The organism is Pseudomonadota bacterium (genome assembly GCA_039028155.1).
Classification (GTDB): domain Bacteria; phylum Pseudomonadota; class Alphaproteobacteria; order SP197; family SP197; genus JANQGO01.
This window is the reverse complement of record JBCCIS010000006.1, coordinates 55,742-113,412: the sequence shown is the minus strand read 5'-3', so window position 1 is coordinate 113,412 and position 57,671 is coordinate 55,742. Positions and strand designations below refer to the sequence as shown.

Below are 57,671 nucleotides of genomic sequence, written 5' to 3'. Positions count from 1 at the left end.
AGCGCCTGGACCAGTTCCTTGCGTTCAGCCGTTACCGCGTTAAGCCGTTCCATGGCGCTTTCTACGCCGCGTTTCAGCTTGTCTTCATCGATCGTCGTGAACTGGCGGTTCTGATAGACGAACTTGCCGCCGATCAAAACAGACTGCACGGCGGCGCCGTCATCGGCATAGACGATCTGATTGACCGGATCGTTCAGCGGCACGTAGGTGATGTCGGAGAGATCCAGGAACACGATGTCGGCGGCATAGCCCGTCTCCAGCCGTCCCGTATCGTCCTGCATGCCGATGGTCCGCGCGCTGCCGGCGGTCGCCATGGTCAGCGCCTCGGCCGACGACACCCACTGCCGGAGATCGTGGGTCATGGCGCGCGACACATAGGCTGCCAGACGCGTCGCCTCGAACATGTTCTGGTTATCCGACGAGTTCGACCCGTCGGTGCCGACGCCGACATTGACGCCGGCATCCAGCATCTCGCGTACCGCGGCAATGCCGGAACCCAAACGCAAATTGCTGCCGGGGTTGTGGGCGACCGACGCACCGCGATCGGCCATGCGTTTCATGTCATCGCCGTCAAGCCAGACACCGTGCCCGGCGGTGAAACGTTCGGTCACCAGGCCGAGGCCATCGAAGTGGGCGAGCAGCGTCTTGCCATAGTGTTCGCGCCCGGCAAGCGCCTGCAGTTTCGACTCGGCCATATGCGTGTGCACCGGACACGCGAACTCGTCGGACAGGTTCTTGCAGGCGACCAAGAACTCGTCCGTGCAGTGCATGGGAATGGTCGGCGCGATACCGAAGCGCAGGCGGTCGGTATCGAACGGCCAGGACTTCAGGAGATCACGGCAGGCATCAAGAGCGGCCTGGAACGGATCGAGCGCGAGTTTGTCGACCTCCTGGCGCAGGCCGTCCGGCAGGCTGTCGCGCAAACCGGGAACGATGTCGTAGAACGACAGGTCCGCCATCATCGGCGTGATCAAGGCGCGCATGCCAATGTCGTCATAGGCGCGCGCCACCGCATGCATGCCGTCGACCGTCGGCCGGGGCTGCTCCCAGGTGAGGTCATAGACCCCCGTCGCGCCGCGCCGGATCATATCTGCGGCGTTCAACAGCGTCGCCAGATAGCGGTCCTCATCGTTGCGCCCGCCACTGATCCACGGGCCCGCGTTCAACAACAGTTCCAGCGACCACTGATCACCCCGGCCTTTGCCAAAGCTGCCGTGGCCGTGGGTGTGGGCGTTTATCATGCCGGGCATCATCATCGTGCCGTCAGCGCGATGTTCTTCGGCATCCTCGGGCACGGCCATACCGGGGTCGCCGATCGCGGCAATACGGCCGTCCACGCCGATCAGCACATCGCGCAACGGCGCGTCATGGCCGTCGATATCCAGAAGCCGGCCGCCGCGCAGGACGAGAGGACGTTCGAGACTCATCCGCTCACCCCGCCTGGATGACCTGGGCGAGATAGTCTTCCCAGGTATCGTTGGGTTCCCATCCCAACGCCTCGCGCGTCGAGGCTATGTCATAGGCGCTGGCGCGCGGGTCGTTGGCGTAGGTCGCCGCATGTTTGAGGTCAGGCACGACACCGCAGCCGCGTTCAACCGCCTCGACCGTCGGCAGGCGCGTGCAGGTGTCGCTGGACGTAACGAAGTAGACGCCATAACGAAGTCCGGGCGCGGCGAGCGCGGCGCGGAAGGCGCGCGCGACATCGCTGGGCGAGACAAACGCGCGGGTCGGCGATACGCCTTCGCGCAACTCCCGCCAGGCTGCGCCCGTCGCCGGAGGCGGCGGTTCCAGACCATCGGTCTCGGCAACGATCCCGGCCATGCTGTAGACGATGTCGGCTTGAGCCACCAGACAGGGGCGCAGGCACACCACCTCCAACTTACCGCGCTTCACGATGCCCTGGGCCAGCAATTCGATCGTGCGTTTGCTCAGACCATAGGCCCCGGTCGGCACGGCGGGATGTGCGACATCGACGGGCAGGTAGGCCGGCGGGTTATCTGACGACAAGCCGACCGCGGCGGTGCTGGAACAAATCACCGCACGCTCCAGGCCCAATTCTTCGGCGGCCTGCAGCACGTTCCAGGTCCCCTGAATGTTGACCTTGATGTAGTCCTCTTCGTTATCGGCGACACCGTCGTCAAGCGCCGCCAAATGGACCACGGCCTGCTGGCCCTTGAGTGCGGCGGTGACCGCATCGATGTCGAGCACATCAACGTTCGCGAACGCGAACCCCTCGTCGACCGGCGGAGCGATATCCATGACCAGGACCTCGGCATCGCGCGCGAGTTCGCGCACGACGAAACGTCCCAGCAGGCCGCTTCCGCCGGTGACGCAAACACGGTCGAAGGGCAATGACGGGTCAGACAAGGTCAAGCTCCTCGGCAACGCGACGCCGGAACCGCGCCTGCGAAATCTCCCAGCCCGGTGCCGGCGGAGGCAAGCCGCGTGCCGCCGGCGAGTGCATCGTCGCCTGCAGATCGGCGAGCACGTCGAAGTCCTGACGATTGATTGTGTCCCATGCCTGATGGGTCATGCGGCGGCCTTCCTCGAGATCCGGATCATCGGCATCGTCGCCCAGATAGTAGAAACTCAAAAGCTCCCGCGTGCGCGTCGGCGAAACCGGTTCAACCCGGAAGAACATGATGTGTTCGGGCATGAACTCCAGCAGCGTGTTGGGGAACAGCATCGAGATATCCTGGTTCTTGAGCTGGTCACCTTCAAAACCGGGAAACGTATGGAACCCGGTATCGCCCTTGTTCTTATCGGCGGCGCCGGAGAGATAGTGAATGCCGAAGACGCGTCCGACCTCATCGAAATCGACGAAGTTCTGCGCCGCTTCAAGCGGGCCGAGCTGGGTATGAATGAACGGCAGGTGATAGGTGTCGAGATAATTCTCGATGATGAGTTTCCAGTTGACCTCGAGGTCATAAGACAGCGAGCCGCCAAACCGAAGCAGTGACAGATCCGCATGGGACCAGCGCCGCGCCAAGGGCGCGATGTGTTGCTCGAAGTTGGGGCCATCGTCATCGAGGCACACAAAGACCTGATCGCACCAGACCGCCGAGCGTACCGGATTGAGGCCAAAGGCGGCCTTCTCGAAGTCCTCAGGCCCCGTGCCGTCCTGGGGGTCCCAGTAAGGTGTCGAGCGCAACTCGCCATCCAGGCCATAGGCCCAGCCGTGATAGGGGCAGGTCATCACCGCCTTGGCGTTGCAGGCTTCGCGCACCAGGCGCGCGCCGCGATGACGGCAGACGTTGTGGAACGCCGCGATATCGCCTGAGCGCTGACGCACCAGAACCAGCGGCAGACCGGCCAGCGTGATCGGGTGGCAGTCGCCGGCCTCAGGCAATTCATGGCCGCTTGCCACGTGAATCCACGACTTCGAGAACAGCCTTTCGTTTTCCAGCGCAGCGAAGTCGTCGCTGCGATAGGCATCCAACGGCAGCTCGACTGGCCGAAAATTCAGTGTCGTCACCTCAATGTCCTCTGACGGGGCGCTTGTGGCGGCATAGGTTTCGTTAAGCCCAGCTTTTGTGACAGACTGTCGCATGCGACGAATTTCTCAGCATGTCGCCGGTTCGTGCGACCATCAACTCAGAACTTCCGTATGGACCATGCAGAAAATCTGAATAATCGCGACGACCGCCGTCTGCCGTCGTTGAACGCGTTGCGGGCGTTTGAGGCGGCGGCCCGGCATCTCAGCGTCGCCCGGGCGGCCGACGAGTTGCGCGTGACGCCGCCTGCCGTCAGCGGTCAGATCAAGAGCCTGGAAGCCTATTTGGGCCTTCCGCTCTTCGTGCGCGCCAACCGTCGCCTGGTGCTGACTGAGGCCGGACGCGCGGCGCTGCCGCGGCTGAGTGACGGATTCGAGGCCCTGGCTGAGGCAGTACGCTTGGCGCGCGCCCATGGGCGCGACCGGTCCGGCGAGCATCGCCAGCGCCTGACCGTCACCATTCCGCCGTCGCTGGCCACCCGCTGGCTTGTCCCGCGCCTGGAGTCGTTCGCCGGTGCGCACCCGGAGATCGATGTCCGGCTCGACGCCACCATGGCGTTGCTCGATCCCGACGATATCGAGGTCGATGTCGCGATCCGCTACGGACCGGGCGGTTATCGGGGTCTGTCGTGCGAGCGTCTACTCGCGGAGTCGACGGTCGCGGTGTGCAGTCCGGCCATCGCCGCGCGGCTGACGTCAGCCGATGACCTCAACGACGTCACGCTGCTGCATGTCCACGACACCGTCCACGGCCGGGACGGCGCGCCCGACTGGCGGCGCGGGTTGGAGGTTCTCGGTGTGAGAGACCGAGATCCCGAGCGTGGGCCGACGTTCAGCCTCCAAGGCCTCGCCGCCCAGGCCGCCATCGAAGGTCAGGGCATCGCGCTCCTCGGTCATGCGGTGGTTGATCTCGATTTGCGCGCGGGGCGTCTGGTGGAACCGTTCGCCACGCGATTTCCGGTCGACCACGCCATCTGGTTTCTATGCCGTCCGGAGCGGCGCGACCAAAGCCCTGTCGCCGAGTTTCGGCATTGGCTGTTCAACTCGGTCGCGCGCGAGAACCCGATCTAGTCTGACTTGCGCGGCACGACGACCGCGTCAACCGCCATGGTCTTTTCCGGACCGGCAATCAACGGGTTGACGTCAAGCTCCGCGATCAGGTCGCCGCAGGCCACGGCAATGCGCGACAGCGCCGTCAGGTTATGGCTCAACCAGTCAAGTTCAACCGGTTGCGCGCCGCGCACGCCAGCCAGCAAGCGGCTGACCTTAAGACGGCCAAGCGCCCGCTTGGCGTCCGCCATGTCGAAGGGCGGCAGCAGGAAGACGCGATCTTCCATCACCTCGATCAGCACGCCACCGGCCGCCACCATGACCAGCGGACCGAACTGCGGATCGTTGACGATGCCGGCGGCAAGCTCGACGCCTTTGGGCGCCATCTCAGCGATCAGCACACGCTCACCCAGCCGGCCTGCCAGATCGTCATAGGTCTGGCCGACCGTCTCGTCACCTTCGACGTTGAGGCGGATGCCGTCGACCTCGGTCTTGTGCAGGATCCCGGGCGCGGCCGTTTTCATCGCCAGCGCGCCGCCGATGTCTTCCGCGAACCGGACGGCTTCGTCGCGGTTGTAGGCGATCCGGCGTTGCGGCGCGCCCATGCCGAATGTCGCGACCAGCGCCAGCGCTTCGTCCTCGTCGAACGGCTCGCCGGTCTCCAGGCGCTTGCGCCAATGCTCGATCCGATCCCTGCCGACCGTGTAGTGATCGACCTGGGGTTCGGCCCGAAGCCGGTCGCGGTAGTCCATCGCGCGGCGCACGGCCTTCAAAAACGTGTGCGATCCGTCGAAGATCGGAACACCCGCCCGCTCCGCGGCGTCAAGAATGTCCTTGGGCGGCGTCCGGCTCCAATGCTGGCAGATGCCGACCGGTTTTTCCGTCTTGTCGTGCACGCTCTTGCACAGGTCGACCATCTCCGCGGTGATCGTGTCGGTCATGCCGAGGTCTGAGAACATCATGGCGACCGCCGTATCCGGATCGTCGATCAAGGCCTGTAGGCAGCCACCGAAGACCTTGTCCCAGTCCTTGCCGGTCCCCCAGCAATCGGTTGGGTTGACTGGCTCCAGACCGTACTCCAGCAGGCCGGCGAGTTTCTCGGTCGTCGTCTCGTTGATATCGGAGAACGGCACGTCTTCGCGGTCGGCAAGATCGATCAGCATGCCCCGCGCCCCGCCGGAGTCCATCGTGCCGGCCAGACCGCCCGATGCCAGCGGCCGGTCTAGCGCGAGTAGCTGCGCGGTCGCCGCCAGTTCGTCGAAACTCTCGACCCGCAAGACGCCGTAATGATCGAACACCGCCTCATAAGCGGCATCGTTGCCGGCCATGGCGCCCGAATGGCTCTGGGCTAGGATGGCGCTTTTCTCCGTACGGCCGACCTTGAGCGAGACGATGGGGATGCCGCGATCCCGCGCCTTGCCGAGCGCCGCGCAAAAGCCTTCGGGGTCCCTGACGGTCTCCAGGAACAACATGATGACGCGGGTCGAGTCGAGCTCCAGCGCGTAGTCGATGTAGTCGGCGGCCGTCACGGTCATCTCCTGGCCGGCCGAGACCACGAGGTTGTAGCGCTTGCGCGGGTCGACAAACTGCAGCGTCAGGAACGCGACACCGGAATGGGTGATGAATGTCGCCGCACCCGGCTCCGGCCACTCGTGCATCATCGTCCATGTCGCGCGCATGCCGGATGTCCGGTTCACCACGCCCATGCAGTTTGCGCCGCAGACCTTGAGATCCGCCTCGCGCGCCATATCGGTGACTCGCTGCTTCAGCTTCGGTTCGCTCGTGTCACCCTCCAGGTAACAGCTGGCGAAGATGGTGGCGGCGCCGACGCCCGCCTTGATTGCCTCGGCGACGCTCTCCTCCAGCCGGTCATTGGCGATCGAGATGACCGCGTGATCGACCGGCTCAGGTATCTCCGACAAGCGCGGGAAACAGGCATGGCCGTCGATCTCGTCATGGTTGGGGTTGACCGCGTAGACCGTGCCGGTGAACTCCGGATTGGCAGCGTTACGCAGGGTCCAGAGCCCAAACGAGTCCTCACGCGCCGAAGCACCGACAACGGCCATCGTCTTGGATTCAAGAAGGGGACGTAAGGGATGATTACTCATGACGGCGGCGAGACTAGCACCGGAAGCGCGCCCCGCCACCCCGATCTTCGGCGACCATGACGCCTGATCACGTCCCGATGATCATCGTCCACAGCCCTTTCGGGACGGTCACGCGCCGGCTAGACTGCCGCCAGCGACACCGTGTGTGGAGCGCGCTTTTGAGTTTCAAGTCTGCGATCCCCTCCGTCGACCGGCTGCTTGGTCTCCCCGACCTGCAAGCGCTGGTGGTGAGTCACGGCCGCACGCTGACCACCGATGCGGTGCGCCAGGTGCTCGCCGATCTGCGCGCTCAACCGGACGACGCGTCGCCCGATTTAAGCGAAGCGAAGCTGGTGCGCGATATCACTGAGCGCGTGAACTACCGCGTCGTGCTGTCGTTGCGTCCGGTTTTCAATCTGACCGGAACCGTGCTCCACACCAATCTCGGCCGCGCGCTCTTGCCCGAAAGCGCGATCGAGGCAATGACGGCGGTCGCGCGCGGCGCCAGCAACCTGGAGTTCGATGTCGCCGCCGGCAAGCGCGGCGATCGCGACAACCATATCGAGGAGCGCCTGTGCCGCCTGACCGGGGCCGAGGCGGCGACTGTCGTCAACAATAACGCCGCGGCCGTCCTGCTCGCGCTCAACGCGCTGGCCGCCCGCAAAGAGGTGCCGGTCTCGCGCGGTGAACTGATTGAGATCGGCGGCGCGTTCCGCCTGCCCGACATCATGCGCCGCGCCGGCACGCGCCTGGTCGAGGTCGGCACCACCAACCGGACCCACGCGCGCGACTATGAGGCAGCGATCGGCGACCGCACGGCATTGCTGATGAAGGTGCACACCAGCAACTATGCGGTCGAAGGTTTCACCGCCGCGGTCGCGGAGGCGGAACTCGCGGCGATCGCGCATGCCCACGGCCTGGCGATGATGACCGATCTGGGCAGCGGCACGCTCGTCGACCTCACCGCCTATGGCCTGCCCGCCGAACCGACGGTCAGCGGCATGATCGCGGCGGGCGCCGACGTCGTGACGTTCTCCGGCGACAAACTGCTCGGCGGCCCCCAGGCCGGCCTGATTGTCGGGCGGGCTGACCTGATCACGAAGCTCAAGAAGAACCCGATGAAACGCGCCTTGCGCTGCGACAAGGTGACGCTCGCCGCGCTGGAAGCCGTGCTGGTTCTTTACGAAGACCCGGACACCCTGCCCGACCGCTTGCCATCATTGCGATTGCTGACACGTGGCGAAGCGGCGATCCGGGCGGACGCCGACACACTACTGCCGGCGATGACAAGAGCTCTCGACGGTCATGCCGAGGTCGATGTCGTCGCGGTCAAGAGCCAGATCGGCAGCGGCGCCCTGCCGGTCGATCTCCTTCCCAGCGCCGCGTTGCGGCTGCGCAGCAGCGCGCCGAAGAAGCGCCAGGGCCGCGCGCTCAAGGAGCTCGCTGCGGCCTTCCGCAACCTGCCGTGCCCGGTGATCGGACGCGTCAGTGACAACGCGCTGATGTTCGATCTGCGCTGTCTTGACGACAAGTCAGCCTTCACCGCGCAACTCGACAAACTGGCCCTGCCGTGATCGTCGCGACCGCCGGCCATGTGGACCACGGCAAGACGGCGCTGATCCACGCATTGACGGGCGTCGAGACCGACCGGCTGCCGGAAGAAAAGAAACGCGGGCTGACCATCGATCTGGGCTTCGCCTATCTGCCGCTCGCCGACGGTACGGTCCTCGGTTTCATCGACGTGCCCGGCCACGAGAAGTTCCTGCGCAACATGGTGGCGGGCGTCGCCGGTATCGACATCGCGCTCCTGGTTGTCGCCGCTGACGACGGCATCATGCCGCAGACCATCGAACACCTCGCCGTGCTCGATCTGCTAGGCGTTAAGGACGGCCTGGTTGCCTTGACCAAGACCGACCTTGTCGAAAGCAACCGGGTTGCATCGGTCGAGAACGACATCCGCGCGTTGTTGGCCGACACGCATCTCGCTGGCAGTCCAGTGTTTCCGGCCGCGGCATTGGCCGGCACCGGTATCGACGACCTGCGCGCTCATTTAGAGACCCTCGCCGTCAATCTTTCCAGGCGCGCTAGCACCGGCACCTTCCGCCTGGCCGTCGATCGCAGCTTCACCATCCCCGGCGCCGGCACGGTCGTGACCGGTACGGTCTTCTCTGGCCACGCCGCGGCAGGCGACCGCCTCAATGTCGTGCCTGCCATGCGCGAAGTCAGGCTGCGCGGCATTCACGCACAGGATCGACCGTCGGACGAGGCGCGGGCGGGTTGGCGCTGCGCCCTCAATCTTGCCGGTGTCGAACGCGACGAGGTCGCGCGCGGCGATTGGATCGTCGCGTCGGGCGCACCACCGCCATCGCGCCGTCTCGACATCCGCCTTCGCGTGCTCGCGAGCGAAGGCAACCCGCTGAAGCATTGGACACCCGTTCATGTCCACCACGGCGCGGCCCATCTGCACGGCCATGTCGCGGTGATCGGCGCAGGGTCGATCGCGCCGGGTGAAATGGGCCTCGCGCAGCTCGTGCTCGACACGCCGGCGGTCGCGGCAAGTGGCGATGCGGTCGTACTGCGTGATCAGTCGGCGCAGCGAACCCTGGGCGGCGGCCGGGTCATCGATCCCGCCGGGCCGGCGCGTGGCCGCGCGCGCCCGGGGCGCATCGCCGTGCTCGAAGCCCTTGACCGCCGCGATGACGCAGCCGCGCTGGCCGCTCGGCTCGACCTGCCGGGATCGGGCGTCGCGCTGGAGGCGTTTCGGCGCAGTCGCAACCTGACGGAGGACGAAGCGGCTACACTCTTTGCCAAAGCCGATCTCACGATCACCGGACGCGGCGATGATGCAGTCGGCCTTTCCCCCGTGCGCTGGGCCGCCCTGCTCGAGACAGTCGAACATGCGGTCGGCCGATGGCACGGCGAGCATCTCGACCGACTCGGCCCGACACTGGAAGAATTGCGCCGCGCCGCCGCTTGGGGCCAGGACCGCAATCTGTTGCAGGAGGTCTTGGCCGCCCTGGTCGGCGAAGGACGCCTACAACGCCGTGGCATGGTCGTGCACAAACCCGGTCACGACGTCAGGCTCAATGCCAAGGACGAGGCGCTGTGGCAGCAGGTCCGCGCCCACCTCTCACCAGACCAGGGTAGTCCGCCGGCGTTGTGGCAGCTTGCGGAAACGATTGGCAGCGAACCGGAAACCCTCGACCGGTTTCTCGGCAGGCTTGCCGGCATGGGGCTTGTCATGCGTATCGCGCGCAACCGTTACCTGACGCCAGAAGACGCCGCCCGTTATGGCCGTGTCGCCGAACAACTCGCATCCAATGACGAGCCCGGCCTGACCGCCGCAAGCTTTCGCGACGCGGCGGGCGTCGGACGCAACTTCGCGATCGACCTCCTCGAGTTTCTTGACCGCGCCGGGCTAACCCTTAGACAGGGTGCGCGGCGCAGCCTGCGCCGCTCCGCCGCCGACGTCTTCGGTGCGGAATTATCACCAGACAAAGACCGTGCCCATGCTTAAGTCGTTTTCCATTCAGGCGCTCAGCGCCGGTCTGCTCGCCTCGTTTGTCGGCTTCGCCAGCTCGTTCGCCGTCGTGCTTCAGGGCCTGACGGCCGCCGGCGCCAGTCAGGCCGAGGCCGCATCCGGCCTGATCGCGCTCTCCATCTCCATGGGCCTGTGCGCCATCTGGTTGAGCCTCAAGTTAAAGCTGCCGATCTCGGTTGCCTGGTCGACGCCGGGCGCGGCGCTGCTGGCGACCTCCGGCGCCGTGGAGGGCGGTTTCGCCGCGGCGGTTGGCGCCTTCATCGTGACCGGCGTGCTGCTGGTGATCGCCGGACTGTGGAAGCCGCTTGGACGCTGGGTCGCCGCGATCCCCGCGCCGCTGGCCAACGCACTTCTGGCCGGCGTGCTGCTTGGTCTTTGCCTGGCACCGGTCAAGGCGGTCGCCGAACTGCCGCTGCTCGCGCTGCCCATCATCATCGTGTGGGCGGTTATGGCGCGCTTCACGCGGATCTATGCGGTGCCCGCCGCCGTCGTCATAACCGCCGTCATCATCGCCACGACCACCGACATGTCGGCGATGAAAATGAACGCGCTGTGGCCCGATCCGATCCTGGTCATGCCGGCCTTCTCGCCCGAGGCCATGATCGGCATCGCCCTGCCGCTCTTTATCGTGACCATGGCGTCGCAAAACATCCCGGGCATGGCGGTGTTGCACGCCAACAATTATCAGCCCAACCCCAGTCCGCTGTTCGCGACCACCGGCTTGTTCAGTTTGTTCTCCGCGCCATTCGGCGGCCATGCCGTCAATCTGGCGGCGATTACCGCGGCGCTCTGCGCCGGCGAGAACGCCCATAGCGATCCGGCGCGGCGATACTGGGCGGCGGTTGTCGCCGGTGTTGGCTATGTGTTCTTCGGGTTGATCGCGGGCGCCGCAACCGCGTTCATCGCCGTCGCGCCGCCGCTTCTGATCCAGGCGGTTGCCGGCCTTGCGCTTCTGGGCGCGCTCGGCATGTCCCTGGTCAACGCGTTCAGCGATGCCAAGGACCGGGAAGCCGCGATCGTAACCTTCCTGGTCACTGCCTCCGGCCTGACGTTCTTCGGGATCAGCGGTGCGTTCTGGGGCCTGCTCGCCGGAGGCGCGGTGATGGGTCTGGCGCGCTGGCGGCGCGGCAAGGCATGAGACGACATTATGGAAAGGGGTCGCATCCGGTGATGCGCCCGGTCTTCAAAACCGGTGAGACGCGTTCAACGGGTCTGGTGGGTTCGACTCCCACCCCTTTCCGCCATTGCCGCCGCGCGAGCTCATGACCCCTTCTGAGCCGGTCACCTGCGACATCGTTCTGATCGGCGGCGGTCACGCCCATGTCGAAGTGATCCGCCGTTTCGCCATGGAGCCGGAACCCGGCGTGCGGCTGACGATCATCGCGCGCGACACGTTCACGCCGTACTCCGGCATGCTGCCAGGCTACCTGGCCGGTCACTACGACCATGCCGCCTGCCACATTGATCTGCGCCCCCTGGCGCGAATGGCGCGCGCCCGGCTGATCCATGCCCCGGCGACGGGCCTTGATCCTGGCGCGCGCACGGTCGCCATCGAAGGGCGCCCGCCGATCCCCTATGATCTCGCCTCGATCGATGTCGGTTCCGTGCCCACCACGTTGGGTATCGCGGGTGCCGACGACCACGCAGTCCCGGTCAAGCCGGTCGACAAGTTCCTGACCCGTTGGCAAAGCGTCGAAGCGCGCGTGTCGGAGACCACCGGACCATTCCGCCTGACCGTGGTCGGCGGCGGTGCTGGCGGCGTCGAGGTGGCACTTTCCCTTCGTCATCGGCTGCGCCGCCACCTCACCGAACGAGGCGGCGACCCCGACCGCGTTGCCGTCACCGTCGTTACTGATCGCGATACCGTCCTGCATCAGCATGCCATACCGGTGCGCCGCGCGATGATTCGCGCGCTGGGTAAGCGCAACATCACCATCGTCACCGGACACAGGGTCGTCGCGTTTCACGATGACCGCGTCGTCTGCGATCCCCACGAGGAGATCGCCAGCGACGCCGCCGTCCTGGTGACCCATGCCGCCGCCCATCCGTGGTTGGCATCGACCGGACTCGACCTGGACGACAGCGGTTTCATCAAGGTAGGACCGACCCTGCAAACCGTCTCCCAACCCGCCGTCTTCGCAGCCGGCGATGTCGCCGCGTTCACCAGCCAGCCGCTCGCCAAGAGCGGCGTCTATGCCGTGCGCAAGGGGCCGGTGCTGGCCGAGAATCTGAGACTTATGGCGCGTGGCATGCGGCCCCGACCCTATCGCCCACAGGGCCGCACGCTGGCGCTGATCTCGACCGGCGATCAGAACGCCGTCGCGTCCTGGGGTCCGCTCGCGGTCGAAGGCGCCTGGGTGTGGCGCTGGAAAGACCACATCGACCGACGCTGGATGGCGGTCTACCAGGACATCGAGCCGATGCCCGAGGACCCAACCGATCCCATGCGTTGCGGCGGCTGCGGCGCCAAGGCTCCAGCACCTGTCCTGGACCGCGCGCTCCAGCGCCTGGATGTCAAAGCCGACTCGGCGCTGCTCGCTGGGCTCGACGCACCGGATGATGCCGCTGTCTTCACACCGCCCGATGGCCAGGTTGCGGTGCAGACCGTTGACCAGTTCCGTGCCCTGGTTGACGACCCCCACTTGTTCGGTCGGCTGATGGCGGTTCATAGCCTGGGCGACCTGCATGCCATGGGCGCGACACCCGCCGTCGCCTTAGCGCTTGTGGGCCTGCCGTTCGCCGACCCCGGGCGCATGGAATCGGATCTGGTCCAGGTGCTCTCCGGCGCGCTTGAGGTTTTGAACGCTGAAGGCTGCGCGCTTGCAGGCGGCCACACCAGCGAGGCTCAGGAGTTCACGTTTGGCCTGTCGCTGACTGGCTTTGCGCGGCCGGACGCTCTCTTGACGAAAGGCGGCTTGCGGCCCGGCGACGATCTGATCCTGACCAAACCATTGGGCACCGGCGTCTTGTTCGCCGCCGACATGCGCGGCGCGGCCCAGAGCGCCTGGATCGAGGCGGCGCTCGCTTCGATGTTGCAGTCGAGCGCGGCTGCGGCGACCTGTCTGAGGGCCCATGGCGCAAAGGCAGCTACAGATGTCACCGGCTTCGGCTTGGCCGGTCATCTCGGCGAAATGCTGCGGGCGTCGTCGGTCGACGCCGAGCTTGTGTTGGATGGGCTGCCGGTGCTGGCGGGCGCACGCGATCTGCTCGCGCGCGGTTTCGCGAGCACCTTGCAGCCTGCCAATCAAGAGGCCGCGGCATCAACCGTCAGCGACATGACCGACGCGATCCTGTTCGATCCGCAGACCGCCGGCGGCCTGCTGGCCGGCATTCCGAGTGACAGAAGCGCTGCGTGTTTGCAGGACCTCAACGACGCGGGCTATGTGTCAGCCCGCGTCGTGGGTCGTGTTGTTGGACGAGGTCAGGGCCGCATCACGATCAAGCGTGGTACGTCTCCGGCACCAACATGAACTCGCCGACGTCGAAGAGCTCGGGATCCTCTTCCTGCAACAAAGTCTTGCGCAGGGATTGCAGCATCTCGGCCAACGACGTCTCTTGCCACAGCCAATCGGAGAGTTCCTTCTGACCGACCACGCCCGGCCGCGCGGTCGCGGCCTCCATGTAAAATGCCTTCAGATCCTCCGCCGAAAGGCGCAAGGCATCGGCGCTCCCGACGGTCTTGATCGGGCTCTCGCGGGTTTCCCCTGCGAGCCAGCCGTCCAGGAACCGGGCGGCATCGTTCATGGCGAGACCGCTTAAGCCAACGGCCGTGCGGCCGCGCCGGTCGCGGCCAACCTCGTACCACGGCTGCAGTTGGCCGATTTCCGCCAGCACCGCTTCACGAAGGCCGGTCCGGTCCTCCGGCACCGGCGGCTTCGGGAAGCTCACCGGACAGACCCAGCTTTCCATCGCTTCGTCGGCAACTTCTTCCGGGGCTTCTTCGGGGAAGTCTGCCAGCACCGGTCCTTCCGGCACCTCGAACAGGTCGAGCGCGGCCTTCAGCACTTTGGTCTGGAACGCCGGGTTGTTCGGCACACCGAACGGCCGGCCCAGTGGGAACGGCACCCAGAGCGTGCGCGGCGGTCTGAGCGTTTCGGCATGCTCGCGCACCAGCGCGACAATCACCGTCGCCAGGCCCTCGTCTTCCAGATACTTCGCCAGTCCGCCAACGGCGCACGTGCAAAGGGGTCAAACGGGGGCCAGAACAACCGTGTTAACGCCGTCAGCTTTCAGGATGCCCGCGAGATCGCGGACCGCCGATTCCATCAGTTTCGGGTCGGTCGCGCCCATGAACGAATAATGGAAATCCGCCACCGAACCGATCGCGCCGTCATCCGCCAGCTCGTTCAGCCGGTGCAACGGGAACGCGATGTTCACGTCCTGATGAAAGCCCGTGCGGTCATGACTGGTCGAGACGTGGTCCATGACGACATCATCGACCTTGTCCGCCGGGATCACCCGATAGTCCGCCGCGTCGGCCGCGAACGGCTGATCGCTCTTCAGTTTCAAACCGGCCGAGGAAACCAGCGCAACGCGCCGATCGCCGGCAGGCGCCGGTTCTGTCCAGGGTTCCATCTCGATATCCGGCACCGGATGATCGATCAGAAAGTCTCTCATATCGGCGTGGAGATCCGCCAACCTCACCATATCGTCACTCCTTCCCCAATCCGGGCCGAAGCCTCGTGGAGAAGGCCCAGCCTGTCAACACACGGCTTCACGGGTGGGCAGCATCATCGGCGCCATCTCATCGGCCGTGCGGCCCGCCCAGTCGAGCTCCGACACCCGCTCCAGCATACGCGCCTGGGCGCGCTGCAGGCGTTCGGACTCCGCGGCCAGATCGATGGTTGTCAGCTTGCCGTCGCGCACCACCGCCTCGCCGTCGACATAGACATCGCGCACCGCGCGTTCGGCGGCGACGACCAGCAGGCTGCGAAGCGGCTCGCGCACCGGCATCATCGCCGGGTGTTCGAGGTCGACGACGACGAAGTCAGCGCGTGCGCCCGGCGCCAAACGGCCGATGTCGTCACGGCGTAGCGCCCTGGCGCCGCCGGAGGTCGCAGCATTGAAGACGTCGAGGTAGTCGAGGTCGGCGACGCTCTCGCCGATGACGCGCGCGGCGACCGCGGCCGTGCGCATTTCCTCCAACATGTTGTGCGGATAGGTGTCGGTGCCGATGCCCATGTTGACGCCGCGGCGGACGTATTCGCCGAAGGTCCGCAGCGTAATGCCGCGCCGCGAGAAGACGGTCGGGCAGTGGGCGACCGTCGCGCCGCGCTCGGCCATCAGGTCGAGATCGCGGTTGGACGACCAGTGCAGCCAGGGATGGTGATCCAGGAATATGCAATGGGCGATGATGCTGCGCTCGTCCAGGACGCCCATATCGGCCATCCACTGGATCGGCGTCTTGCCGTGGCGGCGCTGCATCTCCAGAAACTCGGTCACCGACTGCGCGGCATGAATGGTCCAGGGAAGATTGCGCTCGGTGGCATAGGCGTGGCTGTCGCGCAGCAGCGATTCGCCGCAGGTATCGACCTGGGAAGGCGACAGCATGCCGTCGAGCCGGCCCGAGGGATGCTGTCGCGCCAGCTCGATCACCCGGCAGGCGGCGTCGAACCGTTCGCGCCCGGCCTTCTCGTCCCAGTCATACTGCAGCTTATAGCCGTCGGACGTGTACCAGCGGGCGTCGCGGAAGAAAGGCGCGGCGACGGCGCGGATGCCGCTTTCGGCAAGCGCATCGAGCCAGCCGTCGAAGGCCGCCGACAGATCGACCACCGTGGTCACGCCCGACAACAGCAGCTCCGCCAGCGCGACCTTTAGACATGCCATGCGTCCTTCGTCATCGGCGGGATCGAACACCGGCAGGTGCTCATAGAGCGAGCTGTGCCAGAACCCCGGCGAATGGGTCTCGTCGGTCACGCCCTTGCGCATGGTCTCGCTGGTCGGGTGGCTGTGGACGTTGACCAGACCGGGCATCACCATGCGTCCGGCGCCATCAATCTCAATCTCGGCGGGACCGTCATATCCCTTACCGACGAAGGTGACGGCGCCGCCGGAGAAGGCGAGATCGGCGCTACGCAGATAGACATGGCGTGCATCGGTCTTATCCCACGCGACCAGCCAATCGATTCCACGGATAACAGTCGTCTCGCTCATGACATCTCTCCCCTGGTCGCACCTCGGCGCGATGAATTGTCTCTCTATGACAGCGGCGCGGCACATCATTATGCTGCACCGCGCCGCTGTTGCCAGGGAGGATAGACGTTGACCCAGAAAGATCTCTACCCCATGCACGAACCGTGGGACCGCTTCGCGCTTCCAGTCAGCAGTCTGCACACCCTGCATGTCGAGCAGGGCGGCAAGGCGGACGGCGTGCCGGTGGTCTTTCTACATGGCGGGCCGGGCGATATCTGGTCGCCGGCGATTTATCGCTTCTTCGACCCCGACCATTATCGCGTCATCGCGTTCGACCAACGCGGCGTCAACCGCTCGACGCCGGCGGGCGAACTCACCGACAACACGACGCCCCACCTGATCGCCGATATCGAAGCGATTCGGGAGCACCTGGACATCGAACGGTGGATCGTCTTCGGTGGAAGTTGGGGCAGCGCCCTGGCGCTCGCCTATGCCCTGGAACATCGCGACCGCGTCCTGGCGCTGGTCGTGCGCGGCATCTACATGGGCGATTCCGACGACGATATCTGGGGTTTCAGCCACTGCCGAAATCTTCTGCCGGAAGCCTGGGACGAATTGGCGAGCCACTTCAGCGACAGTGACCACGACAACCTGTTCGCCGCCTGCGCGCGTGATATCAATGATGACGACGAGGTGCGCGCCTTGGAAGTCGCCAAGGCATTCGACGATTTCTCTGGCCTGCTCTGTGGCAACACGACCAAGCGCGACGACATTCCCCTTCACAAATCGTCCGACGCCGAGACCCTGGTCACATCGCGCCTGTCTCTCGCCTATTTCGCGAATGACATTTTCCTGCCACCCATGCACCTGCCGAACAATGTACACAAGCTGGCGGGCCTTCCCGGCGCCATCGTGCAGGGACGCCGCGACCTCATATGCCCGGCGCGCAATGCCTGGATGCTGCACAAGGCCTGGCCCGATGCGTCCCTGACCATCAGCGACGATGCCGGCCACGCACCGTTCGAGGACGGTAACCGCGAGGCCCTGGTCGCGGCCATGGAAACCCTGAAGGACCTGAGGTCATGACGTCCTCGCGTTTAATCGAACCGGAAGAACTGGAACCGCTGGCGACAGGCGCTTGGATTCTGGGCGCGGGCGGCGGCGGCAGTCCTTATGACGGCTACCTCAATCTTCAGCGCCTCTATCGCGACGGCACGCGGGTCACGTTGCTGGATCCCATGGCGCTCGATGATGACGACCTGATCGCTGTCGTCTCGACCATGGGCGCACCGTTGGTCGGCCAGGAACGGCTGACCGACCCGACACTGTCGGTCAAACCTGTCATCGCCATGCAGGACTATCTGGGCCGCAGTTTTAACGCCGTGATGCCCGTCGAAATCGGTGGCGGCAACGGGCTTGAGCCGATGTTGGTCGCCTCCCAGCTCGACATCCCGGTTGTCGACGCCGATGCCATGGGCCGCGCCTTTCCCGAAGCCCAGATGACCAGCTTCGCCATCCATGGCCTCAAGATGTACCCGATGGCGCTGGGCGACATCCGCGGCAATGCGGTGATCGTGCAACAGGCTGAGAACCCCAAATGGGTCGAACGTACCAGTCGCGCCGTATGCACCGCGTTGGGCAGCACCGCGCCGACCGCCAAGGCGCCGCGCACCGGCCGCGAGGTGAAGGACTGTGGCATCCTCTATTCGGTCACGCGCGCCATCAATCTTGGACGAACGGTCCACGATGCCCGCGCGCGTCACGTCGACCCCGTCGCCGCCGTCCTCGAAGGCGAAGGCGGGCGGTTGATGTTCACCGGCAAAGTCCAGGACGTCGACCGCCGGACCACGGCTGGTTTTCTGCGCGGCTCGGCGCGCCTGGAAGGGCTGGATGGTGACCACGGCGCGACGTTCGAGGTCGACTTTCAGAACGAATACCTGATCGGCCGACGCGACGGCGAGGCGACGGTCATGGTACCCGACATCATCTGCCTGATGGACAGCGAAACCGGCGAAGCGGTGGGTACGGAAACACTGCGTTACGGCCAGCGCATCGCGGTGATTGCGCTGCCGGCACCGCCGGTCCTCTCGACACCGGAGGGCCTGGCGCTGGTCGGTCCTCGCGCCTTTAATTACGACGTCGATTACCGGCCAGCTTTCAATGCCTGATGGATTGTCGACCGCGTGCTGGAGGGGTTGCCCATGTCCAGTCCGGCGATGCAAGAGGTTCTATGGCGTCGACGTAACGCTTGAGATTGAGCAAGGCGCTTTCCACGCTGGCATCACACAGCGCCCGTGATGCCTGAAGCCCAGGCCGCGATCGCGCGCATCGGCGCGTTTGTATCGCAACACACAGGCTGATCGCGAAGCCTGAGAGACTTGGCGGGGAGAACGCGGTTGTTGCTGCGAACCATGGGGCAGCCACTTAACAGCAGCTCGTGGCTACAAGGGCCCTCCGCGTCAAGCCGGAAGGCTGCCCGCCTTCCACCCCAACGCTGACACAGTGGACCCGCTCTAGGATCACGATTGACCCTACGCTCAAGTGTGCTCGTCGAGTGCTTTCGTCATCAGGACGAAAGGGCCTTCAGGATACGATTGGAATTCGACAAACTCATATCCGAGAGCCTCGTAGAATGGCCGCGCAGTAACTGAGGAATGAACCATCATTTCTGAGATCGCATTTTGTCGTGCAACCTCTTCAATCTCGGCAACGAGTACCTTCCCCAACCCTTGTCTCTGATAGCTGGGCTCTATGAACATCGAACGAAGATAATCATGTCTTAGCCCCGCCGTACCAACAAGGTCGACACCTGCAAAGCCAAGAAGAATGTGTTCATTTACGATTCTCTTAGCGACCGGCTCCGGCTCAAAAATTGAGCACAACAAGTCAATTGACTGTTGATCGTAATCTTTGGAATTCGACACGCGAATAGTACGCCGGATCAGTCCACTAAGCGCAACTGCATCGGCATCCGTTGCTTTGCGAATTTCGATCGGTTTCATCACGGTAACTGTATCCGGTGAAATACGACGTCCGCAATCGACCAACCTCCGACAGGCGGAGCCACAATCGGGACGTCCGGGTTGATCCGACCAGCGGGGATCATGGTCCGTCAGGCCGCTCGCTCAGTTGATGAGTAAGCGCCTTAGAGTGTTGCAGAACCACGCACCTGCCAAGCGCTTTAGCCGAGGCGCTCGATACCGGCCTTGATCTCGTCGAGCGTGGGCTAACCGAAGGCCAGGCGAATGAAAGGGCCGGCATCGTTGCGGATATGGAAGTCGGAGCCGTAGGCGATACTGATCTCGTTCTCCGCCGCGATCTCCTGGACACGGGCCGGGACATCCTCATATGGCCGAACGCTGAGCCGTTGGTAACCTATGCAGCGGTGGGGCGGTTCGGGAAACAACGTTTCCTGACAGTCGCGACACCGATCAATTGAGAAAGACGAACCTGGATATCGCATTGCTACCTAGCCTGAGTTTGTCCCAGGGCTATGATCGATCGGATAGAAAGCGGTCAGACGCTTGGAGTTCGCACAATGAAGACTACGACGTTGCTCTACGGCGTTCTTGCGCTGAGCGTGTTGCACTGGTTGGTGATTGATGAATCGGCTGCTCAGGTAACTCAAGAACAGCTCGATGCGATCTCGACGCCGAACGAAGTTGAGACCTCGATCGGCGTGCTGAAGTTCATCGACGGCGCGCCACTGCCCGAGACCTCGACAATGGTCTACGACTACCTTGATCGAGCACGGGCTGTGGATGCGTTCCTAAAGGGGATTCCCGCAGCCTCGGTCTACATGCTCATCGAAGGGGTGAAGCCGGTGGGCGCTGTCGAAGCGCATCAGGTTGGCATCTTCGACACGCTGATGGATTCGAACTCCCTCTTCCTCACGGGGAACAGCTCGACCATGTACGTTTTCCCGAACCTTGAGCTGGATCGCGATGGCCCGACGGTCGTTGAAGTTCCTCCCGGAGCACTTGGGGCATTCAACGACGCATACTTCCGTTACATCGGCGATGTCGGCCCGGCAGGTCCGGATGCCGGTGAGGGCGGCAAGTACCTCATTCTTCCGCCGGGGTACGAAGGAGAGGTCCCCGAGGGCTATTTCGTCGTGCAATCCCCGAGCTATACGGTCTGGACATTCATGCGAATGTCGGTGGCCGACGGGTTGGAGGCCGCCTACAGCAACGTGGCAGAGAATCTTAGGGTTTACCCGCTGAGCCAAGCGGACAATCCACCGGAACTGGAGTTGATCAGCCTTTCAGGCAAGTCGTTCAACACCATTCATGCCAACAACTTCCAGTTCTTCGAAGAACTTAACGCGGTTGTACAGCGAGAGCCGATCGATCTCTTCCCGGCGGAGACCCGTGGCTTGTGGGCCTCGATCGGGATCGAGAAGGGCAAGCCATTCGAGCCGGACGACAGGATGCGTGCCATCCTCGAAGACGCCGTGGCGATTGGCAACGCGGCGGCGCGGTCGATTGTCTGGCATCCGCGGACCAACACGACCCTCGCTGGTTTGCAGACTTTTGAGGGCATGAACTGGAACGCCGCCTTTTTGAATCAGAACGTGTTCTTCAACGGGCCCGATGGGCAGACAATGAACACGGATGCGCGCGTCACGTTTCACTATCCGTACACCGCTGTCACGCCAGCCATGGCGAAGCCGCGGCCCGGTGTCGGGTCCGACTATCGGATCGCTTACCTTGATGCTGCTGGCGAGCCCTTCAACGGCTCCAACACCTACAAGGTAACCCTGCCGCCGAACCCTCCGGCCGACGACTTCTGGGCGTTTACGCTCTATGACGCGCAAACGCGATCAATGCTACAGACGGATCAACCTTTGCCGACCATCGATAGCATCCAGAGTGATCCCAAGCTCAACGAAAACGGATCGATCGATGTGTACTTCGCTCCAGAACCGCCAGAGGGATGGGAAGCAAACTGGGTCCAGACAATTCCAGGCAAGAGTTGGTTCACCATCTTGCGGATGTATGGGCCGAGACAGGATTGGCTTGACGGCAAGTACGTGCCAGGCGAGATCACGCTCGTCGAGTGATCCAGCATATGCTGGCACCGGGTTCAATGACCGGCGCCTTGCAAGCCACTCATCCGCCATGCGCCATGACAATTGCTGGCTACTGTCTGACATGGCATCGCGCGATGGTTGAGGCCCGCGACCTGCTTTGGGCGAACATTGGCCCGGATCGCTGAACAAGTCCGCTTTCGACCCAGAGCGGAATTGCCGGATGTCACCGTCCTGGGCAACAATAGCCACCTGGGTGATCCAAACCAGAGATTGGAGCATGGCGCGCCATGACGGAGAAGAATGATCCCGGTCTGAAGCTGGAAGACTGCGTCAATGACACCTGCCCATGGTCGGGTGATCCGGTGTCCGACGACTCGCTGACACGTTACAAAGGCATGGTCGTGGGTTTCTGTAACCCCGGCTGCCGTGACAAGTTTGAAGCCGCGATCAAGCATTTCGACGCGGCGGGATAGACGACCGCTCAACGCCGGTAAGCGTCAGGTGACTGATCCTTGCGCGCCGACGGCGTGAAGAATATGCCGACGTCCTGAACATTTCGATTGCGCCACGCGACCTCGTCGTTTCACAAGACGCTGGTGCGTGCGTTGCCGACGAAGAGGCGCAGCCAAGAGAGCGGAGTTCCGTGGCGTGGATACATTCGACGTTATCATCATCGGCGCCGGGTCCGCCGGATGCGTCTTGGCCAATCGCCTCAGCGAAGACGGCAGACTGTCCGTCCTGCTGCTCGAGGCCGGAGGGCGAGACCGGAGTCCCTTCATTCATATGCCGATCGGCTACGGCCATTCCTACTTCAATCCCCGGATCAACTGGAAGTATACAACCGAAGCCGATCCCGGCATTGCGGGGCGTCAGGCTTACTGGCCGCGGGGCAAGGTGCTCGGCGGCTCCAGTTCGATCAATGCGATGGTCTGGGTGCGCGGCCTGCCCAACGACTTCGACGATTGGGTCGCGTCCGGCGCGGACGGATGGGGCTGGGACACCGCCCAACGCTACTTCAAGAAGCTCGAAACCTGGTCGCGCGGCGGTGATGCGGTTCGCGGCGGCGACGGACCGCTGTGGGTTCAGGACGTCGCCGATCAGGTCCATCCGCTTTGCAGCACTTATCTGGAAGCCGCGCGCCAATTGGAGCTGCCGATTACCGATGATTACAACGGCGCTAAGAGCGAGGGCGCGGCAATCTATCAGTTGTCGACGCACAAGGGCGTGCGGGCATCGACCGCAAGATGTTACCTGCACCCGGCCCGAGGCCGAAAGAATCTGACGACCGTGACACGCGCCCATGTCACTGGCATCGACATCGAGGACGGCCGGGCGACGGGGGTCCGCTACATCGTCAACGGCCAGTCGCTGAGTGCCCGTGCACGGGCAACCGTCGTTCTGTCGGCCGGTGCGGTCAATTCACCACAACTGCTGCAGCTTTCCGGCATTGGTCCGGCGGCGGTGTTGCGCGACAAGGGTGTGAGGGTGAAGCACGACATGCCGGCTGTCGGCCGCCATCTTCAGGACCACCTGGGCCTCGACTTTTACTTTCGCTCCCGCGTACCGACGCTCAACGAGTTGCTCCGGCCCTGGCACATGCGGATCTGGCAAGGGCTTCGCTACGTCCTGACACGAAAAGGGCCTCTGTCGCTCAGTGTCAATCAAGCCGGAGGCTTCTTCAAAACCCGCGCCGATCTCGCGGCACCCAATGTGCAACTATACTTCAACCCGGTCAGCTACACTCGAGGGTCCAAGACCAAGCGGGCATTGATGAGCCCTGACCCCTTTCCCGGCCTGTTGATCGGCTACAACATGTGCCGTCCGACCAGCCGTGGAGAGATCGCGATCCGATCCGATGATCCCTTCGAGCAACCGGTGATCAGGCCGAACTACCTATCGACCAACGATGATATCGCTGACGTTCTTGAGGCCTCTCACTTTGTCCGCCGCCTCAGTGAGGCGCCGGCCCTTCGCGCCATCATAGAAAGCGAGATCGCGCCCGGCGCCGACGTCCGAACCGATGAGGGTTATCTGGAACACATCCGCGCCACGTCCTCGTCCGTGTTTCATCCATGTTCGACATGCCGGATCGGTCTGAGCGCACAGGACTCCGTTGTCGACGCCCGATTGCGCGTGCACGGCATCGACGGCCTGCGGGTGGTCGACGCATCGGTCTTTCCGAGTATCACATCGGGCAACATCAACGCGCCCGTCATCATGGTCGCGGAGCGCGCGTCAGATATCATTCGTGAGGATCTGAGGTGACCTGTTGTCGGGCGTGCCTCGACGTCGCGGTGTGAACTCGCCGACTGGGTTATTCGGATCCACCCAGTCCTTCACCGAAATGCGCGATGTGCACGGGGGCGAGGTTTGGACGAGCCATGATGGACTCTGCCATGCGGACCAGGTTCGGGATTTCGGCACGCATCCAAACCGGATCCTCGAACCAATTCATCAGCATCCAGACGTAAATGTCGACGATACCGAAGTCCGCACCGAACAGATAGGGGCCCTCGCCGATCTCCTCTTCTAGCATTCTATAGTGCCGGCGAGCGTACTCTGTTGCCGCGGCCTCAATGCCGCTTGCATGAGACGGATCGGTCGAATAGCGGTCTGCGTAGCCGCGCCGCAACTCGCCTTCGTATAGATTTGTCGCGGCGAACAGCAACCAGCGGTTCGTCTGCGCCCGTTCCGCCGTGCCCGGTTTCGGCGCCAGACCCGCTTCCGGATGCGCGTCGGCCAAATGCAGCAGGATCGCGGCGCTTTCGGTCATGATCGACCCGTCGCGCAGTTGCAGCGTGGGCAACTGTTGGCGCGGATTGATTTTGGTGAACCAGTCCGATTGCAGGTCACCGCCATCGTAGTCGACGGCAATCAACTCAAACGGCGCTCCGATCTCGGTCAGCGCGGCTTGGACGCAGGCGCTGCCCGTGCCCGGTGAGCTGTACAGTTTGTAGGTCATGCGTTTCCTCCGGTTTAACGTTGGCTTTCGACGGCTTAGCCTTGAGCGGCATTGTCATGGAATCTCGACTAGAGCAGATCCAGTTTTGATGGAGTTGCATCGCGATAACATCATGGCAGGTGAACCTGCCCCTCTCACAGACAGAGATCGGATTCACATGGTGGGGTGGAACCGTCGAACGGTTCCATCTAACCATGATCCGCTTTTGGCGCAACGGCAGCGCTGCCGTTGTCCCTTCTTAAGACCCAAGATCCCGCAGAGATGTCCGGCATTAATGGCTCGTTTTCAGTTACTGCGGAAATCAGAACAACCCGTCTCGATCCATGGAACCTAAGAGGCCACCCCCTTAAGACAGACGGACGGTCGCTTTGGGCCAGGGGTCGTCAAAGACATGTCCGGCTTTCCATTGGGCTACTTCCTGCGGCGAACAGAGGCAGTCTCGCAGCGCGCTGGCGAAGGTCTCCAGCCCGTCGCGATCGCCGATTACCGTCAGGTGGCAGTGGCGGTCGCCGAAATCGGGCGAGAACCCTTGCAGGCGGCGGCGCATCTCCTCGCGTTCTTCCGGCAAAAGGTTCAGGCTCTCATCCTCGAGCGTTGCCACTTTCCAGAAATTGAGGATTTGAAGCCCGACGCTACCAGCGGTCTGGTTCCACAACAGCTGCAAGCGGTCGCGCGTGGGCAACCAAAAGAAGCCTTTGCTGCGGTAAATGCCCACGCCCAGATAGTGGTTGTAGACATCCCACAGGCGCTGCGGATGGAAGGGGCGGGGATCGTGAATCACAATGCTGTCGATCTGGTAATCCGAAGCGCTGTCCATGGAGTTGGTGCCGTGTGTCTCGTCCCATTCCATCAGCTCCGCTCCGAGCGTGGCCACACGCTCATGATCATAGGGCGGCATGGCTAGCACATCGCTCAGTTTCACATTTCCCCATTGCATGCCCATGATATCTGCGCCCGGATTGATCGGGTGAATGGCTTCAGCGACCGTGCGCAGGCGCTCCATCGAAACTCGATCCATTTTGCTGAGCAGGATACGGTTGGCGAACATGATCTGCTCGGCCAGCAGGTTCTCGATGCCGCGCTGGTTGGCGGAGAGGTTGCGCGAGGCGGCAGGCAGAATGGCGCGGCCGAGATCGTGATCGTCTGCAAGGGTGACGGTATCCACAACAGACAGAAACCCATGAAGCCGCACCGCTTGATGGGTCCTGATTGCCTCCAAAAGAGGCCAGGGATGCGTGCTGCCCGATGTTTCGATGACAATATGGCTTGCGCCGCCAGAGCGGAACTTTTCAACCGCCTCGATAAAGCGCGTCAGCCCCTCTGGACCGCTGATGCTGCCAGCGGGAATGGAAGCAAAAAGCGCATCCCGGCGCGATAACACCTCACTCGTGTCGAGAATGCGGCCATCGACGTCGAGTTCGCTCATCTCATTGACGATCACGGCCAGGCGCACATCCTGAAACTCCCGCGCCTGTACCAGCAGGTTCTGCAGCAGTGTCGTTTTTCCGGCACCGAGGAAACCACTCAGAATGGTGATCGGAATTGGCGACGAAGCAATGTTCATGGAGTGAGCCGTTCTTCGGTTACACCAAAGCTCGCAACAGTCCGCGCGTGATGTGTCTTGCCGTGGCGATCAATTGGCGTTTGGGTGTGACGGTCGCCTCGCGTCATCGTCTTTGCACTCTCCAAACTGCGCCGAAAAATCAAATGGCTTATGTAGATGCAGCGACATGGATCTGATCGAGTGAACGTTGAGTGTTACAATGTAACAGTCCTAATAGCACTGGACGTTTCGAGCCTGCAAGGACATGCCAAACAACATCCACACGGCGTACAACGATCTTCCGGTCGACGTGTTGACGATGTGGCGAACCACCGACCAGCGCTACGGGTCACGGGGCCTTACATCAAAAAGAAGCCCGTGCGGCGCAGCCTTTGGATTCCTGGGCCCTCGATTGAGCGTGCACATTCGGTTGGCTCTGGCGGCTCCAATCCGTTCTCGTGCCGGCCAGGAACCAACATACGATGGACATCTAGACATTCGACTACATGATCGTCGGCGCCGGTCCGGTAGGCTGTGTGCTGGCTGTCGTCGACGAAGAAACGCGCGTTCGTGGTGTGGGCCGTCTACGTGTCGTGATGTCTTGACGTCGTGCCAGTAACTGGCGTTAGGCTGCGCAGCACCCGTCAAACACGCATCGGCATTCCGCGCATGCGTTCACGCTCGTGACGCCACAATGCTCGAGCAACTGTTTCTTCAAGGCCGCGCGCGCTCTGTGGAGGCGTACAGTCGCGTTGTTGACGGAGATGCCGAGTGCTTGGGCTGCCTCGGCTAACGACATGCCGCAGATGTCAACGAGTTCCAGGATTGATGCGTAGTTGGCGCTGAGCTGCCGGGTTTGCGCGACGCTGCACCCACACACCGGCTCCGCCGGTACTTCGATGGGATCGACTTCTCTTTCCACTGCCTCCAGTAGCCGGCGGTCCGCTGCCAACCGGCGTAGCGCATCATTCGCGGCATTGGCGTGAATGCGGTAGAGCCACGGCAAAACCCGCTCCGGATCTCGCAAAGTCGCAGCCTTCTCGACAGAGCGGAGCGCAGCGGCTTGGCATATGTCATCGACCACGTCCGATGGGACGCGCGACGCCACATAGCGCCGAAGCTTCGTGCTGTGGGCGCGCAATGCTGTAGCAATGCGCGCCCTTCGGTCCAACTCTGTCATTCCCAACGGGTACCTTAAGTCGACGCGTTTGAACACCCACAGGACGGCCCACAGGTACAGGCCTCACACGTGCAGGTATCGCCGCAACAGCAGCGATCGCCGCTAGGGGCGCTGTGTGCGCATTTGCATGCCGGCGGGCAGTTGTCGCAGGCGCAGACATCAGAAGTGGTCATAATCGTCTCCATGTTCAATCGTTACAGACATAGAGACGGTTTCGGATCGAGATTCTTACACCAATCGCAGACCTTTTCTGTGGCTGACGGTCTGTCCTGGAGTGAGGGCGTTGCTGTGTGCTGCTTCCGGCACTAGCACAATCTCAAAAGGACTACGTCCGGCCAACCGCCCCATTTATCCACTCAGCCGGGTTGAGGTGGCAAGCAGCACACGCCGCCCGCCACCTTCGCCCCCTTTGCATGACCCGATGCAACTCCGAGACCGGAACCGCCGCTGGTCGGGAATTCGCCTTGGGCCAGTGCGGCCTTACTCCGGTACCAAGGTTCCAGGCAGCGAGTTCACCGTCATGGTGTCGCCCGGCCGGAAATGGATCACGGATCGGATCGACTCGCCCGCCTTCAAAAGGTCGAATGCCGTGTTGATCTGGTTATGGACCATGTGGTGGGTGATGTAAGGGTCGACGCTGAAGTCACCACGCAGCCACTCATCGACCATGCCCGGAAGTTCGCTGCGGCCAAGAACGCCGCCGAATGCGGTGCCGCGCCAGACGCGCCCGGTGACGAGCTGGAAAGGCCGCGTTGCGATTTCCTGGCCGGCGCCGGCGACACCGATCACGGTGCATTCACCCCAACCCTTGTGGCAGGCCTCAAGCGCCGAGCGCATCAGGTCGACATTGCCCACGGCCTCAAAGGTGTAGTCCAGCCCGCCATTCGTCATGTCGATCAGCACTTCATGGATCGGCTGGGGATGGTCATTCGGATTGACGCACTCCGTCGCCCCCAGCGACATGGCCAAGGGGAACTTGTTGGAGTTGATGTCGATCCCGATGATCCGCGACGCGCCTTTCAGGACCGCACCCTGGATCACGGCCATGCCGACGGCACCCAAGCCAAAGACCGCGACTGTCGCGCCTTCCTCGACCTTGGCGGTATTGCGCACCGCGCCGATCCCTGTCGGGACCGCACAGCCCATGACGGAGGCCTTGGACAGCGGCGCCTCTTTGGCGATCTTGGCCACGGAAATCTCGGGCAGAACCGTGTACTCACTGAAGGTGCTGGTGCCCATGTAGTGCAGGATCTGCTTGCCCTTGTAGGAAAAGCGCGATGTCCCATCCGGCATGACACCCTCGCCCTGGGTCTTGCGAATGGTCTGGCACAGATTGGTTTTGCCAGACTGGATGTAAGGGCAATCGGGGTCTTCGGGAACATAAAGCGGGATCACGTGATCGCCGGGCACCACCGACGTTACGCCCTTTCCCACCTCCTCAACGATCCCGCAGCCCTCGTGCCCCAGAACGCAGGGGAAGCGGCCCTCCGGGTCCTCGCCCGAAAGCGTGAAGACGTCGGTGTGACATAGGCTCGTCGTGACGATCCGCACGAGGACCTCACCTTCCTTTGGACCTTCAAGGTCGATCTCTTCGATTTCGAGGGGACGGTTTGGTTCCCATGCGATGGCTGCACGTGTTTTCATAACGGATCTCCCTGTCTTCGCGATGATGTTGGTGTAAGGCCGGTTTCAGTCAGTGGCCGACGACAAAACCCGCGATGCGCGGTTGCCGACGCCTCGGTAACCGCCAGCCGGTGAGCCCGAGGTGTCGATGTGGCAAGCGGCAGAAACTGCTTGTCGTAAGGAGCAAGGTCGATCACGCGCGCCCCCCAGTCGGGTTGTCCGCGACGTGGGCCATGGCGAGTGAGCGAATGCGCGCGAGCATGAGCGACAGGCCGTTAGCCCGATGCGGCGAAAGATGCTCGGCGAGACCGATCTCGTCGATGAACGCCGGCGAGGTCGCCAGGATTTGATCGGGCTCGCGCCCCGAATAGACCTGAAGCAGCAGGGCAATGAGCCCGGCGACGATGGCGGCGTCACTTGTCGCCTCGAAATAGAGCTTGCCGTTGCGATAGTCAGCGATGAGCCAGACACCCGCCTGACAGCCATACAATCGGTTTGCCTCGATCTGCTTCGCCTCCGGGAATGGCGGCAGCCGGCGCCCCAGTTCGATCAGATACTGGTACCGCTCAGTCCAGTCTTCGAGACACTGGAAGCTCTCCACAATGGACCGCTGGGCGTTCGCCGCTGTTTCGTCCGAGGTCGGCCTCGCTTGCAGAGGGACGCCCATCTAGACGGTTCTCTGCCACGCAGAACCGTCCGCTCTCCAGTCGAGCGTCATGGCCTCATCTCTCCTTTCGTTCACAACTGTAATGTTATAACGTTTCAATCTCTGATGAAGAAGAGCCAATTTCGCCACTGGGCGCCCGGGTGGTCGCAAGTAGGTGTTTGACATGAACAAGGTCCAGGAGCGCTAGCGCCATGAACGCTGAACCCACCGACCCGACGGCTTCGGCGCCCTTCGCATCACGCATGTCGGTCGAGCAAGTCGAAGAAGGCTTCGACCTGGCGCCAAAGTTTGATGCCGACGGACTGATCCCCTGCATCACGACGGACGCCGACACAGGTGACGTGCTGATGTTGGGCTACATGAACGGCGAAGCACTGCAGAGAACGATCGCGACGGGCGAGGCGCACTACTGGAGCCGAAGCCGCCAACGCCTCTGGCGCAAGGGATCGACCAGTGGTCTGACACAGCAGGTGGTCGAGATGCGCATCGACGACGATCAGGACGCCGTATGGCTGCGGGTCCAGGTTGCCGGTTCGGGCGCCAGTTGCCATGTCGGCTATCGTTCCTGTTTCTATCGATCGGTTGAGCTCGGCGGCACATCAGGCGGGCCTTCACGACTCGTGTTCACGGAGTCACAGAGGACCTTCGATCCCAAGGATGTTTACGGAGACGCGCCGAACCCGACGCAGCTTTGAGTGATTTGGAACCGCTTCGAGGATCAGCCGCCTGTTTTCCGATTTCATACCACAACCAGAAAACGAGACATGACGGAGCGTAAGAAATGAAAGTCGCGTATGTCTTCGCCACCAACATGGCATCGACGTTCAAGCTGGCCAGCATGATCCTGCCGCAACTGGAGGATGGTTCGCATGGCGCGACCGTCGTCGGCATGTTCTTCTTCGACGACAATCTGTTCTGCTTGCGTGAGGGCGATCCCGTCGGCGAGCGTTTGGCCGAGCTCGCGAAAGAACAGAACATCCTGTTGATGATCTGCGATCAATGTGCCGTACGCCGCAACCTTGCCGAGGGTACCTTCGAGCAGTGCGGCAAGGGAGAGGTGACGGCGAAAGGCATGGTCGCCGGTGTTCAGGCAGGCTGTTTTCCCCAGCTTTACGCCGCGCTCGCACCCAACGCCCCTGACTTCGTCATAACGCTCTGAAGGGCATTGATGTGCTAACGATCTGGCCCTGAGTCGTTCGCGGGGCCTGTCCGTTTGGACCTCATTCTCGGCGCGCGCCAGCACCTCAACGCCACGCCCAGTCGGCGCGGCGCTTGAGGGTCGATCAAGCGTTCGGCTGGCTAATCCAGATCGCTCCTAGTGCGTTCCTGATCCGCGTGCCTGGCGCACGCTGTCGCCAAGCCGAGCAATGCCGGCCTCGATCTCGTCGAGCGTCGGGTAACCAAAGGCCAGGCGGATGAAGGGGCCGGCGTCGTTGCGGATGTGGAAGTCGGAGCCGTGGGCGATGCTGACCTCGTTTTCCGCCGCGATCTCCTGAACACGGCCGGGATCGACGTCGTCCGGCAAGCGCACCCAAAGGAACAAGCCACCAGGGGGATGGGAGAACGAGCACTCGTTGCCCAGGTGACGATTGAGCGCGTCGAGCATGGCATCGCGCTTTTGCTTAAGCGCATCGTTGGCCATCTCGACATGCTGCCAAAGCTTGTCGTGCAGATACTCATACGTGATCGCCGCCGCGAGCGTGTTCGGGCCGGCGTCGTGGCGACGCGCCAGGACACGCTCCAGCAGAGCCGGTGACGCCGTCAGATAGCCGAGCCTGACACCGGGCGCGAAAATCTTGGAGAGTGAGCACAGATAGATATGCCGGGGATCGTCGTCCAGCGCATAAAGCGCTGGCGGTTTGTCGCCGTCGAAATGCACGTCGCCATAGCAGTTATCCTCGACGACGATGCAGTCGTACTGCCGCGCGAGCTCGATCAGTTTCAAGCGGCGGTCGCGCGACATGACCGCGCCGGTCGGGTTTTGGTAGGTCGCGAGCGTATAGATAAAAGGTGTCGGGCGACCTTCCTGGGCCAATCGCTCCAATGTGTCGGCCAGGGCATCCATGCGCATACCTTCCTCGTCAAGCGGCACGCCGACCATCTCGATGCCCATGGCATCGAACGCCCGGATGCTGCCGACATAGGAGTACTCCTCCATGACGACGAGGTCGTTACCTTCGCTCGCGGTTTCTGCCGCCAGCGTCACCGCCTGCATCGAACCGTTGGTCAGAACGATGTGGTCGGGGTCTATACGCACGCCCTCGCGCTCAAACTCGCGCTCGGCCATCAACCGGCGCAGGCCTTCATGGCCGAGCTTGCCGGGGTACTGGTTCAGGTCGGCCGCCATGGTCGGCAGGACGCGGGCCGCAGCCTCTCCGAAGGCCTCAGCCGGGAAGGTTTCGGGGTTCGTGTTGCCGGTGGCAAAACTGTATCGGATCAAGGCGCAATGACTCCCCTTCTGACGACGATTCATACTGGCATTGTCGCGGCGGTTCAGCTAGCGATGGCTTTCCCACGGCGCAACGGCCGTTCTCATCAAAGACCCGGAACAAGGGAGATGACGTGATGAAGGTCGGCTATATCGGGCTTGGCGTCATGGGCGGGCCCATGGCGCTGAACATCGCGAGCGCAAGCTTTGATCTCGTGGTGAACGACATCGATCGCGACAAGGCCGAACCGCAGATCGAGGCGGGCGCGGTCTGGGCGGCGACACCGCGCGAGGTCGCCGAGGCCGCCGATATCATCTTGACTTCCGTACCCGGACCGCCCCAGGTCGCCGCCGTCGCCAATGGGGAAGACGGTCTTCTTGCCGGCCTCGGCGACGGCAAGATATGGGCGGACATGACCACGAACCGTCCGGCCTTCGTCCGTGAGCTCGGTGACAGGGTAGCCGCCAAGGGCGCCGTCATGCTGGACGCACCGGTGACCGGGGCGGTTGACGGCGCGCGGCGTGGCGAGCTCACTATCTTTGTCGGCGGCGCATCGGGCGCGCTTGCCCGCTGCCAGCCGATCTTCGACGTCATGGGCAAAACCGTCGCCAGCGGCAAGCTGGGTGACGGCAACGTGGTCAAGCTGATCACCAACCAGCTCTGGTTCACTCATGCCCGCATTCTGGGCGAAGGTCTGGCATTGGGCGCCAAGGCCGGTGTCGACGTTCTGGTGCTGTGGGAAGCGATCAAGGCAAGCGTCGGCGACAGTTTCGTCGCCCACCACGATGCGCCGTCGATCTTCGCTGGCCATTACGACCCCTCGTTCTCAATCGCGCTGTGTCTGAAGGACCTCGGCCTGACAACGGAACTGGCACGCGAAGTCGGCGTGCCCGTCGCGCTGACCGAGAAGGTCGAGGAACTCTTCGGCGATGCCGAGACGACCTATGGCGGCGATGCGCCGGAATTGACTGTCGTCAAACTGGTCGAGGAGGCCGCCGGCGTTAGCCTGCGTGCCGATGGCGACTGGGTGCCGCACTGGGAAAAGTGAGGTCTTCGCGATGACCGGCAAATCCGAATTGGAACTGCGCCCCGTCGACATCAATAACTTCCGTGATGTCGGCCATCTGAAAGTCGGCAAGAAACAGGCGAAGTTCCTATGGAGCGGCGGCAGCCAGGTAGTGAACTGGCAGTTCCTGGTCGACTGCGCTTACATCCCCGACTGTGAGCCGCGCGCGGCCTACGTAAGGGACAAGCTGGTCGGCCTGATCGGCTGGTGCCGGCATCATCCAGATGGTCGTTTCCTGGAGCCAGCCATCCCCGGCGAATATGCTATCGACCACGTGATGATCGCCAAACGCCATCAGGGCAAGGGTTTCGGCCGCAAGATGATCGCGGCGGCAGTCGCCGAACTGATGATGCGAGCGGATTGCCGGCGCATCGTCCTGTCGGTCGACCCCGACAACAAAGACGCGATCAAGCTCTACAAACGCAGCGGCTTTCGCACGTGTTATCGCGACGACGACGGTGACATCTGGATGGAATACAAGTGGCATGAGTGAGGCCCGCCGGGACGATCCAGACCTGCACTTGCGCGACGTCGATCTCGGCAACTACTACCCCATCATGATGTTGGAGTTGGCCGACGATCAGCGCGATTTCGTCTGGACCAACAGCGGGCCGCTGGCCGAAGCGGCCTATGTACCGGGCTTCAGGCCGCGCGCGCTCTACCTAGGCGACGAGCCGGTCGGCCTTGGACTATGGGGCCCCTACTACCCTGGCTATGCCTATGAGAGCGCGCCCGAGCCCGGCGCCTACATCATCGACCACCTAATGATCGACAAACACCATCAAGGCCGGGGCTTCGGCCGGCGGCTCGTCGAACTAATGGTGAGCGAAATGAACGAGATCGCCGACTGTCAGCGCATCCTGCTCGCCGTCGAGCCACGCAACGAGAAAGCCATTGCGCTGTACCGCAAACTGGATTTCGACGATATCGGCCGCACCCACGAGGATGACATTCTCATGGAATTGAAGGCGCCGGCGAGCTGAGCGTCACCAGGCAATCGACAGCGGCGTGTCCGGACCCAGATCAATCGATAACCCCTGCCGACCCTGATCAAGCTCGATGTGAAGATGCGGCGCCGACGCAACCTCGATCTGGCAAAACTTGTGCTGCGCCAACATTGTCAGGGCCGGCGAAACGGACGGCGTTACCGTTGCGGCCAATCGAACGTTACTGACCGCTTGTGCGCCGCAGGCATGGTTGGGACCGCTGCCGTGAGCCGCTAGATCGGGTGGCACGACGAAGACCAACGGCGCGCCGCGCGCCGCCGGTTCGTCGGCCAGCAGAATGGCCGCCGGCTCGGGCAGGTACGCGGGCCGGTAGGGGACATAGGGAAAAGGAACGGCGTCACCCGCGCTTGGGTCGACGCGCAACGCGATACCGAATGGCGAGGCCGCTGTTTCCCGCCACCGCGAACGTTCATCGAGTTCCGTCGGCCGGGTCATCGGCGCGGTCACCTCGTCGCGGTCCGCCACCCAGAGAAACTCCAGATAACCGTTCTCGAAAAAGACGCACCGGTTGGCGGTGCCTTGTCCCGGATGATCGCGTTGCCCGGCAATCGTGAAACCGGCATCGGACAGTCTCTCGACCGCGGCGTCATGCGCATCGGTCAGAACAAACACATGGTCAAGCCGAAAGGCCACGGCGCGTCAGCCGGCCATTCGGCCGGTCAGGAGGTATGCGCCTTGGCGTCGATCTCGAAGAGGTCGCCACGTTCGCGCAGCACCGAATCCAGCCAGTCGGTCCGCATCTCCGGCACCGATGCCAGCAGCTTGCGCGTATAGTCCTCTTTCTGCGGCGGCGTGAAGATATCCTCGGTCGGGCCCTGTTCGACCACACCGCCCTTCCACATCACCACGGTCCGGTCGGCGATGTTGCGCACAATGCCGAGGTCGTGGGTGATGAACATGTAGGCGATGTCGGTTTCCTTCTGCAGACGCTCCAGCAACTCCAGAATGCCGGCGGCGACGACCTGATCGAGCGCCGACGTCACCTCGTCGCAGATGATCATCTCGGGATCGGCGGCCAAGGCGCGCGCGATGCACACACGCTGCTTTTGACCACCGGAGAGCTGGCCCGGGAACCGCTCGCCAAACTCCGGCGTCAGATCGATCTGCGCCAGGAGTTCGTTGACCCGCTCGGCGCGCTTCTTGCCGGTCAGGCCAAAATAAAAGCTCAATGGGCGGCCGATGATCTCGGCGACCGTCTGGCGCGGATTAATCGCGACATCGGGCATCTGATAGATCATCTGGACCTTGCGCAGTTCGTCGCGCTTGCGGTCCTTCAGCGCACGACTAAACGCCTGGCCTTCATATTCGACAACGCCCTTGAATGGCGGCAGCAACCCGGTGACGACGCGGGCCAGGGTCGACTTGCCACTGCCCGACTCGCCCACCACGGCCACCGTCTCGCCCTTGGCGATGTGGACGTTGATGTCCTCCAGCACATTGGTCTTGCCGTCATAACTGGCGGTAACGTCCTTGATCGCCAGAAGCGGCGGATCGGGCATCTTGACGTCGACCTTCGGCTTTGGCTCGCCCTTGCGCGCGGAGATCAGCTCCTTCGTATAGGGCTCGCGCGGGTCTTCCAGGACCTGCTGGGTTGGCCCGACTTCGATCAGATTGCCGTAGCGCAGCACCATGATGCGATCGGCGATCTGCGCGACCACGGCGAGGTCGTGGGTTATATAGAGCGCCGACGTGTTGTTGTTGCGGATGAGGTCGCGCACGGTCGCCAGCACCTCGATCTGCGTCGTCACGTCCAGCGCCGTCGTCGGTTCATCCAGCACCAAGAGATCGGGGCCGCAGGTCATGGCCATCGCCGACATGACACGCTGCAACTGTCCACCGGAGACCTGATGCGGGTAACGCATGCCGATCGAGTCCGGCGACGGCAGATCAAGCCTGCCGTATAGCTCGATCGCGCGCGCCGTGGCATCCTTCTCGTTCATCACCTCATGACGGATCGCGGTCTCGCAGACCTGATCGTTCAAGCGCTTGGCCGGGTTGAACGAGGCCGCCGCGCTTTGCGCGATATAGGCGGCGCGCACGCCGCGCATCTCGCGCCGCTGCTCTTCGTCCAGCGTCATCAGATCGGTGCCGTCGAAGAAGATCTTGCCGCCGGTGATCTTGCAGCCGGTCCGCGCAAAAGCCATGGACGCCAGACCGATGGTCGATTTGCCGGCGCCGGATTCACCGATCAGGCCGAGAACCTCGCCGCGTTCCAACTGCAGATCGACATCGTTGACGATCCGGTTCGTGCCGCCTTCGCCACCCCGGGCTTCGATCCGGAGCGCCTGCATATCGAGAAGATAGTCGGTCAATGTTCTTGATCCTCGAAAGCTGCGGCCACCGAACGGTTCTGCTTGGCCAGGATGAAGTCGACGAGGAGGTTGACGCCGACGGTCAAGATGCCGATCGCCGCGGCGGGGTAAAGCGGCGCCGCGATGCCGTAGGTGATGGCGGCGCTGTTCTCGCGCACCATGCCGCCCCAGTCCGCATAGGGCGGCTGGATGCCAAGACCCAGGAAGCTCAGCGACGCGATGAACAGGAACGCGAAGCTGAAGCGAAGACCAAACTCGGCAATCAGCGGTGTCACCGTGTTGGGTAGGACTTCGCGGCGCATGATCCACCACAGACCTTCGCCACGCAGACGTGCCGCCTCGACGAATTCCATCACCGCCACGTCCATCGCAATGGCGCGCGAAAGACGGAAGACGCGTGTCGAGTCGAGGACCGCGATCACCAGGATCAGAATGTAGATCTCCGAACCCAGCACCGAGATGACGACCAGCGCCAAAATCAAGGTCGGGATCGCCATCAGCGCGTCGACGATGCGGCTCAGCACCTGGTCAACCGCGCCGCGTACGACCGCGGCGGTGAAGCCCGCCAGGATGCCCATGGTGAACGACAGGATGGTCGCGATCAGCGCGACTGTAATTGTCGTCTGCGCGCCATAGATCATACGCGTCAGCATGTCGCGCCCGAGCTGGTCGCCGCCCAGCCAGTTTTCCGCGCTGGGTGGCGCCCATGGGTTGGTGACCAGGGCGGTCTCGCCATAGGGCGCGATCCACTGGGCGCAGATCATCACGAACACGTTGATCAGGATGATGATGACGCCGATCTTCGATGTGATCGGCATTTCGCCGAAGAGAGCCAGTGCTTTTTTCATGGCGGGCCTACTTCGGATGCCTGAGGCGTGGATTGGCCAGGATCGACAGGATGTCCGCGGTCAGGTTCAATCCGACATAGGTCATCGCGAAGATCAGGCCGCAGGCCTGCACGATCGGCACGTCGCGTTTCGACACGGCATCGACCATGTATTGCCCCATTCCCGGATAGACGAACACCACCTCGACGACGACGACGCCGACGACCAGATAGGCCAGGTTCAGGACAACAACGTTGATGATCGGCGACAGCGCGTTGGGCAGCGCGTGTTGTACGACAACGCGCCAGTTCTTGATGCCCTTAAGCTGCGCCATCTCGATATAGGGAGAGTTCATCACCGAGATGACCGCCGCGCGGGTCATGCGCATCATGTGCGCCAGGACAACCAACGTCAGCGTGATGGCGGGCAGGATCAGCGCCGCTAGGACCTCGCCGAAATCCATGCGGTCGTTGACGTTTGACAAGCTGGGCAGCCAGCCGAACTTGACCGCGACGAACAGGATGAGGATGTAGCCGACGAAAAACTCAGGCACCGAAATGATCATCAGGGTGGTGACCGAGATCGACTTGTCGAACGCCGTACCCTGCTTGATCGCCGCGATCAGACCCAGCGTAATGGCGAACGGCACCGAGATGAGCGCGGCCAAACCCGCCAGGGTCAGCGTGTTGCCGAATCGCTCGAAGACTTGCTCGGCGATCGGACGGCGGTTGCTCAGTGAATTGCCGAGATCGCCTTGAAGAAAGTTGCCGAGCCAGTCGAAGTAACGGAGGTAGGCTGGCCGGTCGAGACCGAGCGACGAGCGAATCGCCGCCAGATTCTCTTCGGTGGCGGCTTGACCCAGGATCGCCGTCGCCACGTCACCGGGAAGGATCTCCGTACCGACAAAAATGATGACCGAAACAACAATCAGGGTCAGCAGACCAAGCGCCAGGCGCCTGACGATCAATCCGAACATAGCGTTCCCTTCTTTCTAAGGGACGCATCGCGTACCGCGCGCGATACCAAACGCGCGCGCCAACGCAGACCGGCTGTTGCTTTCAAAACGCTCCCCCTTCTTATTCGGGGTCCCTCCAGTGCGGTCCATTTGATGCCCCATGAACCGCCTCGGGACCTCTCGCTTGGCGATATTGAAACCGATTGTCCAAACCTTGGGAACCCCCAATGTCAGCAGAGCCGCGGTGCGCCCACCCGGAACGCCGCGGTTATCAAGGGGTTTGACGGGATTTTGACCGTCCTTGCGGACAGGTTCTCACGCTGTCACAGGCACGTACCACTCCTCGCCGCGCACGGTGGTGACATATTCCGGCCAATGGAAACCGACCGGCGGATCAAAGTCCGGCGGCAGCAAGGGCGGCACCCATTTGGCGCCGCCGCGCCCGCCGCCGGTGCGTTCCTCGAACTCCGCGCGCGCCTTGTCGAGCTCATCGGGCTGGGTCAAGAGATCGACAGCGGTGGCGCCGATCGTCTTTGCGGCGCAGATGACTGTCGGATCAATGGTCGGCGAAAAACCGCCCATCGCATTCCACGACCACGCGGGATAATCGTAGCCGGCTTTTGGCGCTTTCAGCGTGCAGCGGCCGACGATCAACCGCACGGTCGGCGTATGCCAGGTCCAGTCGACATAGTCGTCGGACGTGTAGTTCAGTTGCCAGGGCGGCAGTTGCTGCCTGAGATCGGCCTCGCCGTCTTCGGGATCGTTCAACGTCACCATTTCTTCCAGCAGCGGCTGCTCCATGGGTTCGAAACCCAGGTTCTCTTGTATCTCGCGGCAGAAAGCGATGGCGTCGTCATCGAACTGGGGCGGGCCGACCAGTTCGAGATTGCGATAGCACAGGCGCGCCATCGCGTGATTGGGCAGACCAACCCGCGTCTTGGTGACCCATGACTTGGTGACGCGGCAGTGGGTCATGGCCGCGACATGTTCGGCGTTTTGATCCAACACTTCGGAAATGCGTTGCTGCATTTTCAGGTCCGGCGAACGCCAGGAATACTGGATTTGACTGAAGCGCGGCGCCAAGTTGTCGGAGGTCGCGTCGCCGGTGCCCAGAATCGCCTCGTTCAAGGTCCAAGTGCCGGTGTGCGGCAGCATGGATTCCTTCGTGTACTTCGTGGTCGTGTACATCAGGCAGAGCGCATCGTTGGCGCCCGGCGCGCGCGCCACCGTATGCGCGCTGGAACCGCCGGCTGCTACCATGCCCCGCCACGTCTCCGGTTCTTCGCATTCGAATGTGTAGATGCAGCTCCAATAGCTGCCGCAATGGGTGTCCCAGATCGCCGTGTTGGCGCGCAGCGTGCCGTAAGAGGGATGAAACGAAATGGCGGCATCCATGTCGTCGTAGTAACCTTTGGCGGCATGCACGGGCTTCGAGCCGCAGACCTTCTCCGCCGGCTCGCCCATGAACTTCAACCGGCCCTTGATGTCGTAGCTCTCCATTGAGGCCTTGGCCGCCAGAATGCCACCCAGCGCCGCCATGCCGAGGGCTGAATGGGGATCGGTATGGCCAGCGGCGGCGCGATGCATGCCATCGCGCGGTTTCTGGTAGGGCACGCGGTCCTGACAGTTACCGGGCACCGCGTCGTACTCCGCATAGGAACCGATGGTCGGGCCGTCGCCGTTCTGCCACGTCGCACAGAAAGCCGTCGGCATGCCGCCGGACCCCTCCTCGACCTCGAAGCCTTCCTGGCGCAGCCGGTCGACATACCAGGCCGCCGACTTGTACTCGCGCCACGCGGGCTCGTGCAGATCCCAGATCGTCGTATGCCAGTCCGACAAGGTCTGACGGTTGTCGTCAACCCAATCGAGCGCCGCTTTCTTCTGTTCCGAGATCGCCATGGCTGTTCCTCCCCATCGTTGCCGAGTTCGAGGATGGGCTTGAACGCCGACCAGGGTCAAACGACGGATTTGCGGCCAACTGACAACGTCAGTTCATGAACGAAGTACTACCCGCTCAGCCACGCGAACTTGGCGATGAAGACGGCGGCCAACACCAGGACCGCCGGTTTGGCGTCGCGGAAGCGGCCGGAGGCGAGCTTCAGGACTGCGTACGTGACGAAGCCGAGGGCCAGGCCGTCGGCGATCGAGAAGGTGAACGGCATGGCGATCGCCAGGACCACGGCCGGCGCGTACTCCGTCACATCGTTCCAGTCGATCTGGGTCAGTGCCTGGGTCATCAGGCAGGCGACGAACAAAAGTGCGGGCGCCGTCGCGTAGATCGGCACGGTATCGGCGAGCGGCGACAGGAAGAGCGCCAGCAAAAACAGGATGGCGACGACCACAGCCGTCAGGCCGGTTCGCCCGCCCGCCCTGACACCGGCGGCGCTTTCCACATAGCTCGTGACCGGCGACGTGCCGACAAAGGCGCCGGCAACGGTCGCGGTCGAATCGGCGATCAGGGCGCGCTTCAGGCGCGGCAGCTTGCCGTCGGCATCCAGAAGATTGGCGCGGTAGGCAACGCCGATCAGCGTGCCCGACGTGTCGAAGAGGTCGGTGAACAGAAACGCGATGATGACGGCGATCAACGCGACATCGAGCGCACCGGCGATGTCGAGCGCAAAGAAGACTGGCGAGGGATCGGGCGGCACATCGACGACCCCCTGGAAGTCGCTGACGCCCATGGCGATACCGACCGCCGTGACCGCCAGGATGCCGATGATGATGGCGCCCGGCACCTTCAGCGCATCAAGCGCGGCGATGACGATGAAGCCGGCGAGCGCCAGGATCACTGTCGTCTGCGTCAGATCGCCCATGGCGACCAACGTTACGGGGTCGTCGACCACGATGCCGGCGTTCTTGACCGCAATAATGCCCAGGAAGAGGCCGATGCCGGCGGCCGTCGCCATCTTCAATGACGTCGGGATCGAGTTGATGATCCACTCGCGCACCGGCAGGACCGAGATGATCACGAAGATGACGCCCGAGACGAAAACAGCGCCTAAAGCGACCTGCCACGTGTGCCCCATGCCCAGCACGACGCCATAGGTGAAAAAGGCGTTCAGGCCCATGCCTGGCGCCTGGGCGATCGGGTAGTTGGCGTAAAGGCCCATGATCGCGCAGCCCAGCGCCGCCGCGAGGCATGTGCCGACAAAGACCGCGTTAAAGTCCATGCCGGCGTCCGACAGTATCGCCGGGTTAACGAAGATGATGTAGGCCATGGTCAGGAACGTCGTCAGTCCCGCCAGCACCTCCGTGCGCACGTTTGTGCCGTGCTCTTCAAGTTTGAAGAAGCTCTTCAGCATGGCTCTCCCCCGGGCCCGGACCGCCTCCCCAAAGGCAGCCACCGGCGGCACCGTAGAGCGGATCATGGTTAGGTGGAACCGTCTTACGGTTCCACCTAACCGTGTGAATCCGCTCGCCATCTATGAATAGAGCAGATTCACCTGTCTCGTCGGAATCGCGAAGCGATTCCACCGAATCAGGATCTGCTCTACCAGCCCGGCCGATCTGGTGCCCAGAGCTTGATCCACAGCCTCAAGCTGCTTATAGAAGAACCTACCAACTGGCACTTGGTCGTTTGTGAAGGGCCGCCGCGGGACCGCATCCCCGGTCGCGCGGAACGCAAACGAAGGAGTTCGGTGCCATGTTGCCGGTTATCGACATTTCCAATCTTTCTTCCTCCGACATCAACGAGCGCCGCCGCGTCGCGCGCGCCCTGGGCGAGGCCTATGGCGAGGCGGGTTTCGCCTATATCGCCGATCACGGCATTCCCCAGTCGGTTATGGATGGCGCACTTGAGGCCATGCGCGCCTATTTCGCGAGGCCCGAGAGCGAAAAGCGCCTTTTGACCCGTCGCGAGGGCCGCTACCGCGGCTATGTTCCCGTCATGCCGTTCGGCCAGAACGCCAGCGAGGCGCCACCGGCGCTTTATGAAGCGTTTCTGATCGGCCACGATCCCGATCCCGATCATCCGGAGGTCCACGCCACGAAAGGACTCTACGGCCCCAATGTCTGGCCCAACGAACCCGATGAGTTCCGCCAGGCGATGACCGCCTATTGGCATGCCGTCTCGGACCTCTCGGACCGACTCCTGAAGGCCTTCGCGCTGACGCTCGATCAGGACGAGACGATCCTGATCGACAAGTTCAAGACGCCACTGACCAACATCTCATGCCTCTACTACCCGTCGCGCCCTGGCACCGAGCATCTGGAAGCCGACGACATGAACGCGCACCGCGACACCAACGCCATCACCATTCTGCTGCCGGGCAAGGTCGGCGGGCTGGAGGTCGCGTCGCCTGACGGCGGCTGGATCGAAGCGCCGCCCAAACCCGGCTGCTTTGTCGTCAATATCGGGAACATGATGGAGTGCTGGTCCGGCGGCAGGCTGAAGTCGACCTATCACCGGGTGCACCCGCCGCGCGATAGGGAACGCTACTCCATCGGTTTCTTCGCGGTGCCGGATTTCAACACCGTCGTCGAGCCTCTGCCCGGCCTGCCGGTGACCGGGACGCCCGACGACATGGCGCCACGCCATGCCGGCAAGGATCTGGCGGCCTTCGTCGCAAAGTTCGACAACGACGTTGTGGGCGCCAAGAGCGGCGCCGCCTGAGACGTTCGCAGTTTAGTCGGCATCGCCGGCCCGCTCTCCCTCCCTCCCAGACAAAACGCCGAGCGGCGTTTTCGCTGACGCCACCCTTGGCAGTGTCCTCGAGGTGGTCGGGAGGGGGAACGGGCCGGCGCAGGAGCCAGACCAATACGTCTCTCTAGGTGACTTTGGCGGCGTCTTTGTAGGCCTTCTTCAGTCTGTCCAGCGTGAAGCCTGGCTTGCGGCACGCGTCGAGGATGACCGCCTCGCGCCGTGCCTGCAGGTCGGCGGTCTTGACGACATCGCGGGCAACGTTGTCGGGGATGACGACTGCGCCGTGGCAATCGGCGTGCACGAGATCACCGTCGCGCACCACCATGCCCAGGACGTTCACATCGACCGCATAGTCGACCAGGTGTACGTGGGCATGGGACGGGCCGACCAGACCGGCGATCGCTTGGAAGCCGTCAGCGAAAGCGTCGAGGTCGCGGATGCTGCCGTTGGTCACCGTGCCCAGACAGCCGAACGCCTGGTGGATCGTGGAATTGACCTCACCCCAGAACGCGCCGAAGCCGGCTTGCGCACCGTCCAGATCCTGCACCACGCTGATCGCCGGTTTCGGCGCCTTGTCCAGATAGGCCCAATAGCCGTGGCGCTTGTCGACCGCCTGCCTCGGTGTCTGCGATGACGGCTCTATCGCCCGGCATGTCGCCGTCTTGGCATAACCGACAATCGGTTTCATCTCGGGCCGCAGACAGAAGAACGGTTCGACGATGAAACCCTTCGACTGATAGTCCGGCGCCAGGATGTCCAGCGTGTTGCAGATGGTCGGCGTATCGATCTCGGTGAGCGCGGCAAGTTCCTTGGCATTCAGGCGTTTGGTCATCGAACCTCTCCAATTCGAACGGACGTTTGTGTTTTGGGCATTGGCCGGGGTATGTGAACCGAACCTAGGCGCCGTCGATCTGCCGTTGATAGTCCTCGGCATCGAACCAACCGAACGATTCGATGACGCGCGGTGCATCGCTCAACGTCCACTCTTCCCATCCGCTGACCTTCACGTGGTTGGCGGTCTGGCTGTGATGGCCCTCCAATGTCCAGGCAAACAACGCGTGGTTGCCCGACAAACGCACCTCGTCCATGCGGACGATGAGATCGGGAAAGTCCTGATAGAAACCGGCGGCGGTTTCGGCGAATGCCGCGCGTCCGATGACCGGATCGCCTTTGTTGATTGTGATCCGTCCGTCCTCTTCATAGAACGCGGCAACGGACTCCGGCTTGTGCGATGACCATGCGGCCGCATAGGCCGTGGCCATCTCTCGAACGTCCCCTAACGATAGCGGCACCCAACGCCTCCTCTGCATGGGAAAAGTGACATGCGGCCACAAGGCCGCGCGCATGAAATCACGGCTGGGTTCGCCCGACAACAAGCGAACCACGTAGTCGGCCGCGCGGCGTTTGCCATATCGTCAGTTCGCGCATGGCAGGATATCGAACGGAACCTTGCCGCCCAGATTGCGCGCGCCGGTCTGTTCGATGACGAAGGTGTCGATCAGGCCGGTGTTCCAGAGCGTCTCGAAATTGCCGACGAAACCTTCCTCCCACACAACGTCGTCAGGTGGGTCCTCGTCATAGGAGAAGTTGAACTCGTCAACCCAGTCCGGCGGCAGGGCGATGCCAAGCTCGTAGCCGATGCACCAGCCGGGCGTGCCGGCCATGCCGACATCCTTATAGTAGCGGCGCAGCTCCGCATTGACCTCGCGCACCGGGCGCCCGGCGCGCGCCTCCTTCGAAAACACGTCCCACGAACCCGCCGACTTCTTGTACCAGTCGCGTACATCGGCCGGCGGCTCACCCACCCAGTAGCCGCGCAGAAGATTGCCGTGATAGCGGAAATAGACGCCGCAGGCATCGATCTTGACGTGCTCGTTTGCCTGCATGACCCGGCGGCGCGGCATCTGGTGGCCGCCGATTGTGTTGCCGGATTGGATCATGATCGGAATCGCCGAGAGTTCGCCGCCAGCGTGGTGCATGGCGTGCGCCATTTCGGCCTCGACATCCAGTTCCGTAACGCCCGGCTTGATGGTGCGCCATGCCGCCTCGTGGCCTAGCGCGCAGATGTCCATCGCCTTTTCGACGTGGGCGACTTCCGCTGGCGATTTCACGCGGCGCGCGTGGCGCAGGATCATGCTGGCGTCGACGACCTCACAGCCAGCGTCGCGGAACGCCGCCTCGATCGATTCGCTGACCAGCCGATTGGGCTGGTAGCTGCGCATCTCCAGCCCGACCCGCGTGCCCGGCTTGATCAGGCCGCTTGCCTGAAGCTCGCGCACGATGAACGGCGGCTGGCCCTCCGGACTGCGGTCGTCGAAAAAGCGCATGTCCTGGACGACGGAGGTCTTGTAGAGCAATGGGTCCTCGCCGATGGCATCGAAGTGGATGGGCTCATCCCACGCGCGCGCCAGCGCCGTGCCCAGGCAAGCACCCCAGTTCGACGGCGCGTGGGTGCGGTACCACGCCGCGAAATAGCCGTGCAGCCAACACATGTGCGCCGGCGAGGTCGCATAGAGGATGTCGATCCCGTCCGCCGCCATCATCGCCTTTGCCTTTGTCCAGCGCGCCTCGTATTCGCTGCGCGGGAAAGCAAGCTCGACCGGTTCGGCCGAGGTGCGGTCGAAACTGCCGGAGACGCGGGGCTGGACCATGGCGACCTCTTGTTCGTTATAATGACAGAATGTCCAAACCGACCACGGCCTGAGAAGGTCAGCAAGGGGAATCAGGGCTCCGACGCCGTTGCCTTGACAGGCGCGCCGGCATCACCTGTGGTCTTGGCCCACAACAGCGACGGGGATGACGGTTATGACCGAGTGGTGGCGCAAGACGGCGAGCGAACTGGCGACGGCAATTGCCGCGAAGGAAGTGTCGGCCGAAGAGGTCATGGAGAGCCACCTCGCCCGGGTCGATCAGGTGAACGGCAAGCTCAACGCCATCACGGTCAGGATGGATGCGGAGGCCCGCGCCGGTGCCCACGCCGCCGATGCAGCGGTCGCCGCTGGCGAGCCGCTCGGCCCGCTGCACGGTGTGCCCGTCACGATCAAGGAGAACGTCGACCAGAAGGGCTACGCCACAACCAACGGCGTCGAGGCCTTTGTCGAGATGGTGGCCGACGATGACTCGCCGGTCGTGGCCAATCTGCGCAAAGCCGGCGCCATCCCCATGGGCCGCACCAACACGCCAGAGTTCTCGCTGCGCTATTTCACCGACAACACCCTGCGCGGCCTGACCCACAATCCCTGGGCCAAGGACTTGACGCCCGGCGGTTCGTCCGGCGGCGCCAGCGCGGCCGTCGCGTCGGGCATGGGATCGATCGGTCACGGCAATGATCTCGGCGGCTCCGTGCGCTATCCGGCCTACGCTTGCGGCATTGTCGGCATCCGCCCCTCCATGGGCCGCGTGCCCGCCTATAACCCGACCCAGGTCGAGGAACGGCCGCCGACCATCCAGCTCATGAGCGTCCAGGGACCGCATTGCCGCAACGTCGCCGACACACGCCTGGCGCTGGCCGCCATGGCGGCGCGCGATCCGCGCGATCCCTGGTGGACGCCGGCCCCGCTCGACGACGCAGAACCCCATTCGCCGCGGCGCGCCGCGATCTATCCCGACCCCGGCGGCGTTGGCGTCGACAAGAATGTTGCCGACGCCGTGCGCAAGGCGGGCGATGCGCTCGCCAACGCAGGCTACGACGTCAAGGAGATCGACGGGCCGGACATCATGATCGCGGCCCGCCTTTGGATGCAGCTTCTGATGACGGAGTCCGGCATCTTGATGGAGCCAGCGATCCGTAACTACGGCAGCGACAAAATCAACCTGGTCTACGACCTCTACCTCGAAAGCCAGCCCCTGTACTTCGGCAACGACGCGCCGGATCAAAGCTTGGAGGGTTACCTGCGTGCGCTTGCCGGACGCACAAGCGTGGTGCGCGACTGGACGATGTTCCTGGATGATCACGATCTGTTTGTCGGTCCGGTCTCATGCGAACCGCCGTTCAAGATCGGCGATGACGAGACGTCGGCCGCGCGCACAGCCGAGATCTGGCGCGCCAACCGTCTGACTTATGGCATGAACCTGACCGGCCTGCCCTCGGTCGCCGTGCCGACCGGGCCGGTCGACGGCGTGCCCATGGGTGTTCAGATTATCGCCCAGCGTTTCCGCGAAGACCTGGCGCTCGATGCGGCCCAGGCGGTGGAAGACGCCTGCGGCGTGGCGACGCCGATCGATCCGGCCTGGTAGAGGCTTCTATTCCGCCGCAGTCGCCCGCGAGGGTTTGCGGTCGGCGGCGAGCGTGCGCGCCAGGTACTTCGAGAACTGCGCGACCGTGCCCTCGAAGTGGGAGAGCGGGCCGCGTGCTGCCTTACGCGAACGCATGACCTTGGCAAGCTCCGTCGTTGCCAGCGCGTCTTCCTCGTTGACCTTGGCGATGAGGTCGCGGCGCTGGTCGGCAATCTTCGGGTTGTCGGCGAGGATCTCGTTCCAGACGAGATAACCGCCCAGCACCTTGGTCTTCTCGACGCCGTCCGGACGGAACGACAGCCAGTTGTTGGTGCCCGGACGCATCGCCATGGTGAACGCCGGGAAGACATAGACCATGTAACCGGTCTCCAGTTCCTCCTGGGTCATGCCGGAAAGGTCGCCGACCGGGTTCATGGCGTGCGCCTTGCCACTCAGGAACTCGTCGCCCATGCGGCAGCGTTCGTGGGTGAAGGTCGTGTCAGTCGCCGGCGCCTCGGGAATGTAGGTGCCTTTGGCCGGCATTTGCTCGCCCACTGTGTCGGCATGCAGACCGATGTGATGGTAGTACTCCATGGAGTTCTCGGCACTGAGCTTCCAGTTGCCGTTCCACGTGGTCTCGTAGTGGAAGATCTCCGTCTGGTCACCGATGCGGTAGTTGACCGAGGCCTCCTCCATCGACGCCATCACCGGCTGCAGCGGTTCGGCATCATCGTCCAGGTTGACGAACAGGAAACCCATCCAGTTTTCGAGCCGGTATTCCGGCAGGCTGCACGCCTTCTTGTCGAACGCGGTCGAGCCTTCCATGTGCGGTGCGGCAACCAGCCGGCCGTCGGTGCCGTAGACCCAGGCGTGATAGGGACAGACGAAGCGCTTGGTATTGCCCTGGTCCTGCACCACCGGCATGTAGCGGTGACGGCACACACTGTTCAGCGCCCGCACCTTTCCGTCGGTGCCGCGCACGATGATGACCGGCTCGCCCATGACGTCGATGGTGTAGTAGTCGCCGGTCTCCGCCACATATTCGTCCCGACCCACGCACAGCCACGACTTCTCGAAGATTTCGCGGACTTCCAACGCGTGAAGGTCGGCATCAAGATAGGCCTCGCGCGGCAGCGACCAGCAGGCATTGTCCGGCGTCGTCAGGTAGGCGCCGAGATCATCCAGGAGATCGTCAAGCGATTTAGCCATGACTAGACGCAGGTTGCCGCGTCATCGGCGACGGGCTCGCCGCCCATGCGGCCCAGATACCAAGCGACAAAACCGATCGTGCCGCGCTCGCGCGCGGAATAGACGCCTGGCGCATAGCGCCGGGAGTTCACACCGAGCTGGTTGTCACCGATGATCTTGGTGTCCTCGACCGTCGTCACGTCCCACATCCAAACGACCTTATCAACGTCATAGTCGCGGCCTTCCTCTGCATCGCCGCGCACCAACCAGGTCACGATGACCTCCGTGTGGGTCGCATTCACCGGCGTGAAGCGGAACAAGGTGGCGTGGTCGTTGGCGAGGTAGACGTAAAACAGCGGACCGAATATCAGCAGGGTCTCGCCGCCGTCCCATTGCTTGAGGTCACCCATCAGGGGCGCCACGGGCTGGCCGTCCTCCGACAGCGTCACCGAACCGTCGCGGATCGGCTGGCGGAACGCACCGATCGGCTGCTTGTCGTTCTGGCCTTCGCCCCAGGGTCGCAAGCCGCGGGTGACATGGCCCTTGGCTTCCCATTCGTCGGCCCATGCGTCGACCACTTTGTCGCGCGCCGGCCGGTCGCGGTTGCCGTCGTTCACATAGGCGTTGACCATCGTGTACTCAGGATGGGCCGGCGCGCAGTGATAACACTCGCGGAAGTTCTCGACGGCGAGCTTCCAATTACCGTCTGTCGGATAGTCCTTGATGGCAATGATCTTCGATGAGTCGAGCCGGTAGGGCTCGATAAAGGGCGCGAATGACCCTTTGATCTCGTCGAAGTCGATGACGTCGGGATCGTCTTCCTTGGCCAGGTTGATGAACATCAAGCCCTGCCAGACACGAACCTGGCAGGCGAACCAGGGCCAGTCTTCCGGCTTGAAGTCTTCCGGCATCAATGCCGCGCGGATCAGCTGACCTTCCAGGTCGTAGACCCAGGCGTGATAGGGGCAGATCAGCGTGCGGACATTGTCCTTCTCTTTGAGGCAAATTCGGCTGCCGCGATGACGGCAGACGTTGAAGAAGGCACGGACCTCGTCGTCCTTGCCGCGCACCAGGATGATGGATTCACCGGCAATCTCGTAGGTGATGACATCGCCCGGGTTCGGAATGGCCGACACATGGTCGACAAAGAGCCACTGCTTGGCGACGATGTATTCGAGATCGCGCTCGAATATTGATGGATCCGTATAGAACGGCTGTTCCAGCGACATGCCCGGTGTCTGACGGGCGACCAAGTCTTCCAGCGACAGCGCAGGTTCGATCGACATCACGGACCTCCACAAGCCATTTCACGCGCAACTTTCCCGCCGCGAAGGGGCAGACGTCAACCAGAATGACAGGTGCTTGGGCTCGGCAACCCTGGGTTAGCGCTCGGCGAGCGCCAGACGCAGCCCCAAACCGGCGAACGCGGCCGCGAAGCCCCGCCGGATGACCAGCATGACGGTCGGTCGTTCGACGATGTAATCGCGCGCGTAGGCAGCAAGCAGGCCATAGGCGACAAAGACGACAAGCGTCATCGCCATGAAGACCAGGGCCAACATCACCATGTGCAGGGTCGGATGGGCGGCGAGCGGATCGATGAACTGCGGCAGGAACGCCACGAAGAAGATCGACAGCTTGGGGTTCAGCAAGTTGATGGCGACCCCGCGACGCACGATCTGACCCATGCGCCGCTGTTGGCCCGCCTCGCCCACGGTAAGCGCGCCGCCTTCGCGCCACGCACTCCACGCGAGATAGAGAAGGTAGGCGACGCCGGCGTAGCGAACGATGTCGAACGCCAGCGCACTGGTGTGAACGATCGCCGCCAGGCCCAGGATTGTCGCGACGATGTGGGGCACGATGCCCAGGGTGCAGCCGAACGCGGCGTAGACGCTGGCCCGCTTGCCAAGGCCGATGCCGTTGGCAAGCGTGTAGATCACGCCGGTTCCAGGCGCGATCACGATCACCAAGGCCGTCACGAGGAACTCCCAACTCATGATAACGCTCCGTCTGTGCATCTGACCGCTCGTCAACGCGAACGTAGTGCAACGTTTCAGCCGTGCAAGAAGAGTCTCGTGCGGCGGCGCAATCGAAGCCAGGGGTGCCAATCAGGCTACATCCACGGCGGCCGATAGCCGGTCGGCGAAGGTTTGCACGACCTTGAGCCGCGAATAGCGTTTGTCGTTGCCCTCGACCAGCGTCCACGGCGCCAGCGAGGTGCTGGTGTACTGCACCATGTCGTTCACTGCCTGCTCATAGGCCTCCCACTGGCTGCGGTTTCGCCAGTCCTCGTCCGTCAGCTTCCAGCGCTTGTGCGGCGTCTTCTCGCGCGCCTTGAAACGTGCCAGCTGTTCGTCCTTCGAGATGTGGATCCAGTATTTGATCAGCACGATTCCGTGCTCGATCAACTGCTCCTCGAAATCGTTGATCTCCGCATAGGAACGACGCCATTCGTCCTCGGTCGCAAAGCCGTTGATCCGCTCCACAAGAACACGGCCGTACCACGAGCGATCGAAAACCGTGACGCGGCCGGCGCGTGGCAGATGGCGCCAGAACCGCCAGAGGTAATGCTGAGCCTTTTCCTCGTCGGTCGGCGCGGCGATGCCGTGGACCTGCAGATTGCGCGCGTCGAGGCCTTCGTTGATGCGGCGAATGGCACCGCCCTTGCCCGCCGCGTCGGGCCCTTCGAACACCAGGAGACTGGAGACCTTTTTTGCCTTCGCTTTCAGATGCAGGCGATGGAGCCGCGCCTGCTGCTCGATCAATTGGTCGTCATAGCCTTCCTTGTCCGCCTGCTTTGCCATGTCGAGCCGGCTCAACACCGTGATCGACGTCGCGGCATTGAACGCGGCGTCGTTCGACCGTTTAGCCGCTGCGGCGCGCTTGGACTGTTTGTCTTTCTTGTCTTTCTTGTTGGCTTTCGCCAACGCGTCGGCCTGGTTGAGCCGCGCGCGATGTTCCTGAAGTTTCTTGTCGAGTTCATCGCGCAGGATCGTCGCGACAGTCACGGCGCGATAATTGGGATCGACACCTTCGACGACGGTCCAAGGCGCGATGCCCCGGTTGCTTCGGGTGATGACCTGTTCTGCGGTGCTGATGAAACGGTCGTAGATTTTCCAGTTGTCCCAATCGCGCTCGGTCACCCTGGCCTTGGTCAACGGATCACGTTCCAGACTCTTCAAGCGTTCTTCCTGGGCGCTGTGGCTCAGATGCATCCAGAATTTCTGAATCATCGCGCCGTCGCGCGCCAAGGCCCGCTCAAAGCGCACGACGCGGCTGAGCTGCTTCAAGAACGTCGCTTCGTCCATGGTGCCCTGGGCATGCTCGACGACCGGTCTGGAGTACCAGGCGCTCAGGAACATGCCGATGCGCCCGCGCGGCGGAAGGTCACGCCAGTAGCGCCAGAACTCCGGGCGCTCGCGTTCGCCATCGGTCGCCTCGTCGTAAGCCCGGGTGATCAGCCAGCGCGGATCCATCCACTCGTTGAGCAGACTGACAGTTTCGCCTTTTCCGCCGCCGTCGACACCGGCGAAGATCAGGATGACCTGGAAGTCACCACCCTTGTGCAGCTCGTTCTGCAGCTGGAGCAGTTCCTGGCGCAGAACAGTCTCGATTTTCCTGAATTCCTTGCGCGGTATAGCGCGGCCAAGCTCGGCGGTATCAAACATGACGTTACCCCATGCGCTGGCGTCCCGGCCACGCATGCGACCCGGACGCCCACGTATCGTTGAGCTGCCATGTTACAGAAAGACGGATCCGGACAATTGATCTAGCGCAAAGTGTCCGGAAACGTCTCAGGACGCCAAACGCTCCAGATACCAGCTGGCGAAACTGCTGGAATAGCTTTCCTGCGGCGCGTAAGGCCCAGGCAAGTAGCGGGTCGAGTTAACGCCTTTCTGGTTGTCGATGATGATCTTGGTGTCCTCGATCGTCGTGACATCCCACATCCATTTGAGGCGCGCGAGGTCATAGTCCTTGCCTTCTTCCGCATCGGCGCGGACATGCCACGTCACGACGACATCGGAGTGGGTTGCGGTGACCGGCGTGAAACGGAACATGCACAGGTGATCGGCGCACAGATAAGCATAGGAGAGTGCGCCGAAGGTAAAGGCCGTTTCGCCGCCGTCCCAATCGTTGAGGTCGCCGAGCAACGGCGCGACCGGCTGGCCGTCCTCGGACAGCGTGACGTAACCCTCGCGGATCGGCTGGCGCCAGTAGCCATAGGGCTGGCGGCTGTCGCTCCCGCTGGTCTCGTCCCAGCCGACCGGGTGGCCCAGCTTGACCGTTTCCTTCTCCCATTCCTTGACCACCGGCTGATAGTTCTCCCAGCCCTTGTCGGTACCGCGCACATAGGCGTTGACCATGGTGTATTCAGGATGGGCGGGAATGCAGTGGTAACACTCCCTGAAATTGTCGACGACCAGCTTCCAGTTCGCCGCTGTCGGATAAACCTCGCGATGGACGATCTTGGTGTCTTCCAGCCGGTGAAGCGCGACGAACCGTTCGAGATCGTCGGCCATGGCATCAAACGGCGCGACGTCGGGATCGCCCTCCGCGGCCATGTTGATGAAGATCAGGCCGTGCCAGACGCGCACTTGACACTTGTGCAGCGGGAACTTTGCCTTGTCGAAATCCCCGGGCATGCCGCGCGCGCCGATCAGATTGCCGTCGAGATCATAGACCCAGGCGTGATAGGGGCAGGTCAGCGTGCGGACGCTGCCTGACTCCTTCAGACAGATATGGCTGCCGCGATGACGGCAGACATTGAAGAACGCGTTGACCGCACCCTCCTTGCCACGCACGACGATGATCGACTCCTCGCCGATGTTGTAGAGCAGAAAGTCGCCCTTGTTCGGTATCTCGGAGACATGGTCGACATAGATCCACGACTTGCCGACGATCTTTTGCAGATCGCGCTTGAAGATATCGGGGTCACAATAGAACGGCTGTTCCAGGGTGAAGCCCGGCTTCTGCCGTTTGATCAGGTCCTCAAAGGACACAACGCCGCCGCCATTTTGCATCGCCGTCGCCTCCACGCGAAATGTCTGTAAGCGGCAGAAATGCTAGCGCTTTCGGCCCTTCGGCGGCAAGCGAGATTCATTCATGCCAGCCATAACCCCATTTATTCAATGGGATTGTCCCGTGCTTCGCCGCCCTATCCAACGACCTCCAGCTCGTACGGCACCTTGGACATCAGCCGCGCCTCGTCCTCTAAGAAACACAGCGTTTCGATCATGAAATAGAGACCCTTCTGGCGCGGCATGAAGTACTGGTTTTCATAGTTCACCGCCGTGCCCGGCTCGAACACACGATCGATGTTCTCGGTCGAATTGACGTCGTAAATGAAGTTGCCGACCCAGTCGGGTGGGAAGGCGATGCCCATCTCGTAACCGCCGATGAAGCCGCGGTCCTGCCACACGCCCTGCTCCTCGTAGAAGGCTTTCATGGTGTCATAGAGTTCCTTGACCGGCAGGTTGGGCCTGATGAGGTCGCCCAGCACCTTCATCGACGCCGAGCATCGAGCGGCATAGTCCATGACGTCCTGGCCCGGGTCGCCGCAGGCATAGGTGCGCGCCATGTTGCAGTGATAGCGCTTGACCACGCCCGAACAGTCGACCAACACCAGCTCGCCTTCCTGGATCTTGCGCCGCGACGACATGGCGTGCGCCGCATTCGCCTTCTTGCCGGAGAGAACCGGCTGGGTGATCGCCGGGTTTTCGCCGCCGGCCTTGGCGAGTCCGGCAACCATTTCGCCATAGACCTCCAGCTCCATGACACCCGGCCGGATCGCGTTCTTCGCGGCCATGAGCCCGGCATCGGCGACGCGCGCCGCGTCCTCGATCGCCGCCATTTCCAGCGGCGACTTGACCCAGCGGACCTCGCGCAGCACATCGGTGCCGTCGACCACACGGGCGCCGGCATCAACGAACTTCTGCTCAAAGCGCTGAGACAGCACGCGGTTCGGGCGGTAGCTCCAGAACTCCAGGCCGACCGTCGTGCCGTCCTTGAGCCAGCCGTCGTCCTTCAACTGCTCAATGATGAAGGCCTGGCCGTCGCGCATGGAGTCCGGCGGAAAGATGCGGGTGTCCTTCGAACACGAGCAATAGCGCGACAACACCCATTCCCGCTCGGTGTCGAACAGCATGAACGTCGGCTGTTCGACATGAACGGCGATGCCGCCCGTCGCTGGCCACTGCTTGGGGCTCTGCGCCTGGAACCACTCGCACTGGTATCCGGAGAGGTAGTTGATGCCTTCCGGCGCGGAGACGAACAGCACGTCGATACCGCGTTCGGCCATCTCAGCCTGCACCTTCCGCAAGCGCGCGTCGTACTCTTCTTGTGGGAACGGCACTTCCAGATCGGGCGTGCAGTTCTGCAGGACGTCGTCGCGGTAGCTCAGGCTCATGGTGTCCCCACGTAATCGTCGGCTGAATCAAATCGACAGGCGGTTCAGCATGCACTGCGGCCGGTGAGCCGTGCTAGCCTCAATATCGATGGAAAACACCACACCGGCATCAGACTGGTCGAGCGACCTTCCCTTCGGCCTGCCGTTCAGCATCGATGAATACAAGGCGCGCCTGGCCGCGGTCCGCGCGACGATGGGCGTCGCCGACCTTGATCTGCTGCTCGTCTCAAGCCCTGAGAACATCTATTGGCTGACCGGCTACCGCACGACCGGCTACTACGTTTACCAGCTGCTGATCGTGCCGGCCGAAGGCGAGCCCGTATTCGTGACGAGCCGGCTTGAAGGCGAAGCGGTCCGCGCGCTGAGCTGGGTCAAAGACAACGTAACGGTCTTCATGGGCGACGACGAGGTTGCCCTCAGCATCGGCGCGGCGCGCGGGGCGTCCCCCGCCGTCCGGCGTTTCGGTTATGAGGAACGTGGCTTCTGGCTGCCGCCGCAAATCCTGGATGCGTTTCGCGATACCTTTGGTGAGCAAGCCGGTGTCGCGTCCGGTGCCATCCTAGAAGACGCGCGGCGCATCAAGTCGCCGGCGGAGATCGCCTTGATCCGCGAAGCCGCGCGGATCGCCTCCATCGGCATGGCCGCCGGCATCGCCGCGGTCGAGCCGGGCAAGACGGAGAACGTCATCGCCGGATCGGTCTTTGCCGCCATGATGGCCGAGGGCGGCGAACAGCCCGCCGGCGGTCCCTATGTGGTCGCCGGGCCGCGCGCGGCGGTGACCCACATGCTGCCGGAGCGCGCCGAGGTAAAGGCGGGCGAGCCGGTCTATTTCGAGGTCGGCGGCTGCTATCGCCGCTACTCCGGTTCGCTGATGCGTATGGCCTGCGTCGGACCGCCGTCGAATGCGATGGCGAACCGCGCCGCCGTCATGATCGAGGCACTTGAGGCGATGATCGACACGATCCGGTCCGGCGTCACCAGCCAGGACGTCGACCGCGCCGGCCGCGAGGTCGTCGCGCAAGCGGGATTGGCCGAGTGTTTCCGTCATCGCGCCGGCTATTCGTTGGGCGTCGCCTTCGCGCCCGGTTGGGGTGAAGGCCTGGTGATGGATATTGCCGAGGGCAACGAACGACCGCTCGAAGCGGGCATGGTGTTCCATCTGGTGCCCATGGTCGGCTTCCGCGGCTGGGGCAACATGGGTTTCAGCGAAACCGTGTTGGTTGCCGAGGGAGGTTGTGAGATTTTGACCGATATGCCACGAGAACTGGCTGTCTGCTGATCCCTGCAGACAGGGATTTGACCGAATCAACACGCCGTACAGCAACAACAACGGAATATGGACAATGGATTTGGCCGACGACGAACTGTTGAGCTTCGCCTATGGCTCCAACATGGCGAGCCGGTATCTGCGCCAGGAATGCCCCTCGGCGACCGCGGTCATGCGCGCGGCCCTGCCCAACTACCGTATCGAGTTCCGCCGCTTCTCGACCAACATGAAGGGTGGCATCAGCACCATCATGGAGGCGCCGGGCGACCTGGTTCACGGTATCCTCTACCGCATCCGCCGCGCCGATTTCGATGCGTTGGACGCGCTCGAAAACTTGGGCGAAGGCCTTTACCGACGCGAGACTTTTCTGGTCCTGGGCGAGGACGGTGGCTGGCATAAGGGCGATCTCTACCGCGTCGCCCGACCAGCCGGGCCGTTCAAGGTGGCGTCGGCCTATCTGGCACTGATGCTGGAGGGCGCTCGCGAACACGGCCTGCCCGACGCCTATATTGAGTCGCTCGAAGCGCTGGCCTAATTGGCGCCGCTGCTTGCGAGTTCCTGGGCAAGCGACCGGGCTTCGTCCCGTTGCTCATCGCTCAGCGCACTGCCGATATCGGCTTCGAGCTGATGCGCGCGAATGTAATCCAGACCAGGATCGGTGTTCGCCAGCGCGACCGAGGCCCAGGCATAGGCCCGCACCGGGTCGGCGTCGACGCCGTTGCCGGTGGCATAGCGCTCGGCGAGGTCCAGTTGGGCGGCCAGCAGGCCCCACTCGGCGGCCTGGTGAACCTGGTCAATCTGACTGACGCCTTCTGGGCGCATGTAGAAGACGCCGTCCGGCTGACTGGACAGCACGTAGACGGCGTCCGCCATGCCCGCCTCCTTCGCGTCTTCGAGCAGGGGTAGGCGTAGATTGTTCATCGGCACGATGCCCCAGCCATCCTTCGCCATCATCGCCAGGCCATAAATCGCCGGGCCGTAACCGTGGCGCCCGCCGATGAGATACCAATCCGATGCTTCCTCCTGGTCGGCCGGACCGATGCGCGCCAGGCGGTACATGTCACCCATCAAGGCGCCGGCGGCGGCTTCATCGCGCTCACCGGCTGCCTCCAGCAGTTCGACCGCGCGGGCATAGTCGCCGCTTCGAATGGCAAGCCGGGCTTCCTTGACCTCGTCGCTGTCGGTGTCCGGCGACATGCCGGGCCAGGTCCAGTCGCCGTAACCGGCATCGGGAACGATGGTGATGCCCCAGATTTCCGGCGGCACGCCTTCGATGATGACGGCAACGCCATCGATCACGCGCACGACGCGTTGCGGCGAGCCGGGCCAACCGAGCCAGGACTCCAGCATGATGCCGTATAGCCATTGACCACCGGGCGACATCGCCGCTCTGACCGGGTCGTCATCGGCCGTGAAGGCGGGACCTTCGGGTGTCGGACCTGCCACCTCAGACACGATCGCGGCGATGGCGTCGATACGGCTGCCCAGATTGTCCCATGGCGGAATCACGATGAACTGGATCTGCGCGGTGCCGCCCGCCTCGCCCGGATAGATCAGGACGCTCATGCCGCGCCCCTCCAGATCATCCTCACCGGGCTCACCCTGGCCGCCGATCAGAAGGGGGCCGACATAGCGGTCGTCAACCTCTTCGAATCGCTCCTTGGACACCATCCCGGCCTCGATCAGCATGTCGGCGACCGTACTGGGGCTGACCGGCAAATCATCGGCGCGGATATCGTCCGGCAACAGCAAAAGTGCGAGCAACACCACGAAAATGGCACAGCACCTACAATAGGTTGCAGAACCTGTAAACGACGACAAGCGAGCGGCGGATACGCGGAAAGTCTGATACATCACGGCACTATCGCGCTTGATGGATTGATCAGAAAAAGGCAATGATTGCATCGCAGATCTGAGAACCTTTGGGTTGACGCGTGTTGACACATCGACCGTCAAAATGCGACTCCTAGAGTCAGATACGGGACAAGAAGCGGGTTAACCGCCGACCGAAACAATGAAAACGAATGATCCGTCTGGGCGAGGATACACA

The 57,671-nt window shown here is 63.0% G+C and carries 49 protein-coding genes and 1 tRNA gene (1 of these 50 cut by a window edge); 20 read left to right on the top strand and 30 right to left on the bottom strand.

Annotated elements, in window-relative coordinates:
• The 3 genes in view from AAF563_05115 to AAF563_05105 are tightly spaced (at most 4 nt apart) and all read right to left on the bottom strand, a layout consistent with a single transcriptional unit that may run on beyond the window.
• Nucleotides 1-1,427 carry the 5' portion of an amidohydrolase family protein gene (locus AAF563_05115; GenBank protein MEM7120635.1) on the bottom strand. Its footprint begins 85 nt before the window's first position, so only the first 1,427 of its 1,512 coding nucleotides appear in the window; its start codon is at nt 1,425-1,427; the stop codon falls past the left edge of the window.
• A gap of 4 nt (nt 1,428-1,431) precedes the next feature.
• The gene (locus AAF563_05110) at nt 1,432-2,367 is read right to left on the bottom strand and encodes an NAD(P)-dependent oxidoreductase (protein MEM7120634.1); all 936 of its coding nucleotides are present in this window, start codon (nt 2,365-2,367) and stop codon (nt 1,432-1,434) included.
• The gene (locus AAF563_05105; GenBank protein ID MEM7120633.1) at nt 2,360-3,475 is read right to left on the bottom strand and encodes an aromatic ring-hydroxylating dioxygenase subunit alpha; all 1,116 of its coding nucleotides are present in this window, start codon (nt 3,473-3,475) and stop codon (nt 2,360-2,362) included. Before AAF563_05105 ends, AAF563_05110 begins: the two co-directional genes overlap by 8 nt.
• A 132-nt stretch (nt 3,476-3,607) precedes the next feature.
• Between AAF563_05105 and gcvA the strand changes: the two genes are divergently transcribed.
• Nucleotides 3,608-4,564, top strand: a complete 957-nt coding sequence (gcvA, locus tag AAF563_05100; protein MEM7120632.1) for a transcriptional regulator GcvA — start codon at nt 3,608-3,610, stop codon at nt 4,562-4,564.
• Here the strand turns inward: gcvA and AAF563_05095 are convergent.
• Nucleotides 4,561-6,609, bottom strand: coding sequence for an acetate--CoA ligase family protein (locus tag AAF563_05095; GenBank protein ID MEM7120631.1), 2,049 nt, complete (start codon nt 6,607-6,609; stop codon nt 4,561-4,563). The genes gcvA and AAF563_05095 overlap by 4 nt on opposite strands.
• A gap of 200 nt (nt 6,610-6,809) precedes the next feature.
• Here AAF563_05095 and selA point away from each other — a divergent pair, with 200 nt between their 5' ends.
• From selA to selD, 5 genes are all read left to right on the top strand, one after another.
• On the top strand, nt 6,810-8,204 hold the full coding sequence (gene selA / locus AAF563_05090) for an L-seryl-tRNA(Sec) selenium transferase (GenBank protein ID MEM7120630.1): 1,395 nt from the start codon (nt 6,810-6,812) through the stop codon (nt 8,202-8,204).
• Nucleotides 8,201-10,147: a selenocysteine-specific translation elongation factor gene (gene selB / locus AAF563_05085; GenBank protein ID MEM7120629.1), complete on the top strand. Its 1,947-nt coding sequence runs from the start codon at nt 8,201-8,203 to the stop codon at nt 10,145-10,147. Before selA ends, selB begins: the two co-directional genes overlap by 4 nt.
• The gene (locus AAF563_05080) at nt 10,140-11,309 is read left to right on the top strand and encodes a benzoate/H(+) symporter BenE family transporter (GenBank protein MEM7120628.1); all 1,170 of its coding nucleotides are present in this window, start codon (nt 10,140-10,142) and stop codon (nt 11,307-11,309) included. The genes selB and AAF563_05080 overlap by 8 nt, the downstream gene beginning before the upstream one ends.
• An 11-nt stretch (nt 11,310-11,320) precedes the next feature.
• Nucleotides 11,321-11,415 (top strand) — tRNA-Sec (locus AAF563_05075).
• An 18-nt stretch (nt 11,416-11,433) separates the two neighbouring features.
• On the top strand, nt 11,434-13,641 hold the full coding sequence (gene selD, locus AAF563_05070) for a selenide, water dikinase SelD (protein MEM7120627.1): 2,208 nt from the start codon (nt 11,434-11,436) through the stop codon (nt 13,639-13,641).
• Here the strand turns inward: selD and AAF563_05065 are convergent.
• The 3 genes from AAF563_05065 to AAF563_05055 all read right to left on the bottom strand — a co-directional run bounded on the left by AAF563_05065 (nt 13,610) and on the right by AAF563_05055 (nt 16,324).
• Nucleotides 13,610-14,296 (bottom strand): hypothetical protein, encoded by a 687-nt coding sequence (locus tag AAF563_05065; protein MEM7120626.1) that lies wholly within the window; start codon nt 14,294-14,296, stop codon nt 13,610-13,612. The genes selD and AAF563_05065 overlap by 32 nt on opposite strands.
• Nucleotides 14,297-14,359: 63 nt before the next feature.
• On the bottom strand, nt 14,360-14,818 hold the full coding sequence (locus tag AAF563_05060) for a glycine/sarcosine/betaine reductase selenoprotein B family protein (GenBank protein ID MEM7120625.1): 459 nt from the start codon (nt 14,816-14,818) through the stop codon (nt 14,360-14,362).
• A gap of 54 nt (nt 14,819-14,872) precedes the next feature.
• A complete protein-coding gene (locus AAF563_05055) occupies nt 14,873-16,324 on the bottom strand; it encodes an amidohydrolase family protein (protein ID MEM7120624.1) in 1,452 nt (483 codons plus the stop codon).
• 108 nt (nt 16,325-16,432) lie between these two features.
• On the opposite strand from AAF563_05055, the gene pip reads away from it, so the two are divergent.
• Nucleotides 16,433-17,389, top strand: coding sequence for a prolyl aminopeptidase (gene pip / locus AAF563_05050; protein MEM7120623.1), 957 nt, complete (start codon nt 16,433-16,435; stop codon nt 17,387-17,389).
• Nucleotides 17,386-18,471, top strand: a complete 1,086-nt coding sequence (locus AAF563_05045) for a DUF917 domain-containing protein (protein MEM7120622.1) — start codon at nt 17,386-17,388, stop codon at nt 18,469-18,471. Before pip ends, AAF563_05045 begins: the two co-directional genes overlap by 4 nt.
• Before the next feature lie 369 nt (nt 18,472-18,840).
• Here the strand turns inward: AAF563_05045 and AAF563_05040 are convergent, their stop codons facing one another.
• Nucleotides 18,841-19,305 (bottom strand): GNAT family N-acetyltransferase, encoded by a 465-nt coding sequence (locus tag AAF563_05040; GenBank protein ID MEM7120621.1) that lies wholly within the window; start codon nt 19,303-19,305, stop codon nt 18,841-18,843.
• A 536-nt stretch (nt 19,306-19,841) separates the two neighbouring features.
• Here AAF563_05040 and AAF563_05035 point away from each other — a divergent pair.
• The 3 genes from AAF563_05035 (at nt 19,842) to AAF563_05025 (ending at nt 23,600) form a co-directional block, all read left to right on the top strand.
• Complete coding sequence (locus tag AAF563_05035; protein ID MEM7120620.1) at nt 19,842-21,365, top strand: DUF1254 domain-containing protein; 1,524 nt, start codon at nt 19,842-19,844, stop codon at nt 21,363-21,365.
• A gap of 257 nt (nt 21,366-21,622) precedes the next feature.
• Nucleotides 21,623-21,808 (top strand): glutathione S-transferase, encoded by a 186-nt coding sequence (locus AAF563_05030; protein ID MEM7120619.1) that lies wholly within the window; start codon nt 21,623-21,625, stop codon nt 21,806-21,808.
• Nucleotides 21,809-21,983: 175 nt separating this feature from the next.
• Nucleotides 21,984-23,600: a GMC family oxidoreductase N-terminal domain-containing protein gene (locus AAF563_05025; GenBank protein ID MEM7120618.1), complete on the top strand. Its 1,617-nt coding sequence runs from the start codon at nt 21,984-21,986 to the stop codon at nt 23,598-23,600.
• A gap of 49 nt (nt 23,601-23,649) precedes the next feature.
• Here AAF563_05025 and AAF563_05020 read toward each other — a convergent pair whose 3' ends face one another.
• From AAF563_05020 to AAF563_05000, 5 genes are all read right to left on the bottom strand, one after another.
• Entirely contained in the window at nt 23,650-24,297 is a 648-nt protein-coding gene (locus tag AAF563_05020; GenBank protein MEM7120617.1) for a glutathione S-transferase family protein, read from the bottom strand.
• Nucleotides 24,298-24,643: 346 nt separating this feature from the next.
• Nucleotides 24,644-25,861: a GTP-binding protein gene (locus tag AAF563_05015; protein ID MEM7120616.1), complete on the bottom strand. Its 1,218-nt coding sequence runs from the start codon at nt 25,859-25,861 to the stop codon at nt 24,644-24,646.
• A 604-nt stretch (nt 25,862-26,465) separates the two neighbouring features.
• Entirely contained in the window at nt 26,466-27,020 is a 555-nt protein-coding gene (locus AAF563_05010) for a sigma-70 family RNA polymerase sigma factor (GenBank protein MEM7120615.1), read from the bottom strand.
• Between the two features lie 480 nt (nt 27,021-27,500).
• Complete coding sequence (locus tag AAF563_05005; protein MEM7120614.1) at nt 27,501-28,664, bottom strand: S-(hydroxymethyl)glutathione dehydrogenase/class III alcohol dehydrogenase; 1,164 nt, start codon at nt 28,662-28,664, stop codon at nt 27,501-27,503.
• A gap of 172 nt (nt 28,665-28,836) precedes the next feature.
• On the bottom strand, nt 28,837-29,310 hold the full coding sequence (locus AAF563_05000; protein ID MEM7120613.1) for a SufE family protein: 474 nt from the start codon (nt 29,308-29,310) through the stop codon (nt 28,837-28,839).
• Between the two features lie 191 nt (nt 29,311-29,501).
• Between AAF563_05000 and hisI the strand changes: the two genes are divergently transcribed.
• Together hisI and AAF563_04990 are read left to right on the top strand one after the other, a co-directional pair.
• Complete coding sequence (gene hisI / locus AAF563_04995; GenBank protein MEM7120612.1) at nt 29,502-30,005, top strand: phosphoribosyl-AMP cyclohydrolase; 504 nt, start codon at nt 29,502-29,504, stop codon at nt 30,003-30,005.
• Nucleotides 30,006-30,091: 86 nt separating this feature from the next.
• Nucleotides 30,092-30,469 carry a SaoD/DsrE family protein gene (locus AAF563_04990; GenBank protein MEM7120611.1) on the top strand — a complete coding sequence of 126 codons (378 nt, stop codon included), beginning with the start codon at nt 30,092-30,094 and terminating at the stop codon, nt 30,467-30,469.
• A 156-nt stretch (nt 30,470-30,625) separates the two neighbouring features.
• Here AAF563_04990 and AAF563_04985 read toward each other — a convergent pair whose 3' ends face one another.
• Nucleotides 30,626-31,750 carry a PLP-dependent aminotransferase family protein gene (locus AAF563_04985; protein MEM7120610.1) on the bottom strand — a complete coding sequence of 375 codons (1,125 nt, stop codon included), beginning with the start codon at nt 31,748-31,750 and terminating at the stop codon, nt 30,626-30,628.
• Nucleotides 31,751-31,875: 125 nt separating this feature from the next.
• Between AAF563_04985 and AAF563_04980 the strand changes: the two genes are divergently transcribed.
• The 3 genes from AAF563_04980 to AAF563_04970 are packed head-to-tail and all read left to right on the top strand — an operon-like array spanning nt 31,876 to nt 33,788.
• Nucleotides 31,876-32,787 carry an NAD(P)-dependent oxidoreductase gene (locus AAF563_04980; GenBank protein ID MEM7120609.1) on the top strand — a complete coding sequence of 304 codons (912 nt, stop codon included), beginning with the start codon at nt 31,876-31,878 and terminating at the stop codon, nt 32,785-32,787.
• A gap of 10 nt (nt 32,788-32,797) precedes the next feature.
• Nucleotides 32,798-33,298: a GNAT family N-acetyltransferase gene (locus tag AAF563_04975; protein ID MEM7120608.1), complete on the top strand. Its 501-nt coding sequence runs from the start codon at nt 32,798-32,800 to the stop codon at nt 33,296-33,298.
• Nucleotides 33,291-33,788, top strand: a complete 498-nt coding sequence (locus AAF563_04970; protein MEM7120607.1) for a GNAT family N-acetyltransferase — start codon at nt 33,291-33,293, stop codon at nt 33,786-33,788. The genes AAF563_04975 and AAF563_04970 overlap by 8 nt, the downstream gene beginning before the upstream one ends.
• A 3-nt stretch (nt 33,789-33,791) precedes the next feature.
• On the opposite strand, the gene AAF563_04965 is transcribed toward AAF563_04970, so the two are convergent.
• The 6 genes from AAF563_04965 to AAF563_04940 form a co-directional block, all read right to left on the bottom strand.
• Nucleotides 33,792-34,445, bottom strand: coding sequence for a VOC family protein (locus AAF563_04965; protein ID MEM7120606.1), 654 nt, complete (start codon nt 34,443-34,445; stop codon nt 33,792-33,794).
• Between the two features lie 26 nt (nt 34,446-34,471).
• A complete protein-coding gene (locus AAF563_04960; GenBank protein ID MEM7120605.1) occupies nt 34,472-36,103 on the bottom strand; it encodes an ABC transporter ATP-binding protein in 1,632 nt (543 codons plus the stop codon).
• A 17-nt stretch (nt 36,104-36,120) separates the two neighbouring features.
• Nucleotides 36,121-36,972 carry an ABC transporter permease gene (locus AAF563_04955; GenBank protein ID MEM7120604.1) on the bottom strand — a complete coding sequence of 284 codons (852 nt, stop codon included), beginning with the start codon at nt 36,970-36,972 and terminating at the stop codon, nt 36,121-36,123.
• A gap of 7 nt (nt 36,973-36,979) precedes the next feature.
• Nucleotides 36,980-37,927 carry an ABC transporter permease gene (locus tag AAF563_04950; GenBank protein ID MEM7120603.1) on the bottom strand — a complete coding sequence of 316 codons (948 nt, stop codon included), beginning with the start codon at nt 37,925-37,927 and terminating at the stop codon, nt 36,980-36,982.
• A 294-nt stretch (nt 37,928-38,221) separates the two neighbouring features.
• A complete protein-coding gene (locus AAF563_04945; protein ID MEM7120602.1) occupies nt 38,222-39,805 on the bottom strand; it encodes an amidohydrolase in 1,584 nt (527 codons plus the stop codon).
• A 107-nt stretch (nt 39,806-39,912) separates the two neighbouring features.
• Nucleotides 39,913-41,208 (bottom strand): NCS2 family permease, encoded by a 1,296-nt coding sequence (locus AAF563_04940; protein ID MEM7120601.1) that lies wholly within the window; start codon nt 41,206-41,208, stop codon nt 39,913-39,915.
• Between the two features lie 341 nt (nt 41,209-41,549).
• Between AAF563_04940 and AAF563_04935 the strand changes: the two genes are divergently transcribed.
• Nucleotides 41,550-42,518 carry a 2-oxoglutarate and iron-dependent oxygenase domain-containing protein gene (locus AAF563_04935; protein MEM7120600.1) on the top strand — a complete coding sequence of 323 codons (969 nt, stop codon included), beginning with the start codon at nt 41,550-41,552 and terminating at the stop codon, nt 42,516-42,518.
• Nucleotides 42,519-42,672: 154 nt separating this feature from the next.
• Here the strand turns inward: AAF563_04935 and AAF563_04930 are convergent, their stop codons facing one another.
• The 3 genes from AAF563_04930 to AAF563_04920 all read right to left on the bottom strand — a co-directional run bounded on the left by AAF563_04930 (nt 42,673) and on the right by AAF563_04920 (nt 45,199).
• Complete coding sequence (locus AAF563_04930) at nt 42,673-43,380, bottom strand: RraA family protein (GenBank protein ID MEM7120599.1); 708 nt, start codon at nt 43,378-43,380, stop codon at nt 42,673-42,675.
• A gap of 64 nt (nt 43,381-43,444) precedes the next feature.
• A complete protein-coding gene (locus AAF563_04925; GenBank protein ID MEM7120598.1) occupies nt 43,445-43,810 on the bottom strand; it encodes a nuclear transport factor 2 family protein in 366 nt (121 codons plus the stop codon).
• Nucleotides 43,811-43,963: 153 nt separating this feature from the next.
• On the bottom strand, nt 43,964-45,199 hold the full coding sequence (locus AAF563_04920) for a M24 family metallopeptidase (GenBank protein MEM7120597.1): 1,236 nt from the start codon (nt 45,197-45,199) through the stop codon (nt 43,964-43,966).
• A gap of 154 nt (nt 45,200-45,353) precedes the next feature.
• Between AAF563_04920 and AAF563_04915 the strand changes: the two genes are divergently transcribed.
• Entirely contained in the window at nt 45,354-46,784 is a 1,431-nt protein-coding gene (locus tag AAF563_04915; GenBank protein ID MEM7120596.1) for an amidase, read from the top strand.
• Between the two features lie 6 nt (nt 46,785-46,790).
• Here AAF563_04915 and AAF563_04910 read toward each other — a convergent pair whose 3' ends face one another.
• The 6 genes from AAF563_04910 to AAF563_04885 form a co-directional block, all read right to left on the bottom strand.
• Entirely contained in the window at nt 46,791-47,972 is a 1,182-nt protein-coding gene (locus AAF563_04910) for an aromatic ring-hydroxylating dioxygenase subunit alpha (protein ID MEM7120595.1), read from the bottom strand.
• Between the two features lie 2 nt (nt 47,973-47,974).
• Entirely contained in the window at nt 47,975-49,237 is a 1,263-nt protein-coding gene (locus AAF563_04905; protein ID MEM7120594.1) for an aromatic ring-hydroxylating dioxygenase subunit alpha, read from the bottom strand.
• Nucleotides 49,238-49,333: 96 nt separating this feature from the next.
• Nucleotides 49,334-49,945: a LysE family translocator gene (locus AAF563_04900; GenBank protein MEM7120593.1), complete on the bottom strand. Its 612-nt coding sequence runs from the start codon at nt 49,943-49,945 to the stop codon at nt 49,334-49,336.
• Nucleotides 49,946-50,056: 111 nt separating this feature from the next.
• Nucleotides 50,057-51,616, bottom strand: a complete 1,560-nt coding sequence (gene pap, locus AAF563_04895) for a polyphosphate:AMP phosphotransferase (GenBank protein ID MEM7120592.1) — start codon at nt 51,614-51,616, stop codon at nt 50,057-50,059.
• Nucleotides 51,617-51,742: 126 nt separating this feature from the next.
• Nucleotides 51,743-52,969, bottom strand: a complete 1,227-nt coding sequence (locus AAF563_04890) for an aromatic ring-hydroxylating dioxygenase subunit alpha (GenBank protein ID MEM7120591.1) — start codon at nt 52,967-52,969, stop codon at nt 51,743-51,745.
• A 134-nt stretch (nt 52,970-53,103) separates the two neighbouring features.
• Nucleotides 53,104-54,354: a Xaa-Pro peptidase family protein gene (locus AAF563_04885; protein ID MEM7120590.1), complete on the bottom strand. Its 1,251-nt coding sequence runs from the start codon at nt 54,352-54,354 to the stop codon at nt 53,104-53,106.
• 88 nt (nt 54,355-54,442) lie between these two features.
• Between AAF563_04885 and AAF563_04880 the strand changes: the two genes are divergently transcribed.
• Both AAF563_04880 and AAF563_04875 read left to right on the top strand, forming a co-directional pair.
• Complete coding sequence (locus AAF563_04880; GenBank protein ID MEM7120589.1) at nt 54,443-55,633, top strand: Xaa-Pro peptidase family protein; 1,191 nt, start codon at nt 54,443-54,445, stop codon at nt 55,631-55,633.
• Between the two features lie 64 nt (nt 55,634-55,697).
• Nucleotides 55,698-56,156 carry a gamma-glutamylcyclotransferase family protein gene (locus tag AAF563_04875; protein MEM7120588.1) on the top strand — a complete coding sequence of 153 codons (459 nt, stop codon included), beginning with the start codon at nt 55,698-55,700 and terminating at the stop codon, nt 56,154-56,156.
• Here the strand turns inward: AAF563_04875 and AAF563_04870 are convergent.
• A complete protein-coding gene (locus tag AAF563_04870) occupies nt 56,153-57,391 on the bottom strand; it encodes a tetratricopeptide repeat protein (GenBank protein ID MEM7120587.1) in 1,239 nt (412 codons plus the stop codon). The two genes, AAF563_04875 and AAF563_04870, sit on opposite strands and share 4 nt — an antisense overlap.
• Nucleotides 57,392-57,671: the final 280 nt, after the last annotated feature.

What these genes read in the sequence shown, in the direction of transcription:
- gcvA (MEM7120632.1), top strand. Translation starts at nt 3,608, where the DNA reads ATGGACCATGCAGAAAATCTGAATAATCGCGACGACCGCCGTCTGCCG.
- AAF563_05095 (MEM7120631.1), bottom strand. Translation starts at nt 6,609, where the DNA reads ATGGCCGTTGTCGGTGCTTCGGCGCGTGAGGACTCGTTTGGGCTCTGG.
- AAF563_05080 (MEM7120628.1), top strand. Translation starts at nt 10,140, where the DNA reads ATGCTTAAGTCGTTTTCCATTCAGGCGCTCAGCGCCGGTCTGCTCGCC.
- selD (MEM7120627.1), top strand. Translation starts at nt 11,434, where the DNA reads ATGACCCCTTCTGAGCCGGTCACCTGCGACATCGTTCTGATCGGCGGC.
- AAF563_05060 (MEM7120625.1), bottom strand. Translation starts at nt 14,818, where the DNA reads ATGGTGAGGTTGGCGGATCTCCACGCCGATATGAGAGACTTTCTGATC.
- AAF563_05055 (MEM7120624.1), bottom strand. Translation starts at nt 16,324, where the DNA reads ATGAGCGAGACGACTGTTATCCGTGGAATCGATTGGCTGGTCGCGTGG.
- AAF563_05045 (MEM7120622.1), top strand. Translation starts at nt 17,386, where the DNA reads ATGACGTCCTCGCGTTTAATCGAACCGGAAGAACTGGAACCGCTGGCG.
- AAF563_05040 (MEM7120621.1), bottom strand. Translation starts at nt 19,305, where the DNA reads ATGAAACCGATCGAAATTCGCAAAGCAACGGATGCCGATGCAGTTGCG.
- AAF563_05035 (MEM7120620.1), top strand. Translation starts at nt 19,842, where the DNA reads ATGAAGACTACGACGTTGCTCTACGGCGTTCTTGCGCTGAGCGTGTTG.
- AAF563_05030 (MEM7120619.1), top strand. Translation starts at nt 21,623, where the DNA reads ATGACGGAGAAGAATGATCCCGGTCTGAAGCTGGAAGACTGCGTCAAT.
- AAF563_05020 (MEM7120617.1), bottom strand. Translation starts at nt 24,297, where the DNA reads ATGACCTACAAACTGTACAGCTCACCGGGCACGGGCAGCGCCTGCGTC.
- AAF563_05015 (MEM7120616.1), bottom strand. Translation starts at nt 25,861, where the DNA reads ATGAACATTGCTTCGTCGCCAATTCCGATCACCATTCTGAGTGGTTTC.
- AAF563_05010 (MEM7120615.1), bottom strand. Translation starts at nt 27,020, where the DNA reads ATGACAGAGTTGGACCGAAGGGCGCGCATTGCTACAGCATTGCGCGCC.
- AAF563_05005 (MEM7120614.1), bottom strand. Translation starts at nt 28,664, where the DNA reads ATGAAAACACGTGCAGCCATCGCATGGGAACCAAACCGTCCCCTCGAA.
- AAF563_05000 (MEM7120613.1), bottom strand. Translation starts at nt 29,310, where the DNA reads ATGGGCGTCCCTCTGCAAGCGAGGCCGACCTCGGACGAAACAGCGGCG.
- hisI (MEM7120612.1), top strand. Translation starts at nt 29,502, where the DNA reads ATGAACGCTGAACCCACCGACCCGACGGCTTCGGCGCCCTTCGCATCA.
- AAF563_04990 (MEM7120611.1), top strand. Translation starts at nt 30,092, where the DNA reads ATGAAAGTCGCGTATGTCTTCGCCACCAACATGGCATCGACGTTCAAG.
- AAF563_04980 (MEM7120609.1), top strand. Translation starts at nt 31,876, where the DNA reads ATGAAGGTCGGCTATATCGGGCTTGGCGTCATGGGCGGGCCCATGGCG.
- AAF563_04975 (MEM7120608.1), top strand. Translation starts at nt 32,798, where the DNA reads ATGACCGGCAAATCCGAATTGGAACTGCGCCCCGTCGACATCAATAAC.
- AAF563_04970 (MEM7120607.1), top strand. Translation starts at nt 33,291, where the DNA reads ATGAGTGAGGCCCGCCGGGACGATCCAGACCTGCACTTGCGCGACGTC.
- AAF563_04960 (MEM7120605.1), bottom strand. Translation starts at nt 36,103, where the DNA reads ATGCAGGCGCTCCGGATCGAAGCCCGGGGTGGCGAAGGCGGCACGAAC.
- AAF563_04955 (MEM7120604.1), bottom strand. Translation starts at nt 36,972, where the DNA reads ATGAAAAAAGCACTGGCTCTCTTCGGCGAAATGCCGATCACATCGAAG.
- AAF563_04950 (MEM7120603.1), bottom strand. Translation starts at nt 37,927, where the DNA reads ATGTTCGGATTGATCGTCAGGCGCCTGGCGCTTGGTCTGCTGACCCTG.
- AAF563_04945 (MEM7120602.1), bottom strand. Translation starts at nt 39,805, where the DNA reads ATGGCGATCTCGGAACAGAAGAAAGCGGCGCTCGATTGGGTTGACGAC.
- AAF563_04940 (MEM7120601.1), bottom strand. Translation starts at nt 41,208, where the DNA reads ATGCTGAAGAGCTTCTTCAAACTTGAAGAGCACGGCACAAACGTGCGC.
- AAF563_04935 (MEM7120600.1), top strand. Translation starts at nt 41,550, where the DNA reads ATGTTGCCGGTTATCGACATTTCCAATCTTTCTTCCTCCGACATCAAC.
- AAF563_04930 (MEM7120599.1), bottom strand. Translation starts at nt 43,380, where the DNA reads ATGACCAAACGCCTGAATGCCAAGGAACTTGCCGCGCTCACCGAGATC.
- AAF563_04925 (MEM7120598.1), bottom strand. Translation starts at nt 43,810, where the DNA reads ATGGCCACGGCCTATGCGGCCGCATGGTCATCGCACAAGCCGGAGTCC.
- AAF563_04920 (MEM7120597.1), bottom strand. Translation starts at nt 45,199, where the DNA reads ATGGTCCAGCCCCGCGTCTCCGGCAGTTTCGACCGCACCTCGGCCGAA.
- AAF563_04915 (MEM7120596.1), top strand. Translation starts at nt 45,354, where the DNA reads ATGACCGAGTGGTGGCGCAAGACGGCGAGCGAACTGGCGACGGCAATT.
- AAF563_04910 (MEM7120595.1), bottom strand. Translation starts at nt 47,972, where the DNA reads ATGGCTAAATCGCTTGACGATCTCCTGGATGATCTCGGCGCCTACCTG.
- AAF563_04905 (MEM7120594.1), bottom strand. Translation starts at nt 49,237, where the DNA reads ATGTCGATCGAACCTGCGCTGTCGCTGGAAGACTTGGTCGCCCGTCAG.
- AAF563_04900 (MEM7120593.1), bottom strand. Translation starts at nt 49,945, where the DNA reads ATGAGTTGGGAGTTCCTCGTGACGGCCTTGGTGATCGTGATCGCGCCT.
- pap (MEM7120592.1), bottom strand. Translation starts at nt 51,616, where the DNA reads ATGTTTGATACCGCCGAGCTTGGCCGCGCTATACCGCGCAAGGAATTC.
- AAF563_04890 (MEM7120591.1), bottom strand. Translation starts at nt 52,969, where the DNA reads ATGCAAAATGGCGGCGGCGTTGTGTCCTTTGAGGACCTGATCAAACGG.
- AAF563_04885 (MEM7120590.1), bottom strand. Translation starts at nt 54,354, where the DNA reads ATGAGCCTGAGCTACCGCGACGACGTCCTGCAGAACTGCACGCCCGAT.
- AAF563_04880 (MEM7120589.1), top strand. Translation starts at nt 54,443, where the DNA reads ATGGAAAACACCACACCGGCATCAGACTGGTCGAGCGACCTTCCCTTC.
- AAF563_04875 (MEM7120588.1), top strand. Translation starts at nt 55,698, where the DNA reads ATGGATTTGGCCGACGACGAACTGTTGAGCTTCGCCTATGGCTCCAAC.